Here is a 57,671-nt window from a genome sequence, read left to right as displayed (position 1 = left end):
TCGAAGATCTGGAACGGGCCGAGTGGCGCGCCCGTACCGATCCGCCAGGTCTTGTCGACAGTCTCGATGTCAGCATACCCACCGACAAGAAGTTCCGCGGCGGCGTCGAGAAGCGGCACCAGCAGCGAGTTCAGGACGTAACCCGCCTTCTCCTTCTTGAGTTCCACCGGCACCATGCCCATGCGTTCGGCGAAGTCCACAGCGGTCTGGAACACCGCATGATCGGTGTCGCTGGTGCCCATGATCTCGGCAGTGTTCTGTGCCCAGATGTGATTGGCGAAATGAATGGCGAGGAACTTCTCCGGTCGGCCGGTGAAATCCTTGAGCGAGCTGGGCAACAGCGTCGACGAGTTCGTCGCGAAGATCGTGTGCTCGGGGGCCGATCCTCCGACCCGCGTCCATGTGTCCCGCTTGATGGAGGGATCCTCGGGCACCGCCTCGATGACGAGATCCGCCTCGGCGAGCGCGGTTGTGAGGTCGGTCGTGAGCGTGATCGACGTGGCCGTGTGACGAGCTTTGTTTGCGTAAGTCGCGCCCTCCACATCACTTTCGTAGGTGTCGGCCAACTGCTGGAATCGCGTGCCGGCCGCGGTGACGGCGTCGTCGCTGATGTCCCACGCCGTGACGTGGAAGCCAGCGTACGCTGCCTGGTAGGCGATCTGTGAGCCGAGCACCCCGGTGCCCAGAACGGTCAGATTCTCGATCGTCATGATGGTTCTCCTTGCGTGTGATGGTGGTTGTGTCTGATCGGGTGTATGGGGTCCACGTCGATGACGGAGCGACGAGAACTTCTGTTGCCGAGTATGTTCCAAACCAGAACGACGAGTGTGCCGGCCCCTGCGTAGAGACCGAGGCAGAGCAATGCGAAACCGTTGCCGGCCTGTGGGAAGTAGAGGGAGTTTCTGATGAGCTCAGCGCCTCCTCCGGTTGGGAGCCACTCGCCGAGCACCGCCCAGAATCTCGGGAGGAAGTCCCACGGGATGGACGCGCCGGAAATCGTTGCGCCGACAAGGAAATAGAACGCACCAGACAGCGATCCCACCGGCCCGAACAGCGTGACGAATCCTGCGGTGGACCCGGTGATCGCCAGGGAGACGAGCGTGTATGTCCAGAAGAGCTTCGTGGTATCCGACGAGCCGCCGACGCCGAAGAACGACGAGAACAGCAGGACGATGGCAGCCGAAACCACCGCGTAGGCGACGAGCGCGGCCACATGACCGACGCCCCGGCGCAACGATTGCGGCACACGCGGCATCAATCGTCCCAGCCCGAGCGAGGCGATGCTGCCACCGAGCGAGATCACCTGGAGGATGTAGCCCAGTGACGATCCGTTGATGTCCTCGTCGGAGAGTTCGACCACATCGACCGGCAGGGTCTGCGACATCCCGTTCTGTTCATTGACTTCGGCGGCAACTGCTTTCACGGCCGTGGCGGGCAGCGCTCCGCCCGCCCCGGCCGTGACGGCGACGACGCCGTCCGGGGTCACCTCTAAGCCGCCCGCCTCGGTCCGCTTCTCCACGGCGTCCGTCAGTGCATCGAGTGTCGGATACCCGGTGACATCGAACGATCCGTCGGACTCCAGACTTGCCGTCAGCTGTGCCGTTTGCTGGTCTGACCCGACGATGCCGATGGGCATCTCGCGCGGCGACGGCGAATGGCCGACTGCCAGATAAAACGTACCCAGGGCGAACTGGGTGAGCCCGCCCAGGAGCACCACGGCGAGCAACAGCCTACGATACTTGGCGCCGAACGTCATCGGTTCGGGTGACAGCAAGATCAATGGTGTGGTCCTTCGATGTCAGATCAGATCACTGTCGCTGAGCAACTCGCCGATCTCGGTTCGGTCGAGCTTGGCCAGCAGTCGCTTTCGGAGGAACTCGGGTCCGGGGAGGCGGATCTCTTGACCATCGCGAACACGACTGGTCGCCGCGAGGAGGCTGCGGATGTCGTAGGTCGAGTTGAACACCTCGGGCACGCCCCGCTCGACGTCGAGAAGGGTGTAGACGGCCTCCATCGGTGTGCGCACCGAATACTCGGTGGTGAAGATGCAATCACGTTCCTTCGATTCGGCGAACTGGCCGATGAAGGCGAAGTTGACTGCCCCCTCCGGCACCACGTCGGGTCGATCCCCGGCCTGCCTGGGCATGAAGAATGAAGTGACGTAAGGCATCATCACGGGAACCGTCTTGGCGCCGGTGGCGGCCAGTTCGGCGATGTCCTCGACAGGGACGCCGAGGTGGTAGAGCCACTCCTGCGTGATCTCCTCGCCCGTGCAGTTCTGCATCGGCTTCTTCACGTAGTCCCCAGGGGTATCGACGAAGAGCGCGTACACCCATACGACGATCTCCTCGGCTTTCTGTGCCTTGAAATGCGGCTGGCGGTTCACCGTCCAACTCAAAAGCCACTGTGAGTCCTTGGCGGTCACGATCCCACCGGTGACGACCTTGCCGCTGAAAGGGTCTCGCTTGCAGATCTTCTCGATGTAGCCCGGTATGCGGGGGTCGACGGTGGTGACTGTCGCCGATTCCCACTTCGTCTGCGGGATATGGCCACCGAAAACATCGGGGCGACCGAATGAATCGTCCTTCGCGGCGATACGCCGCCACAGATCCCACGCGGGAGCAGGGCCTTCGTCGAGCTCGGCCGGATGATGGTGATCTCCGTTGAACGAGTTCTCGGTCAGCGACCCGATCGTCATGAACAACAGATCGTTCTCGCTGAGGCTGGTGCCACCCTCGGTGCCATTCTCGTCGATCCAGTGGAGGTACGACGCCTGCTTGCGGCCGGAGCGGATGTCGAAATCGACGTCGGTGACCTCGGTGTCGAAACGGAACTGGACGCCTTGATCGAGCAACCACGTGTACAGCGGCAGCACCAGCGATTCGTACTGGTTGTACTTGGTGAACTTCAGCGCGGAGAAGTCGGGGAGACCGCCGATGTGATGGATGAACCGGTGCAGGTAGAGCTTCATCTCCAGCGCCGAATGCCATTCCTCGAAGGCGAACATCGTGCGCCAGTACAGCCAGAAGTTGCTGGCAAGGAATTCGTCGGAGAAGACCTCGTCGATCCGCTTGTTCTCCATCTCTTCCCGGGTGGCGAGGAAGACCTTGACGATGTCCTTCTGCGCCTTGTCGGACAGCGCGAAAAGTCCATCGGTGTGTGCGTCTTTCCCGCGGTCCACGGTCGCACGTTGCAGCGAGTAGTTGGGGTCGTCGCGATTGAGGCGATAGAACTCGTCGAGCACGCTCGCGTCCTCGACCTCGAGCGAGGGAATCGAACGGAAGAGATCCCACAGACATTCGAAGTGGTTTTCCATCTCGCGACCACCGCGAATCACGAAACCCTTCTCGGGATGCTTTATGCCGTCGAGCGCACCGCCGGGAAGTGGCAAGCGCTCCACGATGGTGATCCTGTCTCCTGGCATCTGTGCATCGCGGATGAGGAATGCCGCCCCCGACAGCGACGACAATCCTGCACCGACGAACCACGCGGTCTTCTCATCGACTCCGGCCGGCCTGCGCGGCCGAACGAACGCCTCGTAATTGCCACTGGTGTAACGCATCTGTTCTTCCTTCTCTGTGTAGTGAGATGTCAGCGATCCTCAAATGTCAGACGGGCGAAGAATCCCTCCACCGCAACACCGGCCTGCGCCCGGATGTCCTCGATCGGATCGCGGTCGGTGTGCGTCCGCGTAGAGGGGCGGGCGATTGCGAGGTGGGTGACCCCGAATACCATGTTCGCCGCGAGCGCGGCGAGCTGCGGATCCGGGCTCAGGCCCCGCTGCCGGGCGTCGTCGATCATCCGTCGAGCAATCCGATCCTGCAGTCGCAGAATGAGATCCAAACCCTCGGCGCGATACATGTCGTCGGAACTCCCGAACAGCAGTTCACGCTGGTAGGCGAGCCCATTCGTCGGATGGCGGTGCGCGTACTCGACAATCGGCAGCACCATCTGAGTGACTGCTTCCGCGGTCTCGCTCTCGACGGCGCCACGCTCCGCGCCGGCCTCGAGCGCGGTCCGAAGCATGTCGTTGAGCACCATGAGCAGGAGCTCACCCTTCGACGACGCGTACCGGAAGACGGTCCCGATCGCGACATCGGCCCGCTCGGATACCTGGCCGGTCGAGACGTCCTCGAATCCACGCTCCGCGAAGAGTTCGGCAGCGGCACGAAAGATCCGGTCCTGCTTGTCACGCATGTTGCGCGCTCTGCGGCCACCGGATTGGGGCGACAGGGTCGTCATGGCTCGAACCTCCAAGAGATAATGAGTGGACTCAATAATGAGTGTACTCCACAACTGAGCCATCGCCAGTCGACCAAGGAAATCCACCGACCCTGTGGCGTTCCTCCATCCCGGCGCAGGCGTCACTGACTCCGAATCTGCTCGGTGCACTGGACTCAGTGGGCGCCACCTCAGACGACGGTGCATCGGTGCCTGGTGTCTGCGTCGACGGCACCTACGATGTCGAGGACTCGGACGGTGCTGTCGGCCCCCGGATAGAGCCCATCCGACGTCACCGGTGCCGGCGGTGTGTTTGGGTACCTCCGAGGCGTCCGGCGGTGGTGGCACCGTGGTCGCGATCGATGGCACATCAGCGTTGTTGGGTGGTCGGCAGTAGCCCGCCGACTGTCGACGGTCCTGAGTGCGCTGAACGTTGCGGGCACCGGTACGTTCAACGCACACCGCAACGACGATCGGAGCGCCGCCGATGACCGCTGAGCCGATTCAGGGCAGACGACGACTCCCCATATGGGGCTTCATCGTGCTGGCCATCGGATATCTGGCGATCATCCAGACGGTGCCGCTGCTGACCACCCCGGACGGCGCCGAGTACGGCAACTTCGAAACCGTCTCCGAGATCACCCGCGGATTGTGGGTGACCACCGGCCTGGGCTGTCTGATCGTGCTGATCGCGGTCGGAGTGCTGCGCTGGTGGCGGCCGGTGTTCGTCGAGGAGAACCGCCTACCCCGGTGGGTGTGGCTGTTTCCGGCGGTGATGCTGTTCGCGATCGTCGCCGGAACCGCCTACTCGCGGTTGGCCGACAAGGGTCTCACCTTCACCATCCTGCTGCTGCTCGGCACCCTGGCCGTCGGGTTCAGCGAAGAGGGCATCTTCCGCGGCATCGGTGTGGTGAGCTTCCGCGACGCCGGTTACAGCGAGCCCATGGTTGCGCTGTGGACGTCGGTGCTGTTCGGGTTGGCGCACGCCACCAACCTCTTCTCCGAAGGCGTCGGCGCCATCCCGCAGGTGCTGACGACCGCCATCGCCGGGTACTTCTTCTACCTCGCACGGCGCGTGTCGGGGACGCTGATCTTCGCGATGGTCCTGCACGGCCTGTGGGACTTCGGGCTGTTCACCAACACGATCGGCGACGACATTGGTCTCGGCGCGATGCTGTTCATCCTGGTCGACATCATCCTCGCCATCATCGCGTTCGCGACCATCCGCAAGCTCTTCGCACTGCGCAAGACCGCGTCCGCGGACGTGCCGCCGAATACCTGACCCGGGTATTTCAGCGCGGTTTCAGCATCGGCGTCGCACACTCGGGGCATCTGTCGTCCGGCCAGGAGTTCCCGACGGTGTGGTCCGCCACTGCTCGCACGTTACTGATGGCTGTGCTGTCGGCGGCCGGATTCCTCGCACTGCCTGCCGAGCCTGCGGCTGCGACGCCCGCGCCGATCAGACCCGCTCCCCCGCCCGGGTCGCTGATCGTGGCCTTCGCCGACAATCAACTCACCTACTGCTCGCTGATCTGTCCGCATCTCGTCGACTTCGTCGTCGACGTCCCGCGGGCGCTGGTGCAGGCTCCAGGTGTGTACGACTCGGCCCGCTCGAACGGCCATTCCCTCGAGCGCGCAACGGGTATCGCGGCGGCGACGGTCACCGCACCGGCCCGCTCGGCGATGAGCGGGATCATCGACAACGACCTTAACCTGGTGTTGCCTCGCGCACAGAACGCCCTCGAGGTGGCGGTGGTGGAGATACTCGACGTGGCCGACGTCGCGTGGTCGGGCGCAGATTCGGCGGCAGTGGGAGCACGCGTCGACACCGGCCGGGCGCGTGTGCTCGACGCCCTCACGGCACCGATCGTGCCGAATCCACCACAGATCGCCGTGCCGACGACCCCCGCGCAGCAGGCGGCGCTCGCCGTCGTCGACACCGGGTCCGCGGTGTTGTTCCAGGCTCCTGAGATCCTGATGACCGGTGCCACCGAGTCGGCCGACGTCGCCGCGAGCGAACTCGCCGTCAGCGGAGATGTCGATCGTGCGCGGGCGGGCGGGATGACCCGATTCGGCGAGTTCCTCGACGCGGCGGACGCGGTCATCGACGCCACCCGATGAGCACGGTCAGCGACTCGCGACGAGGTGGCTGACCACGATCACCACCGCCGCCATCAACCCCGACATCGCGAGCAGGAAGTCTGCGCCGGAACCGGCCGCAGCCGCCCACACCCCACCGAGCACGGCCACGGCAATCATCGCCCAACCGACGCGGCGCACCAGCTCCCAGCGCACGGGCGGTCGCGCCGCAATCGCGGCCATCGCCAGATAGCCGGCGGTATCTGCCGCGCCGTCCACCACTGCGAAGACCCCGCTGCGCGGTACGTCGGCGATTACCGGCAGCGTCGACGTCGCCAGCGTCATCATCAGCCCGGCCAGCGCGAGCGTGATGACGAGAACGCTCTCACGACTGGTGGGGTCCAATGGTCTGCCACGGTCCGGGTCGTCGGGGTCCGGGTCGTCGGGGTCGGTCATGGTCTCCGTCCAGAATCGGTGCCTCCACGCTACGTTTTTGTGGTGTGGGGGGGTGACCCTTCGTGACGCCCTCCGCAAGCTCCGGGCTCCTCAGGGACCAGATGTTGCGACGCCCTGCGCAAGTCCTCGGACACCCTTGCGCCGTCCCGTGCGGGAGAGCACGATTATCGGTGGAGTGGCTGCGGCCATGGGCCGTCGGTGTGCGACGGGACCTGCGACGGGTCGGCCACCACCAGATGATCTCACTGCGGAAATCCGCACGGAGGCAATCATGTTCATTCAACTCTTCCAAGGAAAAGTATCCGATGCCGACGGGCTGCAACGCTGCCTCGACCGATGGGACACCGAACTGAAGCCGGGCGCGACCGGCTACCTCGGCACCACCGCCGGCATCACCGACGACGGCACCTTCGTGGCGCTGGCTCGGTTCGAATCCCAAGAGGCCGCGAAACGCAACAGCGAACGTCCCGAACAGGGCACCTGGTGGGCCGAGACCGAGCAGTGCTTCGACGGCCCGGTCACGTTCATGGACTGCACGGATGTCACCGAGTGGATGCAGGGCGGTTCCGACGACGCCGGCTTCGTCCAGATCATGGAAAGCCACTCCAGCGACGTCGGCCGCATGCGCGAGCTGATGGGCGAAGTGTCCGACCGGGTGCACGAGGGTCGCCCGGACATCATCGGCGGACTGCTGTGTGGCGACGGCAGTGACTCGTATGTGGAGGCCATCTACTTCACCTCCGAGGCCGCGGCCCGCGAGGGCGAGAAGATGGAGATGCCCGACGATCTGCGGCCGCTGTTCGAAGAGGAGATGCGGTTGATGGGCGACATCTCCTACTACGATCTGCACACCCCGCTGCTGGCGTCGCGCTGAGGATTGTCACCCGCCGATGTCGGTCAATGCGCCAGGTACATGACGATGTCGGTGGTGCCGTCGTCGGCGCGACGGGATTCGACGGCGAACGGGGTGGTGTGGTCAACCCCGACGCCCAGCGTGGTGACACCTTCGAAGGAGGTGGCGAAAGCGATCTCGCGCAGTGTGCGGTACTGATCGTCGGCCGTGAAGTCGAAGGTGTCGGTCAGTTGTGGGTCCAGCACCGGCGCGGACACCGAGACCTGCAGGAACGCGTCACCGCGGAGCGGGACGGGTCGACCCGATCCGTCCTCGGTGACCTGCGGTACGTAGCGGACGTTGAAGCCGACGTCGGAGTCGGTGTCGGTACGGATGACGATGGTGTCGAAACAGTCTCCGGCGCTGGGGGTCACGTCGGTGACTCCGCCGTCGGTGACCGGGGCGAGCGGCGGTGCGGTGTCGGCGGCGGTGTTCCAGGTGGCCGGGTCCATGCCGTCCTCGACACAGTTGGTGTTGCCCGGTGATCCGGCGGCTTGGCTACTCGCCGCAGTGCTGGGGGTGACAACCAGCGTGCTGGTCACGGTGGCGACACCCACGTCGTCGTCGGAGTCGCCACACCCGCTCAAGGCCGCCGCGCCGACCAGCATCACCGCCACCGCCATCGCCCGTCGTTTCATCATCACGCTCCCTCAGATCCGGCATCGAGCGTAGTGGCGGTCTAAGACTGACTGCGGCACGCTGCGCCGTCGGTCAGGTGAATACCTCCGAGGATGCCCGCTGGTGCAGCTCCTGTAGGGTTCGCGCCTGCCGTTTCGCATCCTCGTCATGCATGCGGAGTTGCTCGACGGTGTCCCGGTCGACGACGTCGTCGCCGAGGGCGATGCCGAGTTCCCACATCGCCTTCTTCGCCAGTACCAGTGACCGCATCGCCTCAAGCGCGAGGACGCGCCGAAACCGCCCGCGGGTGGGGCGCAACGGGGCCACGACGCGGCGCACCCCGGCGGTGAGAGCGAACGTCGGCGGTACCCACGACTCGGACAAACCACTCACCGACGCCGCCCAACCCCGAGAGAAGGTGGCCTCGTCGGCGAGTTCGTCCGGTAGGTGGTCGAGCCGGCCGTCGGTCCAGGGATCACCGGCCAGCAGTTCGGCCAATCGAATGCCGGCGCCCGCGCCGACGAGGTGCATGCGCAGATACGTCGCGAGGAGTTGACGGCGGTACGGACTCGGAGTGGTCATGGTGACCGGATACCCAGGACAGGGCGGGTTGAGACACGTGCCTGCCGCTCTGAGCCACGACATCCGCATAGCGCTACCAAGCAACTGCTTGCTTTGCTAGCTTGCCAACGATGGGATTCCTGAAGCAGAACACCCCTGAGATCGACTTCCCGACGTGGAGTCAGGGGACGCGGGCGGAGAAGATCCGCCCGATGGCGAAACACTGGGCCGAGGTCGGGTTCGGGACACCGGTGGCGTTGCACCTGTTCTATGTCGGCAAGATCGTGGCTTACGTCCTGGTCGGGTGGATCCTCGTCGTCGCGACCCCGGGTATCGACGGGTTCTTTGATGTCACCGCCTGGTACAACGAGCCGATCGTCTTCCAGAAGGTCGTGCTGTACACGATGCTGTTCGAGGTCATCGGCCTCGGCTGCGGATTCGGGCCGCTGAACAACCGGTTCTTCCCGCCGATGGGATCGGTCCTCTACTGGCTGCGACCGGGCACCATCCGCCAGCCGCCGTGGCCGGCACGCATCCCGCTCACCCGCGGCGACACCCGCCGACCCCTCGACGCGGTGCTCTACGGCGCCTTCCTGCTGATGCTGCTGGTGGCATTGTTCGGTTCCGGTACCGGACCGATCCCCGCGCTCGACACCACCGCCGGCGTTCTGCCGGTGTGGCAGATCTGGACGATCCTGATACTGCTCGCGGTCCTCGGCCTGCGGGACAAGACCGTCTTCCTCGCGGCCCGCGGCGAGGTGTACGCGGCCCTCACGGTGACGTTCCTGTTCGCCGGCGCGGACATGATCATCGGCGCGGAACTGATCTTCCTGTGCATCTGGCTGGGCGCGGCCACGTCGAAACTGAACAAGCACTTCCCGTTCGTGATCTCGACGATGATGTCGAACAACCCGATCTGGCGGTCGCCGGCGATCAAACGCAAGTTCTTCGAGAACTTCCCCGACGACCTGCGCCCCGGGCGACGCTCCCGCTGGATCGCCCACTTCTCCACCGCCGTCGAGGGTCTGGTCCCGATCGCGCTGTTCTTCTCCCACGGCGGCTGGGTCACCGCGGTGACCGCCACCGTCATGCTGATCTTCCATTTCGGCATCCTGTCCTCGATTCCGATGGGGGTGCCGCTGGAATGGAACGTCTTCATGATGTTCGGCGTGCTGGCGCTGTTCGTCGGCCACGCCGACATCGGCCTCACCGACCTCCAATCCCCCTGGCCGATCGTGTTGTTCGCGGTGTCGGCGGGCACTGTGGTCCTCGGTAACCTCTCGCCACGCACCGTGTCGTTCCTGCCCGGCATGCGCTATTACGCCGGCAACTGGGACACCAGCCTGTGGTGCATGAAGCCGTCGGCGTCGGCGAAGATCGAGAACGGCATCGTCGCCATCGCCTCGATGCCGGCCGCGCAGCTCGAGCGGTTCTATGGCTCCCCCGAGGCGGCGCAGATCCCGCTGTACATGGGATATGCGTTCCGCTCCTTCAACAGTCACGGCCGGGCATTGTTCACGCTCGCCCATCGCGCCATGGCGCCCCACGACGAGTCGGCGTATGTGCTGACCGACGGCGAACGCATCTGCTCGACGGCGATGGGCTGGAATTTCGGCGACGGCCACATGTGCAACGAGCAGCTCATCGCCGCGCTACACAGCCGCTGCCGGTTCGAGCCGGGCGAGGTACGTGTCGTGCTGCTCGACGGGCAGCCCATCCACCGGCAGACCCAGCAGTATCGGCTCGTGGACCCGGCGATCGGTGAACTCGAACGTGGCTACGTCAACGTAGCCGACCTGGTGACCCGCCAACCGTGGGACGACACCGTCCCGGTGACCGTCACCTGGCGCGCTGACGCCGAGACGGTCTGAGCCACATATAGACCTGGTGTTCGCCCCGCCGCAACCCCGCTCGAGTCGTCGAACCGTGCCTCACTATGCACGATCGCCGCGGCAGCCTTCACTGACCGAGTCGGCATGCAACACACCACGACCCCGGCGCCAGGGAGAGTGGGCACCGGGGTCGTGGCAGCTGGGTGTGGCGGGTCGGGGTTTACTTCCACACCCAAATCCAACGGCGCAGGCGCTTGTCGAACTGGCGAACCCGACGACGGCGGCGCTGCGGGGCGATGTTGGTGTTCTTGGCGGGAGTCGGCATCGTTGCCCTTCCTGTTCGGTCCGGCCTCACGCCGGCGCATCTCTGACAGGAACAACGATGCGCCCCGAACCTGGTCAGCACATCGGGTCCGGCTGGGAGATTGCTGACAGGACATCCGAGGTCTTTGCTCAGGACTCGGCTCCCCTGACGATGGACCGCAGCCGCTGCATGGCAGCTATTCCTCGGTCAGCTCGTCCAGCGACGCCTCCGAGGTCGCGCTGATGACATCGAGCACCCGCTCGTAGGACGGCGCATCCGATGAGACGATCGCCGCGTGGTCGATGTCGGAGAGCAGGACCAGCGAGGCGGTCCCGTCCTCGCGCTCCACGGCTTCGACATAGCGGCGCGAATTGACCGGGGCCACAACGGTGTCGGCCGAGCCGTGCATCGCGATCACCGGCGTGTCCGGATCGATGTTCTGAATCGGGTCCACCGAGGTGTACCTGTCGGGCACCTCGCCGGGAGTGCCGCCGAGCACGGTCACGATGCGGTCATCACCGTGTGTCGCGGCGTAGCGCATGTCCAGGGGACCGGCCAACGACACGACTCGGGTGGGCCGGAACACCGGACGGGAACCGACTTCGTCGTTCTCCAGTTTGTGTCGGGTTCCGCCCCACACCGCCAACTGCGCACCCGCACTGTGCCCGACGACGAGCTCATCGTCGGTGGTCAGTTGCGGGTAACGCTTGTCCACGTCGACCACATGATCGAGGGCACTGGCGATGTCGCGGAAGGTGGTCGGCCACCCGCCACCGGATCCGACACGCCGATACTCGACGTTGTAGACCGCCATCCCCCGCGCCGCGAGGTCGCGAGCCAACGGGTCGAACAGATCCGCACCCAAGTGGCTCTGCCAGGAACCGCCGTGGATCAGCACGACCAGCGGGACGGTGTCGGGTTCCTGAGCGTCGGCGGGCAGGTAGAGGTCGGCCCAGTTCTGTTCGGTGTCGGCGTCGTCGACGGTGGGGTACTCGATGCGGGTGACGGTCACCTGACCCGCATCGGCACCCGAGGTCGCGACTGCGCTGCTCTGGCCGCCGGTCGGTGGTTCGGAACCATCCGAGCCGCAGGCAACCGCGGTCATCACCATCGCTCCGACCAGGCCGATGATCATGGACTTCCTGAAACGCCGCACGCGGGCTCCTGTTCAGCATTCACCGCCGCGACAGCGTCTGCGGTGATTTGTTTGTCGTCAGTGTTGCTCTGCTCGTTCCGAATTGCACTCGCCCACCGGTGGGTGCAGCACCAGCACGACGACGATGGCGATCAGCAGCACCGCGGTCAGGGTCACCGGTACCGGGATGAACGGGTCGAACAGCACCAGCAGCGCACCCACCGGGACCACCGTGTTGACGACACGGTCGGCGTTGGCTCGCAACGCTATCCACCAGATGCCGAGAATGAAGATGGCGATCGGGACGGTGACGGTGAACGACGCCTGGGTCTCGGTGAGTTCGCTGTGATGGGTCAGCACGTCGATCTCCACCTCGATACCCGCCGAGAACGCACCCGCCGCCGCAAACACGAAGTAGTGCACATAGCCGTACCGGATCGACTGCGAAAGTGAGCCGATGGCGCGATGGTGCGGCGGCCAGAAGTAGATCCAGAACAGCGAAGCAGTGACGATGAAGGTCAGAATCGCCAGCGAGATCAGTGGCGCGAGTTCTTCTTCACCGTGCAGCGCCTCGATGATCGCGTTGGCCGAGGCCAACAGGCTCTCGCCCAACAGGATCAGGGTGAACAGGCCGTAGCGTTCGGTGATGTGATGCGGATGCCACGGCGTGTTGCCCGCCCGTTCGGCGACGACGGGCACGGCGAGTTCGCCGGCGATCAACAACACCAAGACGACCGAGGCCACCGGACCTTCAGGAATGAAGAGCCAGAGAATCCACAGAAACTGCACGACTGCAATGCCCGCGGCATAACGCCGGCAGGTCCGCCGGAACTCGACCGACGCGCGCGACGCCCGTAGCCACTGGGCCACCATCGCGAATCGCATGATCACGTAGCCGACCACCAGAAGCGTGAAATTGCGGTCGGTGAAGGTCGGCTCGATTCCCGCCGCGAGCACCAACACACCCGCCATCTGCACGAACGTCAGTACTCGGTAGAGCCAGTCGTCGGTACCGAATGAGGTGGCGAACCACGTGAAGTTCATCCACGCCCACCAGATCCCGAAGAACACGATCGCGTAAGACACGAGGCCGTCGGCCACGTGATTCTCTGTCAACGCATGATGCAGTTGCACAGCCGCGGTGGCCACTGCCACCACGAACACGAGGTCGAAGAACAACTCGAGCGGACCGGCGGAGCGGCCGGGTTCGGCCGGGTCGCGCGGTCGCATGCTGCTCAGGTGCAGTTGAGGCGGCATTCTCATCTTCCCGGTGGGGTCTTGGGTGACGGACCCTCGCATCATGTCACTCGAGCCCCGCCACCGCGGTGGACATCCTTCAATGCGGACCCGGATCAGCCCGCAACGCACTTATGTACTATCGTGAACCAGCGATCAAGTATGACACTGGGGAGGGTGGTCGGCACATTGGTCCGCATACAACGCATCGAGATCGTCGACGACATGGACGGAGAACCGATCGATCCCGATGACTTCAACCGTGTCGAGTTCGAGGTGAAGCTACCCGGCCGTCGGCCGGTTCGCTACCGTTTGGACCTCCGCTCCGCGAATGTCGCCAAATTCGAGGTGGGTATCGCGGAGTACGTCCAGATGGCAGCGCGCGTACCGGCCACCGATGGCCCGGCCAAGGTGTCCACACGCGCCGAGGTGCGGCAACGGAATCGGGCCATCCGGCTGTGGGCACAGGAGAAAGGCTACGAGGTGTCGACACGCGGGCGGCTATCGGCCGAGCTCATCGACGCATTCGACGCGGCGCGTCGTAAGACGCTGCCATGTCAGACGGTTCGGCATCCGACCGTTCACCACCGCATCGGCCGCCGCGATTGACCACCCAGGTGGCACCGAGCGCCATACTCAGCCCGAGGATGGTTGTCCACGTGAGTGGTTCGCTGTACATCGCCGCTCCCCAGACCGCCGTCACCGGCGGCATGAGGAACATCAGGGTATTCGTCGATGTCACGCCGACCCGGCGAACGAGCACCCAATACAGGCCGAAGCCGCCCAAGGTCGAGAACACCACCAGCCACCCGATTGCGAGCCAGAAGTCCAACTGCATCGGCGGAACCACGGCGCCGGTCGCGATCGCCAACGCGGCGAACAACGCCGCCGATGTCACACAATGCACGGTGAACGCCTCCCACACCGACATCGGCGAGTCGATTCGCCGCTCCAAAAAGGTTGCCGCAACGAGACACCCCATACCGATGAGCGGCACCAGATAAGCCCACCACGGCGCGTCGGTGGCCGCACTCGCCGCATCGGTCCACGTCACGATCACCACGCCCGCGGCTCCGACGAGCAAACCCCACCACTGCCGTCCTGTCGCGGCGGTGCCGAGGACCGGCCCGGCCAGTGCGGCGACCACCAGCGGCTGCACGCCGTCGATGAGCGCAGTGGTCCCGGTGCTGACGCCCAGCCCGATGGCCCAGAACACGGTTGCGGCGTAGCCGAACAGCGAGAGCGCGCCGATGACGACCTGATGGCCGTAGACGCGCGCCGCACGGCGAGGTGGTGCTGCCCCACGTCGCACCAGGGCGCCCACCACCACGAGAAGTACGCTGACCACCACAAACCGCCATGCCAAGACGGTGGTCATCTGCGCATCGGCGGCGCCGAGCTTGGCGCCGATGAATCCCGACGACCAACAGAGAACGAAGAGCACCGAAAGGGCCGGTGTCACCCACGAAGCAGCTTTACCGATCGGTGAAGTCATCATGTTCGCGACTTTACCGATCGGTGTAGTATGTGCAAGGTGAGTATCGAGGTCGACTGGACACCAAAGGCGCGGGTGATCCTCGACGCCGCTTCCGAACTGTTCTATGAACAGGGCATTCACGCCGTGGGGGTCGAGGCGATAGCCTCGCGTGCCGGCGTCACCAAACGCACCCTGTACGACCGGTTCGGGTCCAAGGAGCAACTCGTTGTCGAGTACCTACGGGCGCGGGACCTCGCGTGGCGAGAACTGGTCAATGAACGTCTCGCGCAGGCCGGCGACGCGCCGGGGACACGCCTCCGGGTGATCTACGGCGCCACCCGGGACTGGGCTGTCGACCGAAGCCCAAAGGGCTGCAGCATGATCAACGCTCATGCCGAGATCAGCGACCCCGAGCATCCCGCGTATTCGATCATCATCGGCCAGAAGCACTGGATGCTCGACCTGTTCACGCAAGTCGCCGTCGACGCCGGGATCGGGTCGTCGGCGGACGTCGGCGAGCGGCTGCTGCTCATCCATGAGGGCGCACTGGTCACCAACGGGATGGGCGTCCTCGAGGATGCTTTCCGAGTCGCGGAGGAGCTGTCGGTGACGCTGATCGCGACCGGTTGACGATGTTGTCCGCCGCAGGTGCGCGGTAGGCGATAATGCCTGCCATGGCGTCCTCGCGACTCGACCGCTACCTACCCGGACTGGCCACCCTCAAGTCGTACGACCGTTCCTGGCTGCGCGGCGATCTCGTCGCCGGCGTGGTGCTCACCGCCCTGCTGATCCCGGCCGGCATGGGGTACGCCGAGGTGGCCGGCCTGCCGCCGGTGACCGGCCTGTACGCCACCATCATCCCGCTCATCGCCTACGCGATCGTCGGTCCGTCGCGCATCCTGGTGCTGGGCCCGGATTCCTCTCTCGCACCGATCATCGCCGCCGCCATCATCCCGTTGGCCGCCCTCGACGAAGAACGCGTGGCCCTTGCCGGCGTGTTGGCCATCGAGGTCGGCATCGTGCTGGTGATCGGCGGGCTGTTGCGCGTCGGGTTCGTCACCGATCTGCTGTCCAAACCGATCCGGATCGGCTATCTCAACGGCATCGCGTTGGTGGTGTTGTTGAGTCAGCTGCCCAAGCTGCTCGGTTTCTCCATCGAGGGCGACTCGGCGCTGGAAGAAGTGGTCGACTTCGTCACCGGCATCGCTGACGGCGAGGTCGACGGGCTGTCGACCGCGATCGGTGTGTCCTGCCTGGGGGTGATCCTGCTGCTCAAGCTGTGGCGCAGAGCTTTTCCGGGAGTTTTGATGGCCGTCATCGGTGCGATCGTGGTGGTCGCCGTGTTCGGCTGGTCCGACGACATCCCGGTGGTCGGAGCGATGCCACGAGGTCTGCCCACCCCCGCGCTCGGTGGTGTCACCCTCGACGACGTGATCAACCTGATCGGGCCGGCCATCGGCATCGCGCTGATCGCGTTCGCCGACACCAGTGTGCTGTCACGGACCTTCGCGGCGCGCGCGGGCACCACGGTCAACGGCAGTCAGGAGATGGCCGCCATCGGTACCGCCAACATCGCCACCGGCTTCCTGAGCGGCTTCGCCATCTCGGCATCGTCGTCGCGGACACCGGTGGCCGAATCATCTGGTGCCCGAACACAGCTGGCGCCTTTGGTCGGCGCGTTGATGATCGTGGTATTCATCTTTGCCGCCCCGAATATCACCGAGTACCTGCCGTCGTCGGCGTTGGCCGCAGTGGTGATCTCGGCTGCGCTGACGCTGGTCGACATTCGCGGGGTGGTGACGCTGTTCCGGATGCACTGGATCGAGGGGGCCTTGTCGGTTGCGGCGTTCCTCGGTGTCGCGCTGATCGGCGTGCTGCAGGGCATTCTGGTGGCCATCGGACTGTCGTTCCTGGCGTTCATCAACCAGGCGTGGCGGCCCTATCGCACCGAACTCGGACGGGTGCCGGGCGTCCGCGGATACCACGACGTGAGCCGCCACCCCAGTGCCGAACGCATCGAGGGTGTACTGATACTGCGGTTCGACGCGCCGCTGTTCTTCGCCAACGGCGGGATCTTCGATGACTACGTGCGCACTGAAGTGATGCGCGCGCACCGCGACCTGCAAACCGTCATCATCGCCGCCGAACCCATCACCGAGATCGACGCGACCGCGGTCGACGAAATCGTGGAGCTCGACGACTTCCTGCGCGCACAGGACATCACCCTGGTCTTCGCCGAGATGAAGGACCCCGTACGCGACCAACTCGCCCACTACGACCTCACGTTGCATGGCGAGCCGCGCTTCGACGAGAGTCGATTCGCACCGACCACCGGGGCGAAGGTGGATGAGATCACCGGGCAGTGGCGCGGGGATCTGGGGCCCGCATAGTCGGGAGCTGGCAGTTCGTCGGTGGACATCATTCGTGCGACCGACGTGACGGCGGGCCTCCCACGGTGCCGCGCAGCGGTCCCGTACGGTGCTGCGCGACATGACCGCCCATCCGTACGCCCCGCCACCGACGACGGGACCTGCCGCCGACCTCGGTCGACGACCGCTCCCCACCCGCGCGTGGGCGCGTCGACCGCACGTCGCCTCGTCCCAACCGGTGCGTCGGCCCGGTCGGGCACCGCGACAGTTGCATCAGGGTGTGGCGATCACATGCCGGCTGGCGGCTGCACATCTTCCCGCGCCGCTGGGCGGTGCTCATGTGGTGGTCGACGGTCACGAATTGCTGCAGGGACGGTGGGGGCGCATCGAGCTTCCGCTGCCGGCCGGACATCGTCAGGTTCTGATCTATCTGCGGCGCGGACGACGGCGGAGCCGGGTCGCGCAATGTGCGATTCATGTGCCCGCACACCATCTGGTGGAGCTTGAATACCGGGTGGCGGCAGGGTGGTTCGGTGGGGCGGGGTTGGCGCAACCCCCGATACCTGAGGAGGACCGGAGCCTGCGGAGGTCCGTCACGAAGGGTCGCCCACAGATGCGTCGTCGCCGACGAGGGCACGGACGTCGGCGGCGCTGATGACGGTGCCGAATAGGTCGCCCTCGTCGACGACGGCGTCGAACAGGGCGCGCTTGCGGTCCTGCAACTCCACCACTTTCTCCTCGATGGTGCCCTTGGACACCAGGCGGTAGACGGTGACCGGTCGGGTCTGCCCGATGCGGTGGGCGCGGTCGACGGCCTGGGCCTCGGCGGCCGGGTTCCACCACGGATCGCACACGAAGCAGTAGTCGGCTTCGGTGAGGTTGAGGCCGAAACCGCCGGCCTTGAGGCTGATCAGGAACACCTTCGCGGTGCCGTCGGTGAAGGCGTCGATCTGGGCCGTGCGCTGGGCCGCCGACATCGAGCCGTCGAGGTAGCTGTAGGCGATGCCGAGGTCGTCGAGCCGCTCACGGATCAGCCCGAGGAAGCCGGTGAACTGGCTGAACACCAGCGACGCATGGCCTTCGGCGATCAACTCGGGCAGTTGTTCGGCGAGGTAGTCGATCTTCGCCGACGCCACGTCGCGATGCTTGTCCTCCACCAGCCCAGCGTGCAGGCTCAGCTGTCGCAGCATGGTCAGCGACCGGAAGATCGCGAACCGGTTCTCCTCCCAATCCCCGAGCAGACCGAGCACCCGTTGCCGCTCCCGGTTGAGGCGAGTCTGATAGATCTTGTCGTGTTTGGCGGCCAACCCCACGGCGAGCACCTGCTCCTGTTTCGCCGGTAGGTCGCCGACCACCTGATCCTTGGTGCGGCGCAACATGACCGGCCGGATACGCTGCCGCAGTTGCTCGAGCCGGCCCGGGTTCTGTCCGGACTCGATGGGTTTGCGGAAATAGTCGCCGAACACCTTCGGCGACGGGAACAACCCGGGCGCGGTCAGCGACAGCAACGACCACAGCTCCATCAGGTTGTTCTCCATAGGGGTGCCGGTGATGGCCAGCTTCATCTCGGCCCCAAGACGACGTGCACATTGATGGGTTTTGCTGTTGTGGTTCTTGACGAACTGCGCCTCGTCGAAGATGACGCCCGTCCATTGGAATTGGCTGATCTGCTGGAACTGCAAGCGCAGCAATGTGTACGAGGTGACCACGATGTGTGCGCCGTCGACCTGTTCGGCAAAGCTCACTCCGCTCTTGGCTTCGGTGGCGGTGACCGCGACAGCCCGCAGATCGGGCACGAAACGCTGTGCCTCGCTGACCCAGTTCCCCACCACACTTGTCGGCGCGATCACCAGGAAGCTGCCGGTGGGGACCTCGGCGGAGGCCTCGGCGATCAGTGCGAGTGCCTGCACCGTCTTGCCCAGTCCCATGTCGTCGGCGAGGATGCCACCGAGCCGGTTGTGCCAGAGGAAGCGGAGCCAGTCGAGGCCGTCGGCCTGGTAGTCGCGCAGCTCGGCGTTCAGACCGGCGGGTGGCCCACCCGGACCGGGCAGGGTGGCGGTGGCCAGTTTACGCACGCGCTCATGCCATTCGGCGAGCTGATCATCGACCACACCGAGGCTGAGCAGTTCGTCCCAGAGGCTGGCGTGATAGGTGTCGCGGCGCACGTGCCCGTTGTCGACCTCGCCGAGTTCGTGGGCCTCGTCCATCAGTTCGGCGAGCCGCCGCAGGCCTGGGTCGTCGAGCGGAAAGTAGGTGCCATCCGCCAACAGCAGGTGGGTGGCGCGCGCGGCGATGGCCCGGATCACCACACCCAGCGGGACGTCGTGCCCGTCGACGGTGACGGTGATCGCGAGATTCAGCCAGTCGTTGCCGGCGGTGGTCTCCTCCTCGGAGATCGCGATCTCCGGTTCGTTCTCGGCGGGCCGGAAATCGGTGGCGTTGCCGGTGATCTCGACGGCGATGTTGTCGCCCAGCTCTGGGATGAGCTCACCGATCAGGACGGCCGTGTCGAGCATCGAGTAGGTGAAGGTTCGCCGAAGCAGCCGGGTGCTGGCCTTCTGGACAGCGGTCTCGGTGTCCTCGGCCACCACGGCGTCGAGATCGGCGTCGACGCCGGCGCCACCACGCAGATCGCTGTGTACCCATCGCGTGGCCTGCGGCAACCACCGTGAGCAGCGCATCGCAACGAGCTCCAGCGCAGCGCGCGCATCCTTCCAGGCCTGCGCTTCGGCATCGACATCACGCAAGGTGCTGGCCGCCGGCGACTCCCGCTCCTCGAAGTCGCGCGGCCGCCCGTTGATCGTGTAGCGGATGCTCCAATGCATGAGCGCCGACTCGTCGCCGACCTGAACCGTCAACAGGGGTGTGGGACCGTCGATGACCGGGGCGGCGATGGCGTCGTCGACGATGTCGACCGGTACATGCGCCGACAGTTCGGGTAGCAGCTCGGCTGCGAACTCGTCGATGTCGTCGTAGGGAATGGTGATACCACCGGAAGCAACCAGACTGTCCAGGGCGCCACGGTGGGTGGGGCATTCGAACGGTCCCATCAGCAACACACCGTCAGCGACGGTGAACGCACTGTGCGGCATCGGAGAACCGATGAGCCCCACTGGCGACTGGTCCCACTGCTCGTGGTCGACCTGCAGATACGGGGAGACCAACGCACCGTCGTCGACGGCGGTGATGCGTAACGCGATGCGCGCACCCGCGAATACCTCGACCCGGTCGGCGCCCGTTGACCGATCCGCGACCAGTGCCACCCCGGCGGCCTGTGCCTCGGCGAGCATCGTCCAGATGTCGGCGGGCGCCCACGTCAGCGACAATGTGTCGACGTTTATCCCGCCCTCGGCGACGGCACGCGCGATCGCGACGACGGCCCGATGCTGGGCGGGGTCATAGCCGGCCGGCGACCTCGCGCTGAATGCGCCCGATGCGGCGCCCGACACCGTGCGCCAGTTGATGCCGGTCCGAACCCACTTGCCGCTGGTGCCGCGCCGAACCAGCCGCAGAGTGGGCGCCGGATTGGGCGCATACCGATGGGTGGGCGGCAGTTCCACGAGGATGCCTAGCGGGTCGGGTTCGGTCTGCTCCGGCTCGACCGGGACAAGTGCGCTCAGCGTGGTCCGCCACTGCGCCGGCAGGTGCGCAACCGACGCAGGCGCCACTGGCGTGGGTGGGTGTGCGGTCCGTCGCTCTTCGTCGAAGGCCGTCAACAGCAACGCGACCGCGTGCTTGCAGAAGAACCCGACCGGGCAGCTGCACTCGGTTGTGTCGAGTCGGCGGGTGCGCTCGTGGGAGGTGAACTCGATGGTGGTGTGATAGCTGTGGCCGCCCGATCCTTGACACAACCCGGACAGCACCAGTTCGTCGTCGGACCAGCTCATACCGGCGATGCGCCCCTGGTCGGCATAGGCGGAGCCGCGATCGACGGTGCGCTCGTCGAAGGCAGTGAGGTGGTCAGCCCCGTTGGTGCCGATGGGTTGATAGCCGGACATGGCCCCCAGCGTAGGGCTCGACGACGACGAAATTCGTGATGAGCGTGCGTTGTGCACAGGATCTGTGGTTACCGTGTCGTCTGTGAATGAAGTGATCGACGAGCTCCACCCGTGGCGCTGGAGCAGCTATGCCACGCTGGCCGACGTCCTGCCCGCGATTGACGACTCGCTGAACGGTCAGCTGTCGGCGGCGGTACCGGTGCCGGGGAGCAAGGATGTGGTGCTGCTGCTGATCGACGGCCTCGGTGACAGTCTGCTCACCGCGCACGCCGATGTGGCGCCGACCCTCACGTCGCTGCGCTCGACCACCATCCGCGCCGGCTTCCCGGCCACCACCGCGTCCAGCATCACCAGCCTCATGTCCGGGGCTTCGTGCGGCAGTCACGGCGTGATCGGTTACTCGTTTCGCACCGACCGTGCGGCCACCCGGGCACCGAACCGGCAGCTGCTCAACGCCTTACGCTGGACCCTGGACCGCTCCGACGGCCGCTCGGCGTTGGGAACCTATGTACCCGAACAGATCCAACCCATCGAGGGATTGTTGCCGGAGATGGCGGCGCGTGGCGTCGAGGTCACCTATGTGATGCCGGGGCTCTACCGCGATCCGGTTTCAGTCGGGCAGCATTTCGAGTAGAGGGCACCTATCGGCCGGCGCAGAACCCGGCCGAGATCCTCGCCGGGGTGGGTGAGGCGCTCGCGCCGCAGAGTCCACGGCACCGGTTCGTGTACGCGTACTGGCCCGACCTCGACGCCGCCGGCCACCTCTTCGGACCCGGATCTCCGCAGTGGGTCAAGGCGTTGGCTGTGGCCGACCGCATGGTGGCCGACCTGGCCGCCGCGCTCGGCCGCGACGCCACGCTGGTCGTCACCGGTGATCACGGGATGATCCAGGCGGACAACAGATTCGACATCGACACCACCGACGAGATGTTGAAGGGCGTGGAGGCCGTCGCGGGCGAGATGCGGGTGCGTCAGGTGTACACCCGGCCGGGCGCCCGCGACGATGTGCAGTCGTTCTGGACCGACGCGCTGGGCGACGATGCGCATGTGGTGGCGCGTGAGCAGGTGCTTGACGAGGAGTGGTTCGGGGTGGAGGTGACCGACGCCGTGGCCGAACGGATCGGTGACCTGGTGGCGGTGGCGCGCGGTACGACGATCCTCACCCGCAGCCTGACCGATCCCGAGCTCGAGGTGAACATGGTCGGCCACCACGGGGCGTGGACCGCTGCCGAGCAGCTGGTGCCGGTGTTGTTGGCGCAGGGGTGATCTCGGAGGTGGCTCACGTGGTCTCGATACGTCTCTCGCCTAGCGGCTCGACACTACTCGACCACCGACGAGAACGGTTCGAGACGCCGCGACCGTAGTGAGCGGCGTATCGAGATCGACCACCGACGGAAGTGACTCACCCATTCGGTGGTCGAGTAGGGACGAGCCGCTAGGCGAGGACCGTATCGAGACCACGGCCACCGACAGGGTAGGGATGCGCCGCATAGAACTCGAGGTGCGCTTGGGCGGCGTTGTCCCAGGTGAGCGACCTGGCCAGCGCTTCACCGGCTGCGCGCCGGCCGGGATGGGAGGTGCGCGCCGCGTGTAGCTGCGTGGCCAGCGCGTCGAGGTCGGCGGCATAGGTGACGGTGTCGCCGAACACCTCGCGCAGGATGGGGAGTTCGCGGGCGACCACCGGACGACCTGCGGCCAGCGCCTCCATGGCCGCGAGACCGAAACCTTCCTTCGTCGACGGGAATGCGAAGACCTCGCACCCGGCGACCAGGGCGGGCAGGGCGTCGTCGGCCACCGGGCCCAGCACGACCGGCTCCACCCCGAGTTCGGCTTGCCGACGCTCGAACTCGGCCCGATAGTCACGGTAGTCGAACAGCGTTTCACCACCCGCGAAAACCAAAGCCAGATCGGGATTCTGCTGCCGCAGCGCGGCGTAGGCCTCCAGAAGATCGATGCTGCCCTTGCGCGGTTCGATACCGCCGACCGCGAGCACATACGGCCCGAGCCGCTCGCGCCATCGTCGACGATCCTCCGTAGCGGCGGGAGCAGCCGCATCGTGGAACCGCTGGTAGTCAACGCCATTCGGTATCACCGTCGGCGATAATCCCCAACCGCCGTGCACCTCGTGGGCGACCGCCCGGGACACACAGATGTGCGCGTACGGGTTGACGACGGCCTTCTCGTGGCATTCCACCAGGATCGGGGTGGTGAACTGGTCGAGATGATGAATGGTGCGGATGCATGTTCCGACAGCGTTGGCGCTGATGCAATCTTGCGCGTGCACGATGTCGTAGGCACTCGGGTCGAACGCGTGACGCAGGGTCTCGATGGAGCGCACGATCCGCTCGGTGATGGTCTTGTCGGCAACGTCGGCGAACGGGATGAGCCGCTGCGTCACCGTCGGGTCGATCTGGCGGAAAAAGCCGTCGTCGCCGCCGCGGGCGAGACTCCACACTGTGACCTCGGCGCCGTGGCGGCTCAGCGCCTCGGCGAGGTTGAGCGTATGAACGACGCCGCCGCGCGGCTTGGTGGAGTACGTGAGCAGGGCGATACGCATGGTCATCGGCGTCCGTAGGCTTCGCTCTTGAGTTCCGCGAGGTGGTTGAGAACCTTGCGGGCGCGAGTGATCTCGGCGGTCACATCCACGTCCACCTTGGCCAGGCCGCCCTTGGATCGGGTATTGGCCAGGACATCGCCGCCCGGCCCGACGACCTTGGCCTGCCCCAGGAATCGCAGGGAGCCGGTGACACCGGTCAGGTTCGACGACACCACAAACACCTGGTTCTCGGCGGCGCGCGCACAGTCGTACAGGTCGAACAACCGTGACTGACGGTCGGCGGGCAGTCGTGCCGCCCGGTCGGTGACACTGGCCGGCCAGGCGTTGAGGGTGGCGATGATCCGCGCACCATCCAGGGCGAGCGTGCGGGCCGATTCCGGGAAGGTCTTGTCGTAGTCGATCAGCATGCCCATTCGACCCACCGGGGTATCGAAGGCGCAGAACGACTCTCCGGCAGCGTAGGCGAGCGACTCTCCCGCCGGCTGATGCACCTTGCGATGCCTGCCGAGAACGCCGTCGCCGGACAGGCACACGGCACTGTTGTAGCGCTTGCCTTCTGCCGCTTCGGTATACCCGATGCAGACTGTCATCGCACCGGCGGCTGCGGCGATGGCCGCGAGTTCGGGACCGTCGGGATCGAGTGTCGGCGGCAACTCGGTGGTGTCGGGCCGACGCAGGTCGCCGATGTAGCCGCCGATCGAGGCGTCCGGGAAGACGAGCAGATCGACGCCATCTCGCCTGGCGGCTTCGATGATGCCCACCGCTTTGGACACGCCGCGGTGGACATCGCGTCCGAAATGCGCCGCGAGGGCGCCCAGCGTGACCGTGGTCATGTCATCGGACTCTACTCACGCGGCGCCCAATCCGGTGACCGTGGATGCGACGGCGACCGTCACCTCACCGTCGGGCCAGCGTAGTCGCACACCCGGGTCACCGGTCAGCCGTCCGCACGATGCGCCGACGGTGGGCCCGGCAACGGTGTCGTGCGCATGCCGATCTGCCACCAGCATCGCGTAACCGGGGAAGCAGGTGAGCCAGTTGCCCATACTCGCGTCGGTCGGCCGCGGGATCGCGGCGACATCGAGTTCGGCGCCCGTCCCGGACGCCTCGGCCAGCATGCCGAGAGTCCCGGCAACGCCGGCCATGCTGACGTCCTTGGCCGCGGCCGGCTGCAGTCGTCGGATCAGTCCGGCCATGTCGGCGAGTTCGTCGGCGGATCGTGCGCTGCTGGAGTCCCATTGCCGTCCGTGGTAGCCGGGTCGCCAGCCGCCGCCGAGGTCTGCGATCAGCGAGACGGTGTCGCCGACCCGGCCGCCGCCGGCCGGGACCGGTCTCGCGGTGCGACCCAGCGCCGTGACCGACAGCGACGCGTGCACACCCAACTGGGTGTGCCCACCGAGCACGGGCGCCCGCCACGCCTGCGCGGCCGAGGCGACACCTCGCATGATGCGGGTCAGATGTGATCGGGTCGGCGCGGCAACGGCATCGAGCAAGCCCAGGGGTGCGGCACCCATCGCGGTGAGATCGTTGAGGTTGACCAGCACCGAACACCAGCCCGCCCATTCCGGGTCGCGGTCGACCATGGCCGGCAGGATGGCGTCGCAGGCAGCGATCACGTCGGACTCGGGTACCGGCACACCGTCGTCGCCGCGGAAGCCACTGGGACCCAATCCTCCCGGCTGCCGACCGAGTGGAGCGAGAACGTCGGCGAGAATGGCTTTGGTGGAGTCGGCGGTCTGCTGGATGTGCCCGATGGGCCACCGCATCTCGCGGTGGGCACGTCCGGCGAGTGTCGGGCCCGCAGCGCGGTCCTCCCAGCCGAGGGTGCGGAACATCCCCGCGTAGCGGTCCTGCACGGTCGCGTCGAACCGCACCACCCCAACGGACTCCACGTAGGCGCATGCGGCGCGAACCAGCGCGGCGCCGATACCGGCGGCGTGCGCCGGGTCGGCGACAACGAGTCGGCTGCCCGACCACCAGCCGATGTCGGTGGCGGTGCACGGCGCCACCCGCACGCCCCCGATCAGCGTGCCGTCGCCGGTCACGGCGGCGAGCACCACAGCACGTGGATCGTCGTCGGTGTCGTCACGATCGGTGCGGTCGAAAAGACCCTGTCGCTCGACGAATTCGCGGTGGCGCAGCGCGTGATACGAGGACAACTTGTCGGGTGTGTCGACCACTTGGATCAGGTACGGCGGCATGGGGCGGCCTCGGGTGCCGGCCAAGATCGACAGGTCGCCGGATGGCCGCAGCGCCGGGATCATCGTGTGGGTGCCGTCCAGCATCGGTCAGCCTCCCACGTTCTGCAGGACGCCGCAGGCCCCGCAGGCGGCACAGCCGGCACGTTGCTCGGAGCCGGTCATCCCGATCCACTGCAGGTGCACGGCGACCTCGCGACTGATCTTCTCGACGATGGCTGGGTCGGGCCCGGCAGCATGGTCCACGTCCACCGCGAGGGTGCCTGCGTGCGGCCGGAACGGCACGATGAACGGGTAGACGCCGGTGTCGGCGAGTTCTTTGGCGCCGGCGATCATCTCGTCGGGGTTATCGCCCAGACCGACGAGCAGGTACGTGGACACCTGGTTGCGGCCGAACACCCGCACCGCCTCGGCCCAAGCGGCGCGGTAATCGTCCAGGGACACCGTCGCCTTGCCGGGCATCCAGCGTCGGCGTACGTCGTCGTCGAGGGATTCGACGTGGATGCCGATCGCGTCGGCGCCGGCGTCCCGGAGGTCGGTGATGGTGACGAGGTCGGCGGGCGGTTCACACTGCACCTGGATGGGGAGATCCGGCACGGCCGCCTTCACCGCCCGCACGCAGCGCGCGAGATGCTTGGCGCCGCGGTCCTTACCGTTCGACGTCCCGGTGGTCATCACCATCTGGGTGATCCCGTCGAGTTCGACGGCGGCGCGGGCCACGTCGGCGAGCTGCTCGGGTTTCTTCACCGCCACTGTCGCCCCGGACCGCAGCGATTCCTCGATAGAGCAGAAGCGGCAGCGCTGGTCTTCTGCGTAGCGGATGCAGGTCTGTACCACGGTGGTGGCCAGCACGTCGGCGCCGTGCAGTTTGGCGATCTGCTCATACGGCACCCCGTCGTCGGTGGTGAGATCGTAGAAGCGGGGCCGCCCGATCGTCGCCACCTCGACACCCGCGTCGACACCGTCGAATAGAACGCGGTCGCCGTCGAAGATGAATGGACTGTTCGGGTTTCGTGGTATCGCAGCGTTGAGGCCATCGATCAGCAAGTGACCGTCGTCGGACGGTCCGGCGCCGCCGGTGCGATTGACCGGCGGGGTGCCGCGGATACCGAGCAGGGCGAGGTCGACTCGGGTGGACACGGTCATGTGGGTACTCCGTTCACGTGCAGGGTCGCCAGTTCCGGGCTGCAGCCGGTCAGCGACCGCCGGCGGATCTTGCCCGCGTCGTTGCGGAGTGGTCGATGGGCCAGACTTGTGCGGTCAGGTAGGTGAGAGATCGGTTGGCGTGCCATCGGATAGCCTGCCTACCGGACAGCGGCAAGGCGCGGAGCAGTGGCGCGCAGGCCGTCGATGATGGTGTCGGCGACATGTCGGGCGTCGCGCTCGATGCCCAGGAACCGGCCCGAACCCCAGGTGTGCATCCACGGCAGACCGATGAAGCTCAGACCGGGCACCTGGGTGACGCCGCGGGTCTGCATGGGCCGACCGCCGCCGTCGAACGCGCTGACCTCGATCCACCGGTAGTCGGGTCGAAACCCGATGGCCCACACGATGCTGGTGATGCCGGCATCGGTGAGGTCGAGCTCGGTGGGATCGGCCTCGGGTGTCCACACCGGTTCGTAGCGAGTCGGTGGTGGGGCGTCGATGCCGGCGGCTTCGATGTGGCGGTCGATGTCGGCGCAGATGGAGTTGTAGACGGAATCGGCCTTGTCCAGGGCTGTGGTCAGAGTCGGGGCGAACCGCAGCGCTGTGTCCTTGCCGTCGGTCAGGGTGCCGTAAAGCTGCATGCCCTCGGCGGCGAACTGGCGCAGATCCACATCCCGACCCCCGTCGCGGCCGGTCACGTAATGATTCGTTTTCTCCTGCGCGGCTTTGCCTCCCGGATACTCTTGGGCGGGTGTGTCGTAGAGTCCCATGTCGGCGAGCCAGGTCATGCAGTCGCGGCCCCGGTAGAAGCGGGCCACGCGCGGCGCGTTGCCGATGGCCAGGTGTACCTGCCGGCCGGCCAGGTGCAGGTCTTCGGCGATCTGCGCCCCGGACTGGCCGGAGCCGACGACGAGCACCGCACCGTCGGGGAGCTGCTCGGAATTGAAGTACTGCTCGGAGTGGATCTGGGTGATCGACTGGTCGAGTGACGACGCGTAGGGCGGGATGACCGGCAGTGGGTAGCCGCCGGTGGCGATCACCACCTGGTCACAGGTCACCAGTTCCACACCGTCGGAGCCGGCCAGGGTGAGTTCGAAGCCGCTATGGCCGGGCCGGCGCAGCCGGGTGACCCTGGTGTGGGTGCGTACCGGCGGATCGAAGGTGTCGAGCCAGCCCGCGAGCCAATCGACCACCTCGTCGCGGGTCATGAAGCCGTCCGGGTCAGGGCCGTCGTAGGTGTAGCCGGGTAGTCGACAATGCCAGTTGGGGGTGACGAGAGTGAAGTTGTCCCAGCGTGAGTCGGCCCAGGCGTGGGTGGGGGTCTCTGCTTCGACGACAAGGTGGTCGATGCCGGCGTTACCGAGGTACCAGCTGACCGAGAGTCCGGCCTGGCCGGCGCCGATGATCACGACGGGGTGATGAGCGGGAGCGCTCATGATGTCTCCAGTGGAATGGGCAGGGGCGGGTACATGCGGACGACTTCGACGGAGGCGTCTGGTTCGTGGTGTTGCGCGGTTCGGATGATGTCGTCGGCGGAGGCGGCGGCCGACGTACAGGCGAAACCGAACTTCGCCCGCACCCGCTCGGCGGCCTCACCGAGTGCCGTGGTGGCGCGGCTGGTGAACTCGTCGACCGTATAATGTTGCCCGACGACAAGGTGGTCGTGCATCACCAGGCTCGGCGAATAGCATTGCTGCACTTGGCCGTCCGGCCAGCGGACGGTGAACGTCATCTCAGGCATGCGACAGATCCCGCCAAGGTGCGGTTCCGGTCGCGTCGAGTTCGGTGAGTACGCCGTAGGCGTCGGGCCGACGATCCCGCAGGTGGAACATGCCGCCACGCATGGCGGTGAAGGTTCCGGCGATGTCGACGTCGGCCACGGCCATGCCGCTGCCGAGCAGGGTGGTGTCGAGAATATTGCCACCGGGATCGACGATCTTCGCGTTGCCGACGTAGCGCAGCGAGCCAAAGGTTCCGGATTGGTTGGACGCGATCCAGAACACCTGGTTGTCGAGGGCACGCGCGGTGTCGAACAGGTTGAACCGGTAGGTCCACCGGTCGTCCTGCAGATTCTCGGCGGTGGCCGTGCGGGCAGCAGGCCACGCCGACAGGCTCGCGATGATCTCGGCCCCGTTGAGTGCCATCACCCGCGCGGCTTCGGGAAACGCTTTGTCATAACAGATCTGAAGTCCGACCCGTCCGACCGGGGTGTCGAATACGCCGTAGTCGGTTCCCGACGAATACGACATGTTCTCACCCAGCGGCTGATGCACCTTGCGATAACTGCCGTAGATCTGCGAGCCGTCGAGCACAGCCGCCGCGTTGTAGCGGGTCTCCCCGTCGTCGGCGATCTCGCAGAAGCCGATGGCGATCACCATGTCACCGATGATCGATTGCACGCGTTGGATTTCCGGCCCATCCAGGCTGATCGCCGGCGGCAGCGACCGATTGGCGTTCTTGACGGTGTCACCGTGATTGCCGAGTGACGAGAGGTAGCCGCCGATGGCCGCTTCGGGGAAGACCAGGAAGTCGACGCCCCGCTCGCGGGCCTGCACCACGTAGTCGGCGATGGTTGCGTAGTTCTGTTCGAGGTCGCGGGTGAAATTGGCCGCGACCGCGGCGATGGTGGTCATGAGGTTTGCCTCGGGCTCGGTCACACCATGTAGGTGGAGTTGATGATCGCGCCCTTGCGCGCGTAGTGGATGATCGCGTCCTGGACATCGAGTGGATGGGCAGGAATCACGCCTTCGATGAGATCCTCCTCGCGGCCACCGTGCAGGGCCAGACCGAAGCGGCAGCAGAACACGGTGCCACCCTCGGAGATGAAGGTTGCCAGCGAGTCGTTGATGTTCTGCTCACCCGGGAAGCCGGAGTCACCGGTCTTCGGAAAGCCTCGGGTGGCAAGGCAATTGATGGCGCCGGGCCCGTAGAAGTAGATGGCAGATTCAAAACCCTTGCGCAGTGCGCGGGTGGCCTGCAGAACCGCGACGAACGACACCGACGATTCGTGGGCGATGCCGTGCACGAGGGTGAAGTAGGTCTCGCCGTCCTCGGCCTGGTAGTCGGGGAAGATCTTGGTGCCACCGTAGATGTTGGAACCCTTCGGCAGCGAGGGGTGCGGGATCTCACCGAGTGACGTGGCGATGTTGTCGGTGATGGTCTCGTCGAAAGTAGGCACGGAGTCTCCTAGAATGAGGCACGACGGTTCACGGCCGTCGACCCGGTTAGCGGAAGTCGAGGCGACGCTGCCTCGCAAGAGGATTCGATCCGGAGATCGGGGTTGTAGCCGTCGGGCGGCTACGACATTCAGTTCACGCCCGATCTATTGCGTGGTGGTTACCGGGAGAATAATTGCGGCACGGGTTTCGTTAACATGGCCCGCTGTGCGGCTGTGTGGTCTCGATACGTTCCTCGCCTAGCGGCTCGGATCTACTCGACCACCGAAGGGGGCGGCTGCGCACCACTCAACCACCGAAGGGAGCGGCTGCGCACCACTCAATCACCGAAGGGAGCGGCTGCGCACCACTCAGCCACCGAAGGGGGCGGCTGCGCACCACTCGACCACCGAAGGGGCCGCTCCGCACCACTCGACCAACAGGTAGGCGGCTCGGACTACTCGACCGCCGAAGGGGTGGCGACGGCGGCAACCCCGCCGTGGCGTCCACGACGGGGTTGCGGGGGAGGGCGAAGCCCGAAGCTAGCGGCGGCCGCAGGTCACTGCCAGATCCAGAGCCAGCGACGGGTGCGCTGGTCCCAGTGACGCACGCGACGGCGGCGGCGGGCGGGGGTCTGCGGGGCCTTGTTCTTGTTGGTGGTCTTATGCGGAGTGGGCATCGTCGGCCTTTCTCGTCGGTGTGCGATCCGGGGTGGATCTCGTTGACACCATTGAGAATGCGGGCCAGGGCTGGTGAAACCTTCGACGCCCGCTGGGAGGTTGCTGGCGATGGCCGATCAGACGGTGACCGGTATCTGCTCGGCGGGGAGGTCGTCGCCGAGCAGCCGACCTCCGTCGGGTTCGGCGCGCAGAAAACGTCGCTTCTCCCGCCATCCGGACACCAGGCGTTGCTGCTGGAAACGTAGATCCGAAACCACCTCGCGGGTCGGCACCCCCGGCCTACGCACTGCCTTGACCACGGCACTGGCCATCGTCGACGGCGACATCATGGCCGCCGGCGGCTGCACACGGTTGTAGATGTCGCTGAGCACGGCAGCGTAGTCGGGCTGTCGCTGCGCTCGCCGGTACAGCTCGTACTCCAGCGGCGACGGCGGCAGTCCCGAGGCCAGGAAGTTGGTCCACTGGAACACGTCGATGCAGTCGCGGTCACGTTGCGCCGCCCACCCGGCGGTCGCGCGGTCGAGCTCCGCCGCATCCACACCGGTTCGTGCACCGAGCACCGGCGAGATCGCCTCACCCAGAAGGCGGCCGTAGCGCAGTCCGTCACGGATGCCCTGTGCGGTCACCGGGTCCTTGAAGTGGCCGGCGTCGCCGGGCAACGCCCAGCCAGGACCGCTCGAGCGGCGGAAGTAGGACTCGATCCCGACGCCGGCCCGAACCCGCGAGGTCAGTTCACACCCGGACAGCCTGGCCGCCAGCCCCGGCAACGCCGCCACTCCCTCCAGATAGGCGTCATAAGCCTTGCGTCCCCGGAACTGCGGGATCATGTCCACCGGCGGTTGCAGCAGGCACAGCAGATCGCCACCGTCGCAGGGGAACGCGGTTCCCAGCAGCCGATCGACTCGCCATTGGGATGCGATGTGGCGCAGGTCGTCACGGTCGTCGGACCAGTACGCGTAGTAGCAGGCGCGTCCGCTGGGCGCGAGAAGTGTCGGCGTCTGCGCTCCGACCTGACGGGCGACGAAACTCTTGCGTCCGTCCGCGCCGATCACGATGGGCGCGTGGATCTCGTGAGTTGTGTCATCGTCGTCGGTGTAACTCAGGCCTGCCACCCGCCCGTCGACCCGAATGAGTTCGGTGGCCGTGCACTGCTCACGGATATCGGCGCCCGCGTCCCTGGCCGTCTGGAGGAGGACGTGGTCGAGGTGGGTGCGCCTCAAACACATTGCGTAGTCGATGCCGGCGACCGGCGAGTATGTGGTGCGCCAGCCGATATCGTCGAGGATGGCCTCGGCCATCGGCATCCTGGGCGCACCGATCGCCTCGACCGCCGGGAGCGCGCCCAGCGTCTGGATCTCGGCCATGGTGGTCGGCCACAACAGATGGGTGGACAGGGTGTCCGACGGGAATCGCGCGGAATCGATCGCGAGGACCCGCAATCCCCGTTCGGCCAGCGTGATCGCGGTGGCCGATCCGGCGATGCGGGCCCCGACGATCACCGCGTCGAACTGCTCGACGGTTGAGCTCATGACCTCGCTCCTCCCGGCCGGCCCCCGACATGCAGTCCGACACAGTGTCAGGCTGACGTTATGCCTGCACAACCCGGGTGTCAAGGGTGGCGTAGCATCAGGCGCATGGGGTCGGTGACGCGGGCGCACACGGGGCAGACGCTGCAGCGTCGGGCCGAGGTCACCGATCGGGTGCTCGGCGCCGTGGAAGATCTGCTCGGCGCCGGAGAACGCTTCACCGAGCTACCGGTGCAACGGATCGCCGAGCGATCGGGCATGTCGCGCACCAACTTCTATCAATACTTCCCGAACAAGAGTCAGGTGTTGATCGAGGTCGCGGAGATCGCGTCGAAGGAATTCTTTGCGGCCCCGACGTCGTGGTTCGCTGACGACGCCTCGCTCGATGCCGGGGTGGCCGGGGTGCAGCGGGCCATCGCCGAGATGTTCGCGGAGTTCCGCAAGCACTGGCCGTTGATGCGCGCGCTGGGCGAGGCCGCCGCCTACGACACCGAAGTCGCCGAGTTCTGGTTCGGACGCACCCACGAGTTCATCGACTTCGCCGCCGATCGGGTGGCGCGCTGGCAGACGCAGGGCCGCGTCGACGCCGTGGTGACCGCCGAGTCGGTGGCAGCGGTGACCTGGATGGTGGAACGCAGCATCGCCCAGCACATCATCTCCGCAGACAGCGACGTCTCCGACGACGATCGGGTGGTCGCCGCGCTGTCCCGCACCATCTGGCTGACCATCACCGCCGGGCCCGACTGACCGCCGATACAGCGGCGGTTACAGCGAGGTCCCGGAACAATAATTGACGCGACGATCCGCTGGCACCGCTGGCGGATACGGCGCTCCCGGCACCTACCGCAGGTGGTCGGTTTCGTTGAGCGACATCACCTGGCGGTAGCCGCCCGGCAGCGCGATCACCCGCGACACCGAAGTGTAGAAGGGTTCGGTGAAGAACATGCGCTCGGCGCCGATGATGTGCGAAAGGTAGGCGTTGATCACCCCGCCGTGACAGACCACAGCGACGGTCCGCTCGTCGTCGACGATCAGAGATTCGATCCCGTCGACAACGCGACTGCGGAAATCGTCGAGGTCGAAGCTGTTGTCTCCCAGGCGACCGGCGTTCATGTCTGTGAGGAGGGTCGCGCGGTCGGTGTAGGTGTGCACGACTCCGTACGTCGTCCACCCGTGATCGAGTTCGACGAGTCGGTCGTCGAAGGAGATCTCATGCGACAGCGCTGCCGCGGTGACCGATGCGGTCTGCGCCGCCCGCCGCATCGGGCTGCTGACCACCGCATCCACCTGGCCGTAGCGTCCGGCGGCCATCGCCTTCGCCAGCAGCTTCGCCTGGTCCTCGCCCTCTGGCATCAGATCGGGGTCGGCCCCCGCCGGATCGGACAGCCGAAACGGTTTGGCGTGACGGATCAGCAGCAGCTCCATGGGTTCAGTTCATCGCATCGTCGACGCCGGCGCGACGTCGGGGGCTTGGTTACCCGTCACCGGCTCGCCGCCGCCACCTTGTCGATCGCGGAGGTCACCGCCTGCCGGAAGGTGTTCACGTCCGGATCGTCGGCGACGGCGCCCGCCGAGCTCACCGTCACTGCGTAATCGCCGACCGACGCCCAGGCCAGCAGGGTGGTGGAGGCAACCTCACGGCCGTTGAAGGTCGACGTACTGGTCTGCTCTACCGCGAACACGTCGTCGACGGCGGTGTCGGAAAGGTCGATGGGGTCGTTGGTGATTCTCGATTCGGCTGCGCCACCTCCGTTGCCGATGGTCGCCGTCACGCTCGCGCATTGTCCGGTGCGCGAGGCGCGGACGTCGTCGAGCGAGCCCCCGCCACCGGGCGTCACCGTCTCGGTGACCGTGGTGGAACCGGAGACGGCCATCAACATCACCATCCCGGAGTCGTCGGCGGTACCGGTCGCCGCACACTCGGCGGGACTGATAGTGGCACCCTTGGCCACATCGAGAACGCTGTTGGCGGCCTGCGCCACCTGCCCGGCCGGGATGGGCATGGTGCGGAATCCGGCCGGAAGCTCATCGGTGGTCAGCAACAGCGCGTTGACCTCTGCCGACGCCGACTGCTCGGCCGACTCGCCGGTGTCCGGTTGCGAACCCGAATCCCCGCATCCCGTAACACCGATCGCGGCGACCGCCGACACCGATATCGCCGTCACCCGAAATAGTGATGTGCGCACTGATTCCACCCCCTGATCGAACGAACCCCGAAGGGCAGGGTAGCCGATCTGATCTATCGGTCGGTGAAGCGTTCGGCGATGGCGTCGCCCTCGGCCTCTTCGGGGATGGTGTCGCCGGTGCGTTCTCGCCACTGTGCCAGGGTCTCTGCCAGGATGCGCTGTGTCTCGCGGTGTGCGGGATCGTCGACGAGGTTGTGCAGTTCCCCGGGATCGGCAGTGAGGTCGTACAGCTCGCGCGGCGGTCGCGGCTTCTGGGCGGCCGCCTGGTCTATCGAACGGGCCGAGCGGCTCTCGGCGATGTCGCGCGGCAGCTGCAGAGTGGGCCGTATGGCGTAGTTCTCGATGTAGGAGAAGTCTCTGGTGCGTACCGCGCGGATCGGATCGAATGCGTCGTGGTAGGTCTTCTCGGTGAAAACCTCGGTTCTGCATGGTGTTTCAGTATCGCCAACGATCGCTTCGGCATGCGACAGGCCGTCGACATCGTCGGGGACCGGCACCGACAACAGGTCCAGCACCGTCGGTACCAGGTCGACGCCCGACATCAGTCCGTCATGGCTGCGGGGCAGCAGGTCGCGGCGGCGCGGCGGGCGGATGATCAGCGCGATTCCCGTACCCGTTTCGTACAGAGTGGATTTCGCGCGCGGGAAGGCAAGTCCGTGGTCGGTGACGAAGACGATCCAGGTGGTCTCGTCGAGCCCGAGGTCGGCGACCGCGGCGAGCAGTCGTCCCACCGCAGCGTCGGCGGTCGCGATGGTGCCGTGCAGGCCCGCGAGGTCGGCGCGGACATCATCGGTGTCAGGCAGGAAGTCGGGGACGGTGATCGATGTCGGGTCCGCGGGCGGATACCGGTCCTCGGGGTATGGACGGTGGGCTTCGAAGAAGCCCGCGGTGAGGAAGAACGGCCGCTCGTCGGACACGCGCACGTGTTCGGTGAGCCACTCGGCTGCGCGGTCGCTCACCACGTCGCCACGGGTGTCGGAGTCGTCGACGGTGTCGAAGCCGAGGGTGGTGGCGTCGGCACTCTCGTGCTGCATCCCGATCAGCACCGTTCGGTAGCCCACCTGCGACAGCAGGAACGGCAGGGTGCGCACCCCGTCGCGGTACTCGAAACCGTGGTGCGCGAGGCCGATGAGCCCGGTGCTGTGCGGGTAACAGCCGGTGAACAGTGATCCACGCGCCGGCGAGCAGAGTGGCGCGGTGGCGTGCGCAGCCGTGAATCGAATTCCGTTGGCCGCCAACCCGTCCAGATGGGGACTGTTCACCCCGGCGGCCCCGTAGCACCCGAGGTGCCGGCCGAGGTCGTGCCAGTGGATCATCAAGACGTTCTCGCGCGGGGTCTCGCTGCTGCGGGCATCCGCAGCAGAGACGCCGAGGGATTGCGCAGTGGACATGACTTCCATGATGCGCGCATGAGGGTGATCAAGCCGCTCTTGAAGTTGAAGTCACCCTCAAATACAGTCCGGAGAGAGTGACCCAGACCACACGATTCGGCCGCCCGCCTGCGCAAAGGAGCCACATGAGCACCGTCAACACCGTCACCGGACCCGTCGATTCCGCTGACCTCGGCAATGTCCTCATCCACGAGCACGTCTTTGTCCTCGGCGAGGAGTATCGGCAGAACTACCAAGATGATTGGGACGAGGACGAGAAGATCGCCGAGGCAGTGCGCGACCTGACGGAACTCAAGGGATTGGGGATGGACACCATCCTGGATCCGACGGTGCTCGGGTTGGGCCGCTACATTCCGCGAATCCAGCGCATTGCCGAGCAGACCGACCTGAAGCTCGTGGTCGCGACCGGTTTGTACACCTACAACGACATCCCGTTCCAGTTCCATTACACCGGTCCAGGCCTGCTGTTCGACGTTGCCGAACCGCTGGTCACGTTCTTCGTCAAGGACCTGACCGAGGGAATCGCCGACACCGGGGTGAAGGCGGCATTCCTCAAATGCGCCATCGAGGAGCAGGGTCTGACGCCCGGGGTGGAGCGAGCCATGCGCGCCGTCGGACAAGCCCACGTGCAGACCGGGGCGCCCATCACCGTGCACACCAACCCGCACACCCAGTCGGGGCTGGTGGCGCAGCAGGTGCTCAAGGAGGAGGGCGTCGACCTGACGAAGGTCGTCATCGGCCACTCCGGCGACTCGACGAATTTGGACTATCTGATGCAGCTCGCCGACGCCGGCTCGATTCTGGGCATGGATCGTTTCGGACTGGATGTGCTGCTGCCGTTCGAGGAGCGCGTCAACACGGTGGCCACCCTGTGCGAACGTGGTTATGCCGACCGGATGGGCCTGGCGCACGACGCCGCCTGTTTCATCGACTGGTTCTCGCCGGAGGCCAAGCGCGAGGCGGTGCCCAAGTGGAACTATCGGCACATCAGTGAGGACGTGCTGCCGGCGCTGCGCGAGCGGGGTGTGAGCGACAAGGACATCCAGACGATGCTCGTCGACGTGCCGCGGCGGTACTTTGAGTGAGGGCCATACCGGTGATCGAGTAGCCCACGAACGCAGTGAGTGCGCGTACCCTCGGTGATCGAGTAGCCCACGAACGCAGTGAGTGCGCGCTCCCTCGGTGATCGAGTAGCCCACGAACGAAGTGAGTGCGCGTATCGAGATCACCACCCACACACAGCATGTCAGCCTGCGTGGTCTCGATACGCACCCTCGCCTAGCGGCTCGGATGCTACTCGACCACCGATTTGGGACGACGCCGACAGAACGGCCCGGACGGTACTCGACCACCGACGAAAGGCGACGCCGACTGAGGTCGACCACCGAGGGGTTCGAAAGCTACTTGCGGGTGAGGCCGAGGGCGTTGGCCCACAAGAGTGTTGCGGTGAAGACCAGGTCCTCGATGTCGTCGGCGCCGCCGACGCCCAGACTCTGATATGCCATCCGTGACACCATCCCCGATAGCGCCCGCGCGGCCTGCAAGGGGTCCAGGTCGGCGTCGGCGAGGCCGGCCTCCTGGAGTTCGCGGATGCCGCGGGCGTTGCGTTCGATGAACACCTGGCCGCGCTCAACCCGTTTCTGCCGGAAGTCCGGACTGATCCCGGCCACCTGTTCGCGCACCATCATGAGCTTGGCGTTGCGTCGATATGCCTGGAAGTAGGCGCGGTTGGCCGCTTCGATGGTCGCGATCGGATCATCGGAGTCCGGTTCGCCATGGGGCATCCCGGGATGCAGGATCTCCTCTTGGGCAGCGGCGAGCACCGCGTCGAGGATGTCCTCCTTCGAGTCGAAGTAGGTGTAGAACGAGCCGGTCGCGCAGCCCGCCTCCACCGTGATGTCGGTGAGGCGGGCGTCGGCGAACCCGTCTCGCTCAAAAACCGTTCGGGCTGCGACGATCAACGCCGCCCGGGTACGTTCACCGCGCGCGGTGAGCGGCCGCACGGTCATCGCGATACGAGCGCCTGATCCGACACACCCGCCACGGTCTCCTTCGCTGCGGCCGCCGCGTCGCGGTACGGACGCAGCTCACGCCGGGCGATGGCGCGCTTGTGCACCTCATCGGGGCCGTCGGCCAGCCGCAGCGTGCGAATGTGTGCGTAGGCCATGGCCAGCGGGAAGTCGTCGGTGACCCCGCCACCGCCGTGCACCTGAATCGCGCGGTCGATGATCTTCAGGGCGATGTTCGGCGCGGCCACCTTGATGGCCGCGATCTCGGTGGCGGCGGCCTTGTTGCCGACGGTGTCCATCATGTAGGCGGCCTTGAGCGTCAACAGACGAACCATCTCGATGTCGATGCGCGCCTCGGCAATCCAGTCCTGGATGTTGGCGCGCTCGGCGATGGGCTTGCCGAAGGTCACCCGCTGTGACGCCCGCGCGCACATCGCCTCGAGTGCACGTTCGGCGACCCCGATGGTGCGCATGCAGTGGTGGATGCGACCGGGACCGAGGCGGGCCTGGCTGATCGCGAATCCCTCGCCCTCACCTTTGAGCACGTCGGCGGCCGGAACGCGCACGTTGTCGAAGATCAGTTCGCCGTGGCCTTCGCGGTCGACGTAACCGAAGACCGGCAGGTTCCGCACAATGGTCAGTCCGGGTGCGTCGGTGGGCACCACCATCATCGACTGCTGTCGATGCGTCGCGGCGCTCGGGTCGGTCTTGCCCATGACGATCAGCACCTTGCAGTCGGGACGCATCACGTTGGACGCGAACCACTTACGCCCGTTGAGTACATACTCGTCACCATCGCGCACCATGGACATCTCCACGTTGGTGGCATCCGAGCTCGCGACGTCGGGTTCGGTCATGGCGAACGCCGACGCGATCTCGCCGTCCAAGAGCGGCTTGAGGTAGCGCTTCTTGTGCTCGTCGGTGCCGAACAAGGTCAGCACCTCGATGTTGCCGGTGTCGGGGGCGTTGCAGTTGAACACCTCCGACGCGAAGCCCACGTGTCCCATGATCTCGGCCAGCGGCGCGTACTCAAGGTTGGTCAGGCCCGGTCCCCACTCCGGATGCGGGTGGAAGAGGTTCCACAACCCGGCGTCCTTGGCCTTCTGTTTGAGCTCGAGCAGGATCTCCGGTGTTGCGTGCGGGTTGTCGGACTCGGCCATCTGCTGGGCGTAGACCGCCTCGTTCGGATAGATGTGGGCGTCCATGAATTCGAGCAGCTGCGCGCGATACTTCTCCGCACGTTCGGAGGGAGTGAACAGATCCATCGGATTCTCCTTTGTCGAGGGGTTCAGCTCTGGCCGGCCGAGGCGCCGGTTCACGGTTTCGCGGAGTCGACCAGACCCTGCTGGTAACGGCGCATGCCGCGCAGCCATCTGTCGTAGTCGGCGCCCTTGTGCCGATACATCTCGAGTACCTCGGGATGCGGCAGGATCAGGAAGCGCTCATCGCCGAGGGCGTCGATCACCACGTCGGCGACCTCGGTGGTGGTCAGCACCCGCCCGGCGGTCTCCACCGCTCGTTGCATGAGTACCGCGCCGTCGTCGGCCGGGATGTCGTCGGGGCGCAATAGCTTGGTATCGACACCCATCGGACACAGGCAGCTCGCCCGCACGCCACGATCGCCGTAGGTGACGTTGAGCCACTCCGCGAAACCCACCGCAGCGTGTTTGGTCACCGAATAGGTGGCCGATCCGAGTTGGGTGAGCAGGCCGGCCGCCGACGCGGTCGACACGAAATAGCCGGCACCGCGCTCCACCCATCCGGGGACGAGCCGCCGGGCCGCCCGGATGTGGCCCATCAGGTTGACGTCGATGACCTGCGCCCACTCGTCGTCGGTCACCTCGAGCCCGGGAGCACCACTGATTCCCGCGTTGGCGAAGTAGAGATCCACCGGCCCGAACTCTGATTCGGCGAGGGCGATGGTGGCCTCGATGTGCTCAGGGGAGGCGGCGTCACCGGCGATGGTGGCGATCGACCCGGGGGCGGACTCCGACAGCGTCGCTGCGACGGAGTCGAGTCCATCGGCCGCCAGGTCGGTGATCACCACCCGTACGTTGCGCGCCACGAGTGCCTCGGCCAGTGCTGCGCCGATACCGCCGGCGCCTCCGGTCACGATGGCCACCTTGCCGTCGAGCTCCATCACCACATCCTCGTCGTGGACGGTTGCGGCCGAGTGGCATCACCCGGTCGCGTCGGGTTCGGCTCGGAACCTACTTGAAGTTGCGTTCAGGTTCAAGTGCCGTTCAGGTGCCACACCGCTGTTCACCAGCGCAGAGGGAAATGACATCGACGATGTTCAACAATCAGGAACAATGTGTTTTCACAACTTCCGTTGAGAATTCTCAACTACCGTTGGGAAAAGAACAGATTCACATTACCGGGGTTAACTGAGACTTTGCTGGGGGAGAACCAAGATTTAGGTGACACCCGACTGGGTCATCCGTACACTTCGGTATATGGTGTTCGTGAGGATAAATTCTTCGGTGGTTGTAACGAATCACTGAGCGTCACCGAAACGCAGACCAGAGGATCGTCAAGCCCGCGGCGATCCCACGAGATCTGCCAGACCCCCCGAGCTTCGGCCGAGAGATCCAGGCCCCCTTTGGTTCTCACGGTCGTTGGTGTCCGTGTCCGTTACGTGTGGAAAGGAGGTGACAACCATGCTGTTCGACATCCTCAACGATTTCATCGGAGCTGCCCTCGCCTTCCTCGGCCAGTTCTACTGAGCCTGGATTGGGTAGTACGAACGCCCGGCCTCACCGACATTGCGTGATGATCAACGCAAACGAGAGTCGTTCCCCCCCTGTACTCTCTTTTCACTGATCAATCCCGTACTCATTTCTGAGTACACCTCCGAAACCGCTCGGGGTGAAGACTTGCCTTTTTCACTCCGAAGGTTCTCGGGCGGGGTATTCGCAACGGTGGTGAGTCCGGGCGTTTCGCCATCTCCCCGCTCCCTCGGGCACCCCCGGTCAGGGGGTCGTCCGACCAAAGCATGCCCATCGCTCCATGCTGTGATCTAGATTACACTTACGCGGGTAATCCCAGGTCACCGGAGGGAGGTGCGCCATGTTCAGTCTGATCGCCGATCTCGTGTACGGCATTCTCAGCGCCGTCGGCAACTTCCTCTGGTGATCGTCGAGACCGCCGGCCGGCGCAGTCAGGTCACTGCAGCGATCGCCCGGTCGGCGACCGTCGGGGCGACGTAGTCGATCGCCGGTAGGAGTGCCCGCAATGCCGCGGGCGCGACCGCGCCGGGTTGATGGGTCACCGCCCGCAGAGTCCAGCGCGCCGCGTCGTCAACCGTCAACGCGGTGACGTCGTATTCGGCGGTCGGGGAGATCATCTCGGTCCGCACCAGCGGGAAGTGCACATTTGTCGCGCGCACGTTCGGGTGTGGGCGCTCGGCGTTGAGGCTGCGTCCGAAGATCGCGAGCGCATTCTTGGACCCCGCATACGCGGAGAACCGGGGAAACGTGTTGGCCATCAACGCCCACGTACACACGTTCACCAGCTGCCCGCGGCCACGGGCGACCATGCCGGGCAGCAATCCCAGACTCAGCTGGACCGCGGCAAAGTAGTTGAGCTGCATCGTCCGCTGGTAGTCGTGCAGGCGGTCGGTCGAGTCCATGATGGAGCGGCGAATCGAGTGCCCGGCGTTGTTCACCAGTACGTCCACGTTCCGATCGGCGAGCTGAGCGAGCAGATCGACGATCGCGGACTCATCGGACAGGTCGCAGACGAGATACGCCGCTCCCGTCTCGTCGGACAGGGTCTGTAGTTCGTGCTCGCGGCGTGCCACCGCGATCACCCGCGCACCACGTTGCGCGAGCAACTGTGTGGTGGCCCTCCCGATCCCGGCCGACGCCCCGGTCACCACCACGGTGAGGCCGGCGACATCGCGGCCCGGCCCGGTCAGGGTCCGCTCCACTCGACCGGGCAGCAGCGTCCGCCTTTGGACCAGGTCGAGCAGGCCTGCGGAGAACGACGGCATTGCTGTCCTTTCGACGACCTCCCCGACGGTAGCGCGCAGAAATCTTGGCCGACACCGCCTACCTCGCCGACCAGGCCATCCACAGCGGCGACGGGGTCTTCGCGCCGCTGCAGCAGGTGCAGCCCGGCGCGCAGATCAGGCTCGACACCACCGCCGGCGCACGCACGTACCGTGTCGATGCGACCACAACCTACGAGAAGTGGAATCTCACCCGATACGACGAGGTGTGGCAGGCCGTGCCCGGGCGACTGATCCTGGTGACCTGCTTTGTCGTAACGGGCAGCCCACCGACGACGCTTATCTCGTCTATGCGTCGCCGATAGGACGAGCGTGAGGAGCGACATATTTCGGTAAAAGGAAAAATCCGACACATCTGCGAAACGAATGCGGGCCCGGTGTCGAGGGCCCGCATTCTTTGCGTATTCCGTGGAAACCGTCAGTGCATCAGAACGGCAGGATGTCCTCCAAAGATCCGAATCCGGTGGTGGGTGCGGTCTTGGCGAAATTCGTGGTGCATCCGTTGAATGTCACATTGTCGACGTACACCGTGTCCGGCACGGAGGAGGGCTGGCTCGAGATGCCGTAGTCGTCGACGACAGTGTTCGCGCCCGCCGCATCCGACAGTTCCTGCAGCGTGCCACGTGTGCCGCGGGGGAAGTTGTCACCCAGGTCGCGGGTGGCCCACCACTGATCGGAAGTGGTCGCATTGCGCTGGCCTGCATCCTCGGCGTTCGTGCTCCACACAAAGGTGACGAATCCATTGCCTTCGCCGGTGTCGGCGCCGGTGGAACGGATCTGCCAGTTGGCGTTGCCGCCCTTGCTCTCAAAGGTGAGCGGCTTACCCAGGATGTCGGAGAGCTTTACTCCGCCGGCCGAGTGATAGGACGCTTTGCGCTTGTTCGCCGCGTCGGTCTTCAGCTCCAACGATCCGTCCGTGTCGATGACGTTGGTCGCCGAGTAGGTGCCGGCCTGCCCCTGCTCGTCGGGCGCGGTGTTGCCCCAACCGTTGGTCTGGTTCTCGGCCGAGATCTGTGCGCATTGATTCGACCCGAGGCTGCCGGTGTCGGGTGCTGCCGTCGCGACTGCCGGAGAAATCATTGCGGCCGCCCCCAGTGCGCTGGCCACCGTCGCGGTGCGGACAAATCGACGCATCGGAAAGGTACCTCCATGGATTGGCTTCATTGGCATATCCGTGGGCCAGCGTATCAATTGTCGGCTGTGGCGAGTTCGCTTAAAAGGATGAATTCACGGACAGTTCCGATCACTACGATTATTCGGAATTGTCGGGTTCCGGGAGATTGCTCTATCACGCGGTCTAGCGCGAGTGAAGATCGTGACGGCACGGTACGGCGCAGTTCGCGGCTCTCTGGGACACTGTGCTGTCGTGACGCCACAGCCGCTGAGCGAACTGCCACACCCTGCCGGCCGCATCCCCGTCCTCGGCGACGTGACCTCGGTCGATCGCCACAAGCCCACCCAGCACGAGACCGAATTGACCCGCGAACTGGGACCGATCTTTCAACGCCTGCTGCTGGGTGAGCGGCTGATCGTGGTCGGCGGCGCGAAACTCGCCAATCAGACCCTCGACGAACGGAACTGGGGCCGAGCACTCGTCGGGCCTCTGGCAAAGCTGCGGGAGGTGGCCGGCGCCGGCCTGTTCACCGCGAAGACGAAGGACCCGCTGTGGGGTCAGGCCCGGCGCATCCTCACACCGGGTTTCTCCCAGACTGCGATGCGGACCTATCACGATGCGATGGCCAGCGTCGCAGCCGACCTGTCGGCCCAATGGGAGAAGGAACCTACGGTCGATGTGCATCAGGACATGACCGCCGCCACTCTCGAAGTGATCGGCCGAGCCGGGTTCTCCCAACGGATGGGCTTGCTGGGCGACACCGGTCAAGCGGTGACCGGGACCGAGGAGTTCCTCGAGGCGCTCGGCCGTGCACTCACCTGGGCGAGCGAGTCGACCAACGATCTACCCATCATCGGCCCGATCCGAGAGATGCTCAGTGCCCCCGGCCGCCACCGCGACGTCGCGACCGCCCGCCGATACGTGGAAACCATCATCGAGGACAGGCAGCGGGCGGGCGACATCGACACCACCGACCTGCTCGGGCTCATGCTGAGCACTCCCGACCTCGAGACCGGTGCCAGCCTGCCGCTGGACAACGTGCGCGATCAGGTGTCCTATCCCTTGCCGCGCAACGGGACCCGGAGGTGTGGGGCGACGACGCCGACACCTTCCGGGCCGACCGGTTCGTCGGCGAGCGGCTCACCGCCAGCTCGGACAAGTACTTCGCGCCATGGGGAACCGGCCCGCGCTCGTGTATCGGCCGCCAATTCGCGTTGCACGAGACGACGTTGCTCATCGCTGCGCTCATCTCGCGGTTCCGGCTGCACCTGGCGGACCCCGCCACGCAACTGTCCATGCGTGAACGGGCCACGCTGCGACCCGAGCCGTTCACCATCGTCGCGACGCGGCGGCGGTGACGGGAAGTACGCGGTTTGACCTGGCCTCTGTTCGGCCGCGTGCAACGTTGGCGTCGAAGCGTAAGCGCTGCAGTTCTTCTCGGGCAATGTGCCGGGGCGGATTCTGCTGTTCGAGTCGTTCACCCGACGCACGAGCAGCGCTTGGAGCACGCTTGTCACGTTCGGCGGTCTGGTCCGCCCTTTGGCCGTCTCGGACCGGTGGGGCACAGCCAAGGACAAAGCCGCAGTCCCAAGGAACTGCGGCTTCGTATTCTTACTTGCGGTTTCCCGCTCATGGTGGGCGAAGGGGGACTTGAACCCCCACGTCCCGAAGGACACTGGCACCTGAAGCCAGCGCGTCTGCCATTCCGCCACTCGCCCGTGGCTGTCTGCGTGAGACCCGAGAACGATAGCAAGGGGTACGGGGCGGAAGCAAAACGCGTCGCGTGAGGACCCAGCCGACGGAAACCAGCGCCCAGTCGACGGGGCGCCCTTCGTGTCACTCGCAAGCTCGCTCCTCAGGGACCGACGACCGCTCGCGAGCTCGCCGCCGCGTACCCACTCAACGAAAAACAGCGCCCAGTCGACGGGACATGGCGCCCACTCGACGGGGTTTGTGGACGTGGATGTATCGGTTCGTGATCGGAAATACACCCGTATGCGCTGGTCAGCGACGGTGTGGCAGGTAGGGTGAACACCACGACGTCGCTGTTGCTGATGTTGCGAACGTTGCTGCATTGACGTCGACCCAGGCTAAATGGTCAGAATCGGTATCATCTATCAAGGCCATACGCACGGCGACACGCCACGACCGTGTGCAGCAAGCCGCGAAGGGAGGGTCGCCGGTGGGTATTTTGCAGCGTATCGAACGCAAGCTGGAGGGCGCGGTCGACGACAGCTTCGCGCGTGTCTTCGGCGGCCAGGTCGCACCGCAGGAGATCGAGAACGGACTACAGCGCGAGGCGCAGGAGGGTCTGCGCGATCTCGGTGACGGCGCGATCCTGGCCCCCAACAGCTATCGATTGCAGCTCAGTTCCACCGACTTCAAGCACGTGGCGGCCGAGTACGAACTGAACCGCAAGACCTTCTCCAAGCACCTCGAGAACTTCATCTCCGACAACGGCTGGCAAACCTACGGCCGGGTCGTCGTAGAGTTCGACGAGTCCCCGTCATTGCATACCGGTATCTTCCGTGCCCACGGATCGGTGAATCCGGATGCCCGACCCAGACCGATGTCGCCCGGCCGACAAGATCCACCCGCAGCGCAGGCACCGTCGGCGCCGCACGCACCCCAGGCAGAGCAGCACCCCGAAAGTGCACATCGACAAGTAGGAGCCCCACAGATGACCAACAACCCCGGATATGACCAGCGCAGGGGGACCGACCCGGCGTATGACCAGGGTGGCCAGCAGGGTGGCTACGACTACCAGCAGGCCGGCGGCTATCCCCAGGGCTACGGCCAGCAGGGCTACGCCGACCAGGGATACGCACAGCAGGGCTACGGACAGCCCGGATATGACCAGGGCTATCAGCAGGGTTACGACCCGGCCTACGCCCAGCAGGGCGGCTACGACCAGGCCTACGCCGACCAGAACTACGGCCAGAGCTATGCCGACCAGGCCTACGCCCAGCCCGGCTACGAGCAGGGCTACCAGCAGGGCGGTTACGACCAGGGTGGCTACCAGCAGGCCTACGACTACCAGCCGGGTGACTACCAGCAGCAGGGCTACGGTCAGCCCGCCTACGGCTACGGCCAGGGCGGTTACGACCAGGGCTACGGCCGGCCGGGGTACGCGCCCGCGGCGATCACCCTGCTTCTCGAGGACGGCAGCAACCGCACCTTCCAGCTGCGGGAGGGCTCCAACATCATCGGGCGCGGCCAGGACGCCCAGTTCCGGCTGCCCGACACCGGCGTGTCGCGCCGGCATGTGGAGATCCGCTGGGACGGCTCCGTGGCGATGCTGACGGATCTGAACTCCACCAACGGCACCACCGTCAACGACCTGCAGGTCAGCAGCTGGGAACTCGCCGACGGTGACCGTATCCGCGTGGGCCACTCCGACATCACTGTCCGGTTCCAGTAGTCACCACGCATTCACCCGGTCGCTCACCAGGCGACCGGGCGTTGATACTGAACTGTCACATCTCAATGCAGGCGAAAACTCAGTCTGCCCATAAGATGCAGTCGGGTCCGTTTGTACGACCGGCGCCCGGGGTGGAACGCGTGGGCCGAGAAGTGATGGCGCTGGAGGTGAACACTTAGATGCAGGGCTTGGTGCTGCAGCTGACCCGAATTGGGTTCTTGCTGCTGCTCTGGCTGTTCGTGTACGCCGTCATCCGAACCCTGCGCGCCGACATCGCGTCTGCCGGCGGCAGCCGCTTGGCGCGCTATACGCGCGGCGACAAAAGGGATCGGTCGAGCGCGCGTACGGCCCGCGGCTCCGCGCGGTACCTGGTGGTGACCCAGGGCGCGCTGGCCAACACCCGGATCACGCTGGGCACCCAACCGGTGCTGCTCGGACGCGCCGACGACTCGACGCTGGTCCTCACCGACGACTACGCATCCGAACGGCACGCGCGGCTGTCGCGGCGCGGCGACGACTGGTACGTCGAAGACCTCGGCTCCACCAACGGCACCTACCTTGACCGCTCCAAGGTCACCACCGCGGTGCGGGTTCCGCTGAGCACGCCGATCAGGATCGGCAAGACCGTGATCGAGTTGCGCCCGTGACCCTGGTACTGCGCTACATCGCGCGAAGCGACCGTGGGCTGGTCCGCTCGAACAACGAGGACTCCGTGTACGCCGGTGCCCGGCTGCTGGCGCTCGCCGACGGCATGGGCGGTCACGCGGCCGGGGAGGTCGCCAGCCAGCTGGTGATCCAGGCGCTGCGCAGCCTCGACGACGACGAGCCCGGCGGCGATCTGCTGGCCCAGCTCGATCGCGCCACCCACAACGGCAACGCGGCCATCGCCGCCCAAGTGGAGCACTCCCCCGAACTCGAGGGCATGGGCACCACCCTCACCGCGATCCTGTTCGCGGGCAGCCGTATCGGCCTGTGCCACATCGGTGACTCCCGCGGCTACCTGTACCGCGACGACCAGCTCACCCAGATCACCCGCGACGACACGTTCGTGCAGACCCTCGTCGACGAGGGCCGCATCACCGCCGAACAGGCCCACACCCACCCGCAGCGTTCGCTGATCATGCGGGCGCTCACCGGTCAGGAGGTGGAGCCGACGCTGACCATCCGGGAAGCCCGCGCCGGCGACCGCTACCTGCTGTGCAGCGACGGCCTGTCCGACGTGGTGAGCGAGGAGACCCTCGCCGACACCCTCGGATCCATCACCGACTACAAGGAATGCGCCGACCGGCTCATCGAACTGGCGTTGCGTGGTGGCGGTCCCGACAATGTGACCGTCATCGTCGCCGACGTCGTCGACACCGAGTACGGCGATTCGCGACCCATCGTCGGCGGCGCCGCCGGTGGCGATGACGAGGGCTACACGCCCAACCCGGCAACCGCGGCCGGACGCGCAGCCGCCCTGCGGCCACCGGCCGAGAAACCGCAACGTCCCACCATCATGGCCGACGACGATCAGGCACCGCCGCACCGACCGTGGCGCCGTTGGGTGTTCGCCGGGACCGCGGTGGCCGTGATCGCTCTCATCATTGTGGGTGCGTTCATCACCCGGGCGATGGTGCGCAACAGCTACTACGTGGGCGCCGAGAACAACGAGGTGGTGATCTTCCAGGGCTCGCCGGACAAGGTGCTGTTCCTCGACCTCAGTTCAGCCAACCAATCGGTGTGCGTAACCGGTCTCGACCAGGAACAGCCGCAGGTGGAGTTCGTCGAATACGACACCTCAGACACCTGCACGCCGCTGCAGACGTCGGATCTGGCCGAACTCGATCGCAACGCCGTCGAGGGCAAGTCGATCCGCAACATGCCGCTGTCCGACGCCGAGGACCGCGTCGAGGCGCTCAACTTCCTGCCGCTGTGCCCGGAACCGCTGCCCGAGCCCACCCCGACACCCGCGCCGGTGCCCGGTCAGCCGGCCCCTCGGCCCTCCCCGACACCCGCCACCCCACCGGCCCCATCGCCGGCGTCGTCCACGCCCGCCTCGACCACGTCGTCGTCGCTGGCACCCCAATACGACAATGACGGCAACAAGATCTGCCGGGGCCACTAGATGAGTCAACCGTCCGCGACCGTTCACGCTCCGCCGCGCCAACCTCCCGAACAGACCGGCCGCACCGCCGAGATGCTGCTGCTCGGGTTCGCCATCGGCCTGGTGACCGTGGCGCTGCTCATCGTGCAGTCCGCCCAGGAACAGAGCCTCACCTGGGATCTGGCGAAGTACGTCGCCGCCTACACGGTGCTCTTCGGCGTCGCGCACCTGGTGGTGCGGCGCTACGCCCCACACGCCGATCCGCTGCTGCTGCCGGTGGTCGCGGTGCTCAACGGCCTCGGGTTGGTGCTGATCCACCGAGTCGACCTGGGTACCGGACCGACCGGTGAATCCATCAACGACTCCGATGTCACCCACAATGCCGACCAGCAACTGCTGTGGGCGGTCCTGGGCATCATCGCGTTCTCGGCGGTGCTGATCCTGGTGCGCGACCACCGCACCCTGTCGCGCTACGCCTACACGCTGGGCCTGGGCGGCCTTGTGCTGCTGATCATCCCGGCGATCCTGCCGTCGTCGATGTCGGAGATCAACGGGTCGAAGAACTGGATCATCCTGCCGTTCTTCTCGATTCAGCCCAGCGAGTTCGCGAAGATCCTGATCATCATCTTCACCGCGGCGTTCCTGGTGTCCAAGCGCGATCTGTTCACCACCGCGGGAAAGCACTTCCTCGGTATGGATTTCCCCCGCGCCCGCGATCTGGGACCGCTGCTGGCGGCGTGGTTCGTGTCGATCGCGGTGCTGGCCTATTCGTCGGATCTGGGTAGCTCGCTGCTGATCTTCTCCACCGTGCTGACGATGGTGTACGTGGCCACCGAGCGTGCCAGCTGGCTGGTGCTGGGCATCACGCTGTTCGTGATCGGCGCGTTGATCGCCTACCAGCTCTTCGGGCATCTGCAAGTGCGGGTGGAAGTGTGGCGGGATCCGTTCAGCGACTTCGACGGCTCCGGCTACCAGATCGGGCAGAGCCTGTTCGGTCTGGCCACCGGCGGCCTGTTCGGGACCGGCCTCGGCTCGGGCCGGCCCAACATCGTGCCGTTCGCCAACACCGACTTCATCATCGCCACCGTCGGTGAGGAACTCGGACTCACCGGGCTCGCCGCGATCCTGATGCTGTACCTCATCTTCGTGATGCGCGGCCTGCGCACCGGTATCGCGGTGCGCGACAGCTTCGGCAAGCTGCTCGCGACCGGCCTGTCGTTCACCATCGCGGTGCAGATCTTCGTGGTGGTCGGCGGCGTCACCAAGCTGATCCCGCTGACCGGTCTGACCACCCCGTTCCTGTCCTATGGCGGGTCGTCGCTGCTGGCCAACTACATTCTGGTGGCGTTGCTCATCCGGATCTCCAACGCCGCCCGCGAACCCGACCCCACGCGTCGGCGCCCGCCACCCAAGAGCATCGACTCGCTGCCCACCCAGGCGGTGCGCCGATGAACAAACCGATCCAACGGGTGTCCATCGCGGTGATCGTGATGGTGGTGGCCCTGCTGGCCAATGCCACCTACGTGCAGGTGTTCAAGGCCGACGCGCTGCGGTCGGACCCGCGCAACAACCGAGTGCTGCTCGATGAGTACTCGCGGCAGCGCGGCGCGATCACCGCCGATGGAGGTTCGGTGGTCGCGGTGTCGGTGCCCACCGACAGCCGACTGAAGTTCTTGCGCACCTACCCGCCCAACGGCGCCGACGCGTTCGCGCCGGTGACCGGTTATTACTCGTTCCAGTACGGCAGTTCCGGGCTCGAGTTGTACGAGAACTCGATCCTCAACGGCAACGACGACCGGCTGTTCGGGCAGCGGTTCATGGACATGTTCTCCGGCCGCGACCCGCGCGGCGGCAACGTCGTCAGCACCGTGATGCCACGCCTGCAGCGGGTGGCCTACGACGGCCTGCGCAACGGCTGCCAGGGCGGCTGCCGTGGCGCGGTGGTGGCGTTGCAGCCCAACACCGGCAAGATCCTCGCGATGGCGTCGTCGCCGAGCTACGACCCCAACAAGCTGGCCAGCCACGACCAGGATGTGCGCGAACGCAGCTGGGCAGCATGGAACCAGCCCGGCGACATCAACAACCCGATGCTCAACCGCGCCGTCAACCAGCTCTACCCGCCGGGTTCGACGTTCAAGGTGATCACCAGTGCCGCCGCGTTGCGCGACGGGGTGACCCCCGATGTGCGGCTGACCGCGGCTCCCCAGATCACCCTGCCCGACACGGCGACGTCGCTGAGCAACTACGGCGGCCAGACGTGCCCCGGGTCGTCGGGCGGAACCGTGTCGCTCACGCAGGCATTCGAGTACTCCTGCAACACGGCATTCGTCGACCTGACGACGACCAAGATGAAGGATCCGATCACCGTGTTCACTGAGACGGCGAATCGTTTCGGCCTCGATGAGGAACAGCCCGACACCCCACTGCCGGTATCGGAGTCCACCGTCGGCGCGATTCCCGACCTGGCCGCGCTCGGCCAGGCGTCGATCGGGCAGCGCGACGTGCGGGTGACGCCGATGCAGATGGCGATGGTCGCCGCGACGGTCGCCAATGGCGGCGTCCGGATGCAGCCCTACCTGGTGGACAAGCTCCAGGCCGCCGATCTGCGTACTCTGCAGACGACACAACCGACCACGATCAACGAACCGATCAGCTCCGATCAGGCGGCGACGCTGACATCGATGATGATCGACTCCGAACGCAACACCGCCGGCGCCGGCGGTCCGGTGTCGATCGCATCGAAGACCGGTACGGCCGAGCACTCCGCGACCTCCGACGTGGAATCGGAGACGCCGTACTCCTGGTACATCGCCTTCGGGCCGTCGGCGAACGCACAGGTCGCGGTGGCGGTTGTGGTGGAGAACGGTGACCTCGGTCCCGCCTCCACCGGCGGCGCGGTGGCCGCGCCGATCGGACGAGCTGTGATCAACGCGCTGGTGGGAGGTGCAAGCTGATGACATTGCAGAGCGGCACCACCATCGCCGACCGCTACCGGCTGATGCGTCTCATCGCCACCGGTGGCATGGGCCAGGTCTGGGAGGCTCTCGACGCCCGGCTCAATCGGCGGGTGGCGGTGAAGGTACTCAAGGCCGAGTACACCCACGACCCCGAGTTCACCGCACGGTTTCGGACAGAGGCACAGACCACCGCCAAGCTGAACCACCCGGGCATCGCCAACGTCTTCGACTACGGCGAGACACCCGATCGTGGCGGCGGTGAACCGCTGGCGTACCTGGTGATGGAGCTGGTCGACGGCGAACCACTCAACTCGGTGATCTCGCGGATGGGCCGCTTGTCGCTGAACAACACCCTGGACATGCTCGAGCAGACCGGTCGGGCGTTGCAGGCCGCGCACACGCAGAATCTGGTACACCGCGACGTCAAGCCTGGGAACATCCTCATCACCCCGACCGGGCAGGTGAAGATCACCGACTTCGGTATCGCCAAGGCCGTCGATTCGGCGCCGGTCACCCAGACGGGCATGGTGATGGGCACCGCCCAGTACATCTCGCCCGAGCAGGCCACCGGCGACGAAGCGACCGCCGCGTCGGACGTCTACTCGCTCGGTGTGGTCGGCTACGAGGCGCTGACCGGCCGCCGACCGTTCCTCGGTGACGGCGCGATCACCGTCGCCATGAAACACATCCGCGAGACGCCGCCGCCGCTGCCCAACGCGGTACCGGCCAATGTGCGCGAGCTGATCGACACCACGATGGCCAAGGACCCGAGGCAGCGGTATGCCAACGGTGGCGAGTTCGCCGACGCGGTGGCCGCGGTACGTGCCGGGCATCGTCCGCCGCGACCGGGTGCCATCGCCGGTGCTGCCGCGGCCGGAGCGGCCGGTGGGGCCGCTGCTGCGGCGGCCATGCGGCCGTCGGCGACCCGCGCGATGACCGGGTCGTCGACGCAACCGGCGACGGCGCGGACCTCGAGCCGCCCGCCCAGTCGACCGATGCCACCGGCCGACGACAACAGTTGGACGACCGGGCAGAAGGTGCTCGCCGGGGTGGCCGGCGCGTTGCTGGTCGCCGCGCTGGTGTTGATCGGCTACTGGCTGTTGAACATGAACTCGTCGTCGCCGGGGGTGCCCGCGACGTCGTCGACGACCACGGTGACCGAGACCACCACGGCGGTCCCGGAGACCACTGAAGAGCAGGTGGAGCCCGAACCGACCACCACGACACGTGAGCGGCCCACCACAACCGCCGAGACCACCACCGAGGAGACCACCACCGAGCCACCGCCCGCGCCGGACACCGCAGACACCACGGACCCGGGCGCGCCGACCGCAGAGAACCCGGTGTTTCCGACCTTCACGATCCCCGGCCTGTCGGGTCGATGAGGTGACGATAATGGTTGGGGTGTCGATGGGGATGGCAGCACACGAGCGGGTACCGCTCGGCCGCGGCCGGACCGTGAGCTGCGAAAGATGGTGAGCGCAACGTGATGTCGACGCCGCACCATCTGTCTGATCGGTACGAACTCGGCGAGACGCTCGGGTTCGGTGGCATGTCGGAGGTGCATTTCGCGCGGGACCTCCGTTTGCATCGCGATGTCGCGATCAAAGTGCTTCGCGCCGACCTGGCACGTGATCCCACGTTCTATCTGCGGTTCCGACGTGAGGCGCAGAACGCGGCGAAACTGAACCATCCGACGATCGTGCAGGTCTTCGACACCGGTGAGGCCGAGACCGAAGACGGTCCACTGCCGTTCATCGTGATGGAGTACGTTGACGGCGACACGCTGCGCGACGTGCTGCGGTCCAACGGGCCGGTCTCGCCCCGCCAGGCGATGACGTGGATGGCCGATGTGGCCGCGGCGATGGATTTCTCGCACCGCAACGGCATCGTGCACCGCGACATGAAGCCGGCGAACGTGATGATCGACAAGTCCGGCGCGGTGAAGGTGATGGACTTCGGCATCGCCCGCGCGATGAGCGACACCACCTCGACGATGACGCAGACGTCGGCGGTGATGGGCACCGCGCAGTACCTGTCCCCCGAACAGGCCCGCGGCATCAAGGTCGATCCGCGCAGCGACATCTACTCGATGGGCTGCGTGCTGTTCGAACTGCTCACCGGCGAACCTCCGTTCACCGGTGACTCCCCGGTCGCCGTCGCCCACCAGCACGTACACGAGGACCCGGCGTGGCCGTCGTCGATTCGCGAGGAGATCCCGCCGGCACTCGACTCGGTGGTGCTCAAGGCGATGAGCAAGAACCCGGCGAACCGGTATCAGTCGGCCGCCGACCTGCGATCGGATCTGATCAAGGTGCTCGCCGGGGGTCGGCCGTCGGCGCCGATGCTGATGTCGGATGCCGACCGCACCGAGTTCATCGACAGCACCGCGCGACGGTCCCTGACCGACTCCGGACCCCGTCGTGCGGTCAGCGGCGGCTCGCATCGCCGTGAGGACGACACCGGCGACGTCGATCCGCCGGTGCGACGACGGCGCCTCGGGCTGATCGTCGGGACGGCGGTGGCCGCGGTGATCGCACTGGTGGCCGGTCTGCTGCTGTGGTCCCCGTGGGGTTCGGACACCGCCGCCCAGATCCCGGTGCCCGCGGTGGTCGGCAAGACGTCGGCGGAGGCCCGCGACAGTCTCGAGGCCGCCGGGTTCACCGTTCAAGAACTCGAAGAGCCGAGCCTGGAGGTGGCGGCCGGTTCGGCCACCCGATCCACGCCCGCAGAGAACGTGCTGGCCGCCGAGGGCTCCGAGATCACCCTTTACATCTCGACCGGTCCGCAGCGTCACCAGATGCCCGACCTGCGTGGACAGACCCCCGACGAGGCGACCGAGGCCTTGCGGGTGCTCGGATTCTCCAACGTCAGGACCGACCGGGTGGATTCGACCGGCGAACTGAAAGACAAGGTCGTCGGCACCACCCCGCCGGTGGGGGCCGAGGCGCCCGTCAACGGCGCGGTCGTGGTGCACGTGGGTAACGGTCCCAAGGAGATCACCGTGCCAGATGTGACCGGGCAAACCGAAGACGAAGCGCGCACCGTGCTCGAACAGGTCGGTCTGCAGGTGGTCAGTGTGGCCGGCGATTCCGAACTCCCGGCCGGGCAGGTGGTGAGCAGTTCGCCGTCGGCCGGTGAGACGGTGGAGCAGGGCACGACCGTGCAGATCGTGGTGTCGCGCGGCAATATGTTCGTGATGCCCAACCTGCGCGGTCAGACCCTACAGCAGGTCCGCGCCAGCCTGGCCGACGCCGGTTGGGGGGACGGGACGCTGAACCGGACCGATCGCAATGTGCCCATCACCAGCCCCGACAACGACAAGGTGCTCAGCCAGACCCCCGCTCCCGGCTCGCGGGTGCGCAAGGGCGGCTCAGTTTCGGTGGTGATCGGTCAGGCGAGTCTGCTGCCGGGCTGAGCCGCAGCGGAGCCTCAGGCGATCGCGGCGGCCATCTCCGATTCCAGAACGGCGACGCGAGATTCGGGGATGTCGATGCCGCAGACGGCCAACCAGTTGGCCAGCATGCGGTGTCCGCCCTGGGTGAGCACACTCTCCGGGTGGAATTGCACGCCGTGGATGGGGAGCTCGCGGTGGGCCATCGCCATCACGATGCCCGACTCGGTCCGGCCGGTGACGATCAGTTCGTCGGGAATCGTGTCGGGCACCACGGTCAGCGAGTGATACCGGGTCGCGGTGAACGGGCTGGGGAGTCCGGCCAGTACGCCCACGTCGTCATGGATCACCTGCGAGGTCTTGCCGTGCAGGAGTTCGGGAGCGCGGTCCACGGTGCCGCCGAACGCCGCTCCGATGGCCTGGTGACCCAGGCAGACACCCAGCAGCGGCATCCCGGACTTCCGGGCCACACCGACCAGTGGGATGGTGGCCCCGGCGCGCTGCGGGGTGCCTGGGCCCGGGCTCAGCAACACGCCGTCGAAACCCTCGACCGCGGCCGCCGGATCGGCCAACTGTGGATCGTCGTTGCGCCACACGACGGCTTCCACACCAAGCTGGCCCAGATACTGGACGAGGTTGTAGACGAAGCTGTCGTAGTTGTCGATGACGAGGATGCGACCGGCTGACGACCCCGATCCCTCGCGCACAGGCGGCTGATTCACCCCGTCAGGCTACCTTGGGCGACCCGGCGGCAGTCCATCGGATTTGCGCCGCCCCGCGGTGGCCGTGCGCGACGTTGCCGGGTCGGCGACCTGGTGAGATACCGTAGAGACACACCTTTGCGAGCGGCGGACCCACTGTCAGGGAGTCATCCCGGTACCGTCGCGACCGACCGACAGCCCGATGAGCTGTTCAGCACTACAGAGGAAGTCATGCCGAAGTCAAAAGTCCGGAAGAAGACCGATTACACCATCAACCCGGCAAGTCGGACGCCGGTGAAGGTGAAGGCGGGTCCCTCCAGCAACATCTACGTGTGGATCATGCTCGGCCTCATGTTGATCGGGCTCGCCTGGCTGATCGTGTTCTATCTCGTCGCCACCCCATCGGCGCTGGGCGCCGAAGGCAAGGCGCTGCACTGGATGTACGAGCTGGGTCCGTGGAACTTTCTGATCGGATTCGCCCTGATGGTGGTGGGTTTGCTGATGACCATGCGGTGGCGTTGACGCGTGCGCGAAACGGACGCTCGATCCGTCCACAGCACCTACTCACATGTGTGTAATTCATCCACACTGTGGAAACCACATGTGTGTAAGTCATCCCCACTGTGAGTAAAGCCTGTGGATAACTCAGCCCATCTATCCACAAATGAATGGGCCACCCCTCGGCCGGCCGCGGTCGCGCTGGGCATCGGTGGTGTGATCCTGTTGGTGGCGGCGGTCTGGGCAGCCGGAGACCCGGCCGGTCTGGTGCTGATGGGCGCCGCCGGACTACTGCTGTTGGGATTTTCCGGCTACGCGCTGCTCATCCGCCCGCGGCTGGCGGTGATCACCGCGCCCGACGGCCGACCGGCGATTCTGGTGCGCACCATCGGCGGCGCGCACACCTATCCGCGAGACCGGATCGATCGGATTCGGTTGCTCGACTTCCGCCGTATCGGCCGTCGGACCGGCCAACTGGAGTTCGATTTCCTGCAGCACGATGCGCCGACAACCGCCTCGGCGGATGACGCGCTGCGCGACGACACCCGCCTGGTGGTATTCAGCCGGTGGGATCTGGGTGCCGACCTCGGCGCGGTCGCCGAGGACCTGCGCCGGGCCGGCTTCGTGGTCGACGACCAACGCGCCTGATCCCCGGCCGCCGCGGCAAGCTCAGCCGACGAAGACGCGGATCCCGGTGTATGACATCGCGACCACGACACTGACGGCCAATGCCAGTACCAACAGGGCGGCGATGACGATCCACCCGATCCGGGAGGCGGCGGCCGCCGATCGACGCTCGGGCGACAGCAACCATCGGGGTGCGAAGATGATGCCCGCGGTGGCGGCCGCGCCGAACAGCAGACCACCGACGTGGGCCAGCAACGAAATGCCCGGAATGGTGATCGACAGGACCAGGTTCAGCACGATGATGGAGATGACCGGTGTCGGGGACACCCGGGCTCTGAGGACCACGATGAGGACCGCACCCATCAGGCCGTAGATGGCTCCCGACGCCCCGGCGTTGATCGAGATGTCGGGCCCGAACGCCATCACCGCGGCACTACCGCCCAGCAGCGAGGTGACATACACCCCGAGATAGCGCGGGATGCCGATGGCGATCTCGAGGTCACGGCCGAGAATGAACAGCGAGATCATGTTCACCGCGACGTGGGTGATCGAGAAGTGCAGGAACCCAGCGGTGAACAGTCGCCAGTACTCGCCGTCGGCGACCAAGGGTTTCACCAGCGCGAGGTCGACGAACAGCCGCGAGTTCAGCATGTCGAAACCGCCGGCCTGCAGCGCACACAGCGCGAAGATGACCAGGTTGATCGCGATCAGCGTGTAGGTCGCGTACGGCCGGGAGGCCACCGGACCGGCCACCATGGGTCGGATGCCGCGATCACCGAACGTCGGGGCGGCCACGTTGCGTTGGACACCGTCGTTGCGCAGACATTCCACGCAG

The 57,671-nt window shown here is 66.1% G+C and carries 52 protein-coding genes, 1 tRNA gene and 1 pseudogene (2 of these 54 running past the window's edge); 23 read left to right on the top strand and 31 right to left on the bottom strand.

All coding sequences use genetic code 11. The features are described 5' to 3' along the window. The 4 genes from L1892_RS00770 to L1892_RS00755 form a co-directional block, all read right to left on the bottom strand. Positions 1–710, bottom strand: the 5' portion of a protein-coding gene (locus L1892_RS00770; protein ID WP_235721541.1) for a 3-hydroxyacyl-CoA dehydrogenase. Its footprint begins 148 nt before the window's first position; the window shows 710 of its 858 coding nt (coding positions 1–710); it begins with the start codon at positions 708–710; its stop codon lies off the left edge, out of view. Beyond that, positions 707–1,519, bottom strand: a complete 813-nt coding sequence (locus tag L1892_RS00765; protein WP_235721540.1) for an ABC transporter permease — start codon at positions 1,517–1,519, stop codon at positions 707–709. Before L1892_RS00765 ends, L1892_RS00770 begins: the two co-directional genes overlap by 4 nt. 279 nt (positions 1,520–1,798) lie before the next feature. Beyond that, positions 1,799–3,562 (bottom strand): oleate hydratase, encoded by a 1,764-nt coding sequence (locus L1892_RS00760; RefSeq protein WP_235721539.1) that lies wholly within the window; start codon positions 3,560–3,562, stop codon positions 1,799–1,801. A gap of 29 nt (positions 3,563–3,591) precedes the next feature. After that, on the bottom strand, positions 3,592–4,242 hold the full coding sequence (locus L1892_RS00755; protein WP_235721538.1) for a TetR/AcrR family transcriptional regulator: 651 nt from the start codon (positions 4,240–4,242) through the stop codon (positions 3,592–3,594). 466 nt (positions 4,243–4,708) lie between these two features. Between L1892_RS00755 and L1892_RS00750 the strand changes: the two genes are divergently transcribed. After that, entirely contained in the window at positions 4,709–5,503 is a 795-nt protein-coding gene (locus tag L1892_RS00750) for a CPBP family intramembrane glutamic endopeptidase (protein WP_235721537.1), read from the top strand. A gap of 107 nt (positions 5,504–5,610) precedes the next feature. Next, entirely contained in the window at positions 5,611–6,342 is a 732-nt protein-coding gene (locus tag L1892_RS00745) for a hypothetical protein (protein WP_235721536.1), read from the top strand. A gap of 6 nt (positions 6,343–6,348) precedes the next feature. Here L1892_RS00745 and L1892_RS00740 read toward each other — a convergent pair whose 3' ends face one another. Next, positions 6,349–6,756 (bottom strand): hypothetical protein, encoded by a 408-nt coding sequence (locus L1892_RS00740; protein ID WP_235721535.1) that lies wholly within the window; start codon positions 6,754–6,756, stop codon positions 6,349–6,351. Positions 6,757–7,027: 271 nt separating this feature from the next. Here L1892_RS00740 and L1892_RS00735 point away from each other — a divergent pair, with 271 nt between their 5' ends. Next, a complete protein-coding gene (locus tag L1892_RS00735; protein WP_235721534.1) occupies positions 7,028–7,630 on the top strand; it encodes a hypothetical protein in 603 nt (200 codons plus the stop codon). Positions 7,631–7,653: 23 nt separating this feature from the next. Here the strand turns inward: L1892_RS00735 and L1892_RS00730 are convergent, their stop codons facing one another. Together L1892_RS00730 and L1892_RS00725 are read right to left on the bottom strand one after the other, a co-directional pair. Continuing rightward, a complete protein-coding gene (locus L1892_RS00730) occupies positions 7,654–8,289 on the bottom strand; it encodes an AMIN-like domain-containing (lipo)protein (RefSeq protein WP_235721533.1) in 636 nt (211 codons plus the stop codon). 70 nt (positions 8,290–8,359) lie between these two features. Then, positions 8,360–8,848 (bottom strand): hypothetical protein, encoded by a 489-nt coding sequence (locus L1892_RS00725; protein WP_235721532.1) that lies wholly within the window; start codon positions 8,846–8,848, stop codon positions 8,360–8,362. A gap of 110 nt (positions 8,849–8,958) precedes the next feature. On the opposite strand from L1892_RS00725, the gene L1892_RS00720 reads away from it, so the two are divergent. Beyond that, positions 8,959–10,698, top strand: coding sequence for a DUF3556 domain-containing protein (locus L1892_RS00720; protein WP_235721531.1), 1,740 nt, complete (start codon positions 8,959–8,961; stop codon positions 10,696–10,698). Positions 10,699–11,159: 461 nt separating this feature from the next. On the opposite strand, the gene L1892_RS00715 is transcribed toward L1892_RS00720, so the two are convergent. Then, positions 11,160–12,068 (bottom strand): alpha/beta hydrolase family protein, encoded by a 909-nt coding sequence (locus tag L1892_RS00715; RefSeq protein WP_372474947.1) that lies wholly within the window; start codon positions 12,066–12,068, stop codon positions 11,160–11,162. A 108-nt stretch (positions 12,069–12,176) separates the two neighbouring features. Next, positions 12,177–13,355, bottom strand: coding sequence for a low temperature requirement protein A (locus L1892_RS00710; RefSeq protein ID WP_235721529.1), 1,179 nt, complete (start codon positions 13,353–13,355; stop codon positions 12,177–12,179). Between the two features lie 141 nt (positions 13,356–13,496). On the opposite strand from L1892_RS00710, the gene L1892_RS00705 reads away from it, so the two are divergent. Then, a complete protein-coding gene (locus tag L1892_RS00705; RefSeq protein ID WP_235721528.1) occupies positions 13,497–13,943 on the top strand; it encodes a histone-like nucleoid-structuring protein Lsr2 in 447 nt (148 codons plus the stop codon). On the opposite strand, the gene L1892_RS00700 is transcribed toward L1892_RS00705, so the two are convergent. Beyond that, positions 13,849–14,832 carry a DMT family transporter gene (locus L1892_RS00700; RefSeq protein ID WP_235721527.1) on the bottom strand — a complete coding sequence of 328 codons (984 nt, stop codon included), beginning with the start codon at positions 14,830–14,832 and terminating at the stop codon, positions 13,849–13,851. The genes L1892_RS00705 and L1892_RS00700 overlap by 95 nt on opposite strands. A gap of 36 nt (positions 14,833–14,868) precedes the next feature. Here L1892_RS00700 and L1892_RS00695 point away from each other — a divergent pair, with 36 nt between their 5' ends. Then, positions 14,869–15,441 (top strand): TetR/AcrR family transcriptional regulator, encoded by a 573-nt coding sequence (locus L1892_RS00695; protein ID WP_235721526.1) that lies wholly within the window; start codon positions 14,869–14,871, stop codon positions 15,439–15,441. A gap of 44 nt (positions 15,442–15,485) precedes the next feature. Next, entirely contained in the window at positions 15,486–17,201 is a 1,716-nt protein-coding gene (locus tag L1892_RS00690; RefSeq protein ID WP_235721525.1) for a SulP family inorganic anion transporter, read from the top strand. Positions 17,202–17,773: 572 nt separating this feature from the next. Here L1892_RS00690 and L1892_RS00685 read toward each other — a convergent pair. Next, positions 17,774–21,178 carry a DEAD/DEAH box helicase gene (locus L1892_RS00685; RefSeq protein WP_235721524.1) on the bottom strand — a complete coding sequence of 1,135 codons (3,405 nt, stop codon included), beginning with the start codon at positions 21,176–21,178 and terminating at the stop codon, positions 17,774–17,776. An 82-nt stretch (positions 21,179–21,260) separates the two neighbouring features. Between L1892_RS00685 and L1892_RS24820 the strand changes: the two genes are divergently transcribed. Together L1892_RS24820 and L1892_RS24815 are read left to right on the top strand one after the other, a co-directional pair. Next, positions 21,261–21,812, top strand: a complete 552-nt coding sequence (locus L1892_RS24820) for an alkaline phosphatase family protein (protein WP_308191630.1) — start codon at positions 21,261–21,263, stop codon at positions 21,810–21,812. Between the two features lie 47 nt (positions 21,813–21,859). Next, positions 21,860–22,444 carry an alkaline phosphatase family protein gene (locus tag L1892_RS24815; RefSeq protein ID WP_308191629.1) on the top strand — a complete coding sequence of 195 codons (585 nt, stop codon included), beginning with the start codon at positions 21,860–21,862 and terminating at the stop codon, positions 22,442–22,444. Between the two features lie 169 nt (positions 22,445–22,613). On the opposite strand, the gene L1892_RS00675 is transcribed toward L1892_RS24815, so the two are convergent. From L1892_RS00675 to L1892_RS00635, 9 genes are all read right to left on the bottom strand, one after another. Further along, entirely contained in the window at positions 22,614–23,735 is a 1,122-nt protein-coding gene (locus tag L1892_RS00675) for an MSMEG_0565 family glycosyltransferase (RefSeq protein WP_235721982.1), read from the bottom strand. Between the two features lie 2 nt (positions 23,736–23,737). Continuing rightward, positions 23,738–24,568, bottom strand: a complete 831-nt coding sequence (locus L1892_RS00670; RefSeq protein WP_235721523.1) for a carbon-nitrogen hydrolase family protein — start codon at positions 24,566–24,568, stop codon at positions 23,738–23,740. Between the two features lie 15 nt (positions 24,569–24,583). Then, positions 24,584–26,020, bottom strand: a complete 1,437-nt coding sequence (locus L1892_RS00665; protein WP_235721522.1) for an MSMEG_0567/sll0787 family protein — start codon at positions 26,018–26,020, stop codon at positions 24,584–24,586. Between the two features lie 3 nt (positions 26,021–26,023). Next, complete coding sequence (locus tag L1892_RS00660; RefSeq protein WP_235721521.1) at positions 26,024–27,079, bottom strand: MSMEG_0568 family radical SAM protein; 1,056 nt, start codon at positions 27,077–27,079, stop codon at positions 26,024–26,026. Between the two features lie 158 nt (positions 27,080–27,237). Beyond that, complete coding sequence (locus L1892_RS00655; protein WP_235721520.1) at positions 27,238–28,515, bottom strand: MSMEG_0569 family flavin-dependent oxidoreductase; 1,278 nt, start codon at positions 28,513–28,515, stop codon at positions 27,238–27,240. Next, positions 28,512–28,820, bottom strand: a complete 309-nt coding sequence (locus tag L1892_RS00650; RefSeq protein WP_235721519.1) for an MSMEG_0570 family nitrogen starvation response protein — start codon at positions 28,818–28,820, stop codon at positions 28,512–28,514. Before L1892_RS00650 ends, L1892_RS00655 begins: the two co-directional genes overlap by 4 nt. Next, on the bottom strand, positions 28,813–29,712 hold the full coding sequence (locus L1892_RS00645; protein ID WP_235721518.1) for a carbon-nitrogen hydrolase family protein: 900 nt from the start codon (positions 29,710–29,712) through the stop codon (positions 28,813–28,815). Before L1892_RS00645 ends, L1892_RS00650 begins: the two co-directional genes overlap by 8 nt. Positions 29,713–29,732: 20 nt before the next feature. Next, complete coding sequence (locus L1892_RS00640; RefSeq protein WP_235721517.1) at positions 29,733–30,257, bottom strand: MSMEG_0572/Sll0783 family nitrogen starvation response protein; 525 nt, start codon at positions 30,255–30,257, stop codon at positions 29,733–29,735. A gap of 773 nt (positions 30,258–31,030) precedes the next feature. Further along, positions 31,031–32,443: an NAD(P)/FAD-dependent oxidoreductase gene (locus L1892_RS00635; RefSeq protein WP_235721516.1), complete on the bottom strand. Its 1,413-nt coding sequence runs from the start codon at positions 32,441–32,443 to the stop codon at positions 31,031–31,033. A gap of 105 nt (positions 32,444–32,548) precedes the next feature. Between L1892_RS00635 and L1892_RS00630 the strand changes: the two genes are divergently transcribed. Continuing rightward, complete coding sequence (locus L1892_RS00630) at positions 32,549–33,187, top strand: TetR/AcrR family transcriptional regulator (RefSeq protein ID WP_235721515.1); 639 nt, start codon at positions 32,549–32,551, stop codon at positions 33,185–33,187. Between the two features lie 93 nt (positions 33,188–33,280). Here L1892_RS00630 and L1892_RS00625 read toward each other — a convergent pair whose 3' ends face one another. Genes L1892_RS00625 through L1892_RS00615 form a run of 3 tightly spaced genes read right to left on the bottom strand, consistent with a single transcriptional unit; the run spans position 33,281 to position 36,017 of the window. Next, on the bottom strand, positions 33,281–33,865 hold the full coding sequence (locus L1892_RS00625) for a histidine phosphatase family protein (protein WP_235721514.1): 585 nt from the start codon (positions 33,863–33,865) through the stop codon (positions 33,281–33,283). Between the two features lie 56 nt (positions 33,866–33,921). Beyond that, entirely contained in the window at positions 33,922–34,626 is a 705-nt protein-coding gene (locus tag L1892_RS00620; RefSeq protein ID WP_235721513.1) for a hypothetical protein, read from the bottom strand. 53 nt (positions 34,627–34,679) lie between these two features. Next, positions 34,680–36,017 carry a sulfatase family protein gene (locus L1892_RS00615; protein ID WP_235721512.1) on the bottom strand — a complete coding sequence of 446 codons (1,338 nt, stop codon included), beginning with the start codon at positions 36,015–36,017 and terminating at the stop codon, positions 34,680–34,682. Between the two features lie 125 nt (positions 36,018–36,142). On the opposite strand from L1892_RS00615, the gene L1892_RS00610 reads away from it, so the two are divergent. Then, positions 36,143–37,102, top strand: coding sequence for a phosphotriesterase family protein (locus L1892_RS00610; protein ID WP_235721511.1), 960 nt, complete (start codon positions 36,143–36,145; stop codon positions 37,100–37,102). 315 nt (positions 37,103–37,417) lie between these two features. On the opposite strand, the gene L1892_RS00605 is transcribed toward L1892_RS00610, so the two are convergent. The 4 genes from L1892_RS00605 to L1892_RS00590 form a co-directional block, all read right to left on the bottom strand. Next, the gene (locus L1892_RS00605) at positions 37,418–38,026 is read right to left on the bottom strand and encodes a TetR/AcrR family transcriptional regulator (RefSeq protein WP_235721510.1); all 609 of its coding nucleotides are present in this window, start codon (positions 38,024–38,026) and stop codon (positions 37,418–37,420) included. Further along, positions 38,023–39,291, bottom strand: a complete 1,269-nt coding sequence (locus L1892_RS00600; protein ID WP_235721509.1) for an acyl-CoA dehydrogenase family protein — start codon at positions 39,289–39,291, stop codon at positions 38,023–38,025. The genes L1892_RS00605 and L1892_RS00600 overlap by 4 nt, the downstream gene beginning before the upstream one ends. A gap of 50 nt (positions 39,292–39,341) precedes the next feature. Continuing rightward, entirely contained in the window at positions 39,342–40,166 is an 825-nt protein-coding gene (locus tag L1892_RS00595; RefSeq protein WP_235721508.1) for an SDR family oxidoreductase, read from the bottom strand. 1,020 nt (positions 40,167–41,186) lie between these two features. Continuing rightward, positions 41,187–42,020, bottom strand: a complete 834-nt coding sequence (locus L1892_RS00590) for an SDR family NAD(P)-dependent oxidoreductase (protein ID WP_235721507.1) — start codon at positions 42,018–42,020, stop codon at positions 41,187–41,189. Positions 42,021–42,064: 44 nt separating this feature from the next. On the opposite strand from L1892_RS00590, the gene L1892_RS00585 reads away from it, so the two are divergent. Further along, positions 42,065–42,343, top strand: coding sequence for a sortase family protein (locus tag L1892_RS00585; RefSeq protein ID WP_235721506.1), 279 nt, complete (start codon positions 42,065–42,067; stop codon positions 42,341–42,343). Positions 42,344–42,464: 121 nt separating this feature from the next. Here the strand turns inward: L1892_RS00585 and L1892_RS00580 are convergent, their stop codons facing one another. Further along, on the bottom strand, positions 42,465–43,172 hold the full coding sequence (locus tag L1892_RS00580; protein ID WP_235721505.1) for a hypothetical protein: 708 nt from the start codon (positions 43,170–43,172) through the stop codon (positions 42,465–42,467). Between the two features lie 172 nt (positions 43,173–43,344). On the opposite strand from L1892_RS00580, the pseudogene L1892_RS00575 reads away from it, so the two are divergent. Beyond that, positions 43,345–44,145, top strand: a pseudogene (locus tag L1892_RS00575) (cytochrome P450); the annotation flags it as partial. Positions 44,146–44,237: 92 nt separating this feature from the next. Next, entirely contained in the window at positions 44,238–44,510 is a 273-nt protein-coding gene (locus L1892_RS00570) for a cytochrome P450 (protein WP_235721981.1), read from the top strand. 274 nt (positions 44,511–44,784) lie between these two features. Here L1892_RS00570 and L1892_RS00565 read toward each other — a convergent pair. Continuing rightward, a tRNA-Leu gene (locus L1892_RS00565) sits at positions 44,785–44,870 on the bottom strand. 464 nt (positions 44,871–45,334) lie between these two features. Between L1892_RS00565 and L1892_RS00560 the strand changes: the two genes are divergently transcribed. From L1892_RS00560 to pknB, 7 genes are all read left to right on the top strand, one after another. Continuing rightward, positions 45,335–46,573: an FHA domain-containing protein gene (locus L1892_RS00560; protein ID WP_235721504.1), complete on the top strand. Its 1,239-nt coding sequence runs from the start codon at positions 45,335–45,337 to the stop codon at positions 46,571–46,573. 179 nt (positions 46,574–46,752) lie between these two features. Next, a complete protein-coding gene (locus L1892_RS00555; protein WP_235721503.1) occupies positions 46,753–47,220 on the top strand; it encodes an FHA domain-containing protein FhaB/FipA in 468 nt (155 codons plus the stop codon). Then, complete coding sequence (locus tag L1892_RS00550) at positions 47,217–48,680, top strand: PP2C family protein-serine/threonine phosphatase (RefSeq protein ID WP_235721502.1); 1,464 nt, start codon at positions 47,217–47,219, stop codon at positions 48,678–48,680. Before L1892_RS00555 ends, L1892_RS00550 begins: the two co-directional genes overlap by 4 nt. Further along, the gene (locus L1892_RS00545) at positions 48,681–50,111 is read left to right on the top strand and encodes an FtsW/RodA/SpoVE family cell cycle protein (protein WP_235721501.1); all 1,431 of its coding nucleotides are present in this window, start codon (positions 48,681–48,683) and stop codon (positions 50,109–50,111) included. Continuing rightward, positions 50,108–51,613 (top strand): penicillin-binding transpeptidase domain-containing protein, encoded by a 1,506-nt coding sequence (locus tag L1892_RS00540; RefSeq protein WP_235721500.1) that lies wholly within the window; start codon positions 50,108–50,110, stop codon positions 51,611–51,613. The genes L1892_RS00545 and L1892_RS00540 overlap by 4 nt, the downstream gene beginning before the upstream one ends. Beyond that, entirely contained in the window at positions 51,613–53,001 is a 1,389-nt protein-coding gene (locus L1892_RS00535) for a protein kinase domain-containing protein (protein WP_235721499.1), read from the top strand. Before L1892_RS00540 ends, L1892_RS00535 begins: the two co-directional genes overlap by 1 nt. A gap of 104 nt (positions 53,002–53,105) precedes the next feature. After that, positions 53,106–55,034, top strand: a complete 1,929-nt coding sequence (pknB, locus tag L1892_RS00530) for a Stk1 family PASTA domain-containing Ser/Thr kinase (protein ID WP_235721498.1) — start codon at positions 53,106–53,108, stop codon at positions 55,032–55,034. A gap of 14 nt (positions 55,035–55,048) precedes the next feature. Here the strand turns inward: pknB and L1892_RS00525 are convergent, their stop codons facing one another. Continuing rightward, positions 55,049–55,732 (bottom strand): aminodeoxychorismate/anthranilate synthase component II, encoded by a 684-nt coding sequence (locus tag L1892_RS00525; protein WP_235721497.1) that lies wholly within the window; start codon positions 55,730–55,732, stop codon positions 55,049–55,051. A 210-nt stretch (positions 55,733–55,942) separates the two neighbouring features. Between L1892_RS00525 and crgA the strand changes: the two genes are divergently transcribed. Together crgA and L1892_RS00515 are read left to right on the top strand one after the other, a co-directional pair. Continuing rightward, on the top strand, positions 55,943–56,233 hold the full coding sequence (crgA, locus tag L1892_RS00520; RefSeq protein WP_235721496.1) for a cell division protein CrgA: 291 nt from the start codon (positions 55,943–55,945) through the stop codon (positions 56,231–56,233). A 114-nt stretch (positions 56,234–56,347) separates the two neighbouring features. Then, on the top strand, positions 56,348–56,857 hold the full coding sequence (locus L1892_RS00515) for a PH domain-containing protein (protein ID WP_235721495.1): 510 nt from the start codon (positions 56,348–56,350) through the stop codon (positions 56,855–56,857). A gap of 21 nt (positions 56,858–56,878) precedes the next feature. On the opposite strand, the gene L1892_RS00510 is transcribed toward L1892_RS00515, so the two are convergent. Continuing rightward, positions 56,879–57,671: the 3' portion of a rhomboid family intramembrane serine protease gene (locus tag L1892_RS00510; protein ID WP_372474946.1), read on the bottom strand. The gene runs 152 nt beyond the window's last position; only the last 793 of its 945 coding nucleotides appear in the window; its start codon lies beyond the right edge, outside the window — the gene reads right to left on this strand; it ends in the stop codon at positions 56,879–56,881.

The organism is Gordonia tangerina, assembly GCF_021556435.1.
GTDB classification, from domain to species: domain Bacteria; phylum Actinomycetota; class Actinomycetes; order Mycobacteriales; family Mycobacteriaceae; genus Gordonia; species Gordonia tangerina.
Note: the sequence above shows the minus strand (reverse complement) of the source record. Positions and strands in the feature narration are given on the sequence as shown.

Bases quoted from the DNA above. Each gene is read 5' to 3' on its own strand.
- L1892_RS00760 (WP_235721539.1), bottom strand. From the start codon at position 3,562: ATGCGTTACACCAGTGGCAATTACGAGGCGTTCGTTCGGCCGCGCAGG.
- L1892_RS00755 (WP_235721538.1), bottom strand. From the start codon at position 4,242: ATGACGACCCTGTCGCCCCAATCCGGTGGCCGCAGAGCGCGCAACATG.
- L1892_RS00750 (WP_235721537.1), top strand. From the start codon at position 4,709: ATGACCGCTGAGCCGATTCAGGGCAGACGACGACTCCCCATATGGGGC.
- L1892_RS00745 (WP_235721536.1), top strand. From the start codon at position 5,611: ATGGCTGTGCTGTCGGCGGCCGGATTCCTCGCACTGCCTGCCGAGCCT.
- L1892_RS00740 (WP_235721535.1), bottom strand. From the start codon at position 6,756: ATGACCGACCCCGACGACCCGGACCCCGACGACCCGGACCGTGGCAGA.
- L1892_RS00735 (WP_235721534.1), top strand. From the start codon at position 7,028: ATGTTCATTCAACTCTTCCAAGGAAAAGTATCCGATGCCGACGGGCTG.
- L1892_RS00730 (WP_235721533.1), bottom strand. From the start codon at position 8,289: ATGATGAAACGACGGGCGATGGCGGTGGCGGTGATGCTGGTCGGCGCG.
- L1892_RS00725 (WP_235721532.1), bottom strand. From the start codon at position 8,848: ATGACCACTCCGAGTCCGTACCGCCGTCAACTCCTCGCGACGTATCTG.
- L1892_RS00720 (WP_235721531.1), top strand. From the start codon at position 8,959: ATGGGATTCCTGAAGCAGAACACCCCTGAGATCGACTTCCCGACGTGG.
- L1892_RS00715 (WP_372474947.1), bottom strand. From the start codon at position 12,068: ATGACCGCGGTTGCCTGCGGCTCGGATGGTTCCGAACCACCGACCGGC.
- L1892_RS00710 (WP_235721529.1), bottom strand. From the start codon at position 13,355: ATGCCGCCTCAACTGCACCTGAGCAGCATGCGACCGCGCGACCCGGCC.
- L1892_RS00705 (WP_235721528.1), top strand. From the start codon at position 13,497: ATGACACTGGGGAGGGTGGTCGGCACATTGGTCCGCATACAACGCATC.
- L1892_RS00700 (WP_235721527.1), bottom strand. From the start codon at position 14,832: ATGATGACTTCACCGATCGGTAAAGCTGCTTCGTGGGTGACACCGGCC.
- L1892_RS00690 (WP_235721525.1), top strand. From the start codon at position 15,486: ATGGCGTCCTCGCGACTCGACCGCTACCTACCCGGACTGGCCACCCTC.
- L1892_RS00685 (WP_235721524.1), bottom strand. From the start codon at position 21,178: ATGTCCGGCTATCAACCCATCGGCACCAACGGGGCTGACCACCTCACT.
- L1892_RS00675 (WP_235721982.1), bottom strand. From the start codon at position 23,735: ATGCGTATCGCCCTGCTCACGTACTCCACCAAGCCGCGCGGCGGCGTC.
- L1892_RS00670 (WP_235721523.1), bottom strand. From the start codon at position 24,568: ATGACCACGGTCACGCTGGGCGCCCTCGCGGCGCATTTCGGACGCGAT.
- L1892_RS00665 (WP_235721522.1), bottom strand. From the start codon at position 26,020: ATGCTGGACGGCACCCACACGATGATCCCGGCGCTGCGGCCATCCGGC.
- L1892_RS00660 (WP_235721521.1), bottom strand. From the start codon at position 27,079: ATGACCGTGTCCACCCGAGTCGACCTCGCCCTGCTCGGTATCCGCGGC.
- L1892_RS00655 (WP_235721520.1), bottom strand. From the start codon at position 28,515: ATGAGCGCTCCCGCTCATCACCCCGTCGTGATCATCGGCGCCGGCCAG.
- L1892_RS00650 (WP_235721519.1), bottom strand. From the start codon at position 28,820: ATGCCTGAGATGACGTTCACCGTCCGCTGGCCGGACGGCCAAGTGCAG.
- L1892_RS00645 (WP_235721518.1), bottom strand. From the start codon at position 29,712: ATGACCACCATCGCCGCGGTCGCGGCCAATTTCACCCGCGACCTCGAA.
- L1892_RS00635 (WP_235721516.1), bottom strand. From the start codon at position 32,443: ATGAGCTCAACCGTCGAGCAGTTCGACGCGGTGATCGTCGGGGCCCGC.
- L1892_RS00630 (WP_235721515.1), top strand. From the start codon at position 32,549: ATGGGGTCGGTGACGCGGGCGCACACGGGGCAGACGCTGCAGCGTCGG.
- L1892_RS00625 (WP_235721514.1), bottom strand. From the start codon at position 33,865: ATGGAGCTGCTGCTGATCCGTCACGCCAAACCGTTTCGGCTGTCCGAT.
- L1892_RS00615 (WP_235721512.1), bottom strand. From the start codon at position 36,017: ATGTCCACTGCGCAATCCCTCGGCGTCTCTGCTGCGGATGCCCGCAGC.
- L1892_RS00610 (WP_235721511.1), top strand. From the start codon at position 36,143: ATGAGCACCGTCAACACCGTCACCGGACCCGTCGATTCCGCTGACCTC.
- L1892_RS00605 (WP_235721510.1), bottom strand. From the start codon at position 38,026: ATGACCGTGCGGCCGCTCACCGCGCGCGGTGAACGTACCCGGGCGGCG.
- L1892_RS00600 (WP_235721509.1), bottom strand. From the start codon at position 39,291: ATGGATCTGTTCACTCCCTCCGAACGTGCGGAGAAGTATCGCGCGCAG.
- L1892_RS00595 (WP_235721508.1), bottom strand. From the start codon at position 40,166: ATGGAGCTCGACGGCAAGGTGGCCATCGTGACCGGAGGCGCCGGCGGT.
- L1892_RS00590 (WP_235721507.1), bottom strand. From the start codon at position 42,020: ATGCCGTCGTTCTCCGCAGGCCTGCTCGACCTGGTCCAAAGGCGGACG.
- L1892_RS00580 (WP_235721505.1), bottom strand. From the start codon at position 43,172: ATGCGTCGATTTGTCCGCACCGCGACGGTGGCCAGCGCACTGGGGGCG.
- L1892_RS00555 (WP_235721503.1), top strand. From the start codon at position 46,753: ATGCAGGGCTTGGTGCTGCAGCTGACCCGAATTGGGTTCTTGCTGCTG.
- L1892_RS00545 (WP_235721501.1), top strand. From the start codon at position 48,681: ATGAGTCAACCGTCCGCGACCGTTCACGCTCCGCCGCGCCAACCTCCC.
- L1892_RS00540 (WP_235721500.1), top strand. From the start codon at position 50,108: ATGAACAAACCGATCCAACGGGTGTCCATCGCGGTGATCGTGATGGTG.
- L1892_RS00535 (WP_235721499.1), top strand. From the start codon at position 51,613: ATGACATTGCAGAGCGGCACCACCATCGCCGACCGCTACCGGCTGATG.
- pknB (WP_235721498.1), top strand. From the start codon at position 53,106: ATGTCGACGCCGCACCATCTGTCTGATCGGTACGAACTCGGCGAGACG.
- crgA (WP_235721496.1), top strand. From the start codon at position 55,943: ATGCCGAAGTCAAAAGTCCGGAAGAAGACCGATTACACCATCAACCCG.